Source organism: Rhodoferax sp. WC2427, from assembly GCF_040822085.1.
Lineage (GTDB): Bacteria > Pseudomonadota > Gammaproteobacteria > Burkholderiales > Burkholderiaceae_C > Rhodoferax_B.
Window position 1 is genome coordinate 2,083,013 of the sequence record NZ_CP162006.1, and the last position, 56,819, is coordinate 2,139,831.

At 64.9% G+C, this 56,819-nt stretch carries 47 protein-coding genes, 1 other RNA gene and 1 pseudogene (2 of these 49 running past the window's edge); 32 read left to right on the forward strand and 17 right to left on the reverse strand.

The features are described 5' to 3' along the window. Both AB3G31_RS09895 and AB3G31_RS09900 read right to left on the reverse strand, forming a co-directional pair. Positions 1 to 306: the 5' end (the start) of a PEP-CTERM/exosortase system-associated acyltransferase gene (locus AB3G31_RS09895; RefSeq protein ID WP_367850003.1), read on the reverse strand. The gene continues 444 nt to the left of window position 1, outside the view; only the first 306 of its 750 coding nucleotides appear in the window; it begins with the start codon at positions 304 to 306; the stop codon falls past the left edge of the window. Between the two features lie 112 nt (positions 307 to 418). After that, a complete protein-coding gene (locus AB3G31_RS09900) occupies positions 419 to 1,924 on the reverse strand; it encodes an exopolyphosphatase (protein WP_367850004.1) in 1,506 nt (501 codons plus the stop codon). 202 nt (positions 1,925 to 2,126) lie between these two features. Here AB3G31_RS09900 and pstS point away from each other — a divergent pair, with 202 nt between their 5' ends. From pstS to phoR, 7 genes are all read left to right on the forward strand, one after another. Then, complete coding sequence (gene pstS / locus AB3G31_RS09905) at positions 2,127 to 3,146, forward strand: phosphate ABC transporter substrate-binding protein PstS (RefSeq protein ID WP_367850321.1); 1,020 nt, start codon at positions 2,127 to 2,129, stop codon at positions 3,144 to 3,146. A 97-nt stretch (positions 3,147 to 3,243) separates the two neighbouring features. Further along, the gene (gene pstC / locus AB3G31_RS09910) at positions 3,244 to 4,209 is read left to right on the forward strand and encodes a phosphate ABC transporter permease subunit PstC (protein WP_367850005.1); all 966 of its coding nucleotides are present in this window, start codon (positions 3,244 to 3,246) and stop codon (positions 4,207 to 4,209) included. Further along, complete coding sequence (gene pstA, locus AB3G31_RS09915; RefSeq protein ID WP_367850006.1) at positions 4,206 to 5,093, forward strand: phosphate ABC transporter permease PstA; 888 nt, start codon at positions 4,206 to 4,208, stop codon at positions 5,091 to 5,093. Before pstC ends, pstA begins: the two co-directional genes overlap by 4 nt. A gap of 14 nt (positions 5,094 to 5,107) precedes the next feature. Continuing rightward, positions 5,108 to 5,881, forward strand: coding sequence for a phosphate ABC transporter ATP-binding protein PstB (gene pstB, locus AB3G31_RS09920; protein WP_367850007.1), 774 nt, complete (start codon positions 5,108 to 5,110; stop codon positions 5,879 to 5,881). A gap of 51 nt (positions 5,882 to 5,932) precedes the next feature. Beyond that, the gene (phoU, locus tag AB3G31_RS09925; RefSeq protein ID WP_367850008.1) at positions 5,933 to 6,634 is read left to right on the forward strand and encodes a phosphate signaling complex protein PhoU; all 702 of its coding nucleotides are present in this window, start codon (positions 5,933 to 5,935) and stop codon (positions 6,632 to 6,634) included. Beyond that, complete coding sequence (gene phoB, locus AB3G31_RS09930) at positions 6,631 to 7,359, forward strand: phosphate regulon transcriptional regulator PhoB (RefSeq protein ID WP_367850009.1); 729 nt, start codon at positions 6,631 to 6,633, stop codon at positions 7,357 to 7,359. Before phoU ends, phoB begins: the two co-directional genes overlap by 4 nt. Before the next feature lie 42 nt (positions 7,360 to 7,401). Beyond that, positions 7,402 to 8,760: a phosphate regulon sensor histidine kinase PhoR gene (phoR, locus tag AB3G31_RS09935; RefSeq protein WP_367850010.1), complete on the forward strand. Its 1,359-nt coding sequence runs from the start codon at positions 7,402 to 7,404 to the stop codon at positions 8,758 to 8,760. 55 nt (positions 8,761 to 8,815) lie between these two features. Here phoR and AB3G31_RS09940 read toward each other — a convergent pair whose 3' ends face one another. The 4 genes from AB3G31_RS09940 to trxA all read right to left on the reverse strand — a co-directional run bounded on the left by AB3G31_RS09940 (position 8,816) and on the right by trxA (position 12,857). Continuing rightward, positions 8,816 to 10,549 carry a hypothetical protein gene (locus AB3G31_RS09940; protein WP_367850011.1) on the reverse strand — a complete coding sequence of 578 codons (1,734 nt, stop codon included), beginning with the start codon at positions 10,547 to 10,549 and terminating at the stop codon, positions 8,816 to 8,818. Positions 10,550 to 10,659: 110 nt separating this feature from the next. Continuing rightward, complete coding sequence (locus AB3G31_RS09945; protein WP_367850012.1) at positions 10,660 to 10,950, reverse strand: type B 50S ribosomal protein L31; 291 nt, start codon at positions 10,948 to 10,950, stop codon at positions 10,660 to 10,662. 124 nt (positions 10,951 to 11,074) lie between these two features. Continuing rightward, positions 11,075 to 12,337 carry a transcription termination factor Rho gene (gene rho, locus AB3G31_RS09950; RefSeq protein WP_315183313.1) on the reverse strand — a complete coding sequence of 421 codons (1,263 nt, stop codon included), beginning with the start codon at positions 12,335 to 12,337 and terminating at the stop codon, positions 11,075 to 11,077. 187 nt (positions 12,338 to 12,524) lie between these two features. Beyond that, entirely contained in the window at positions 12,525 to 12,857 is a 333-nt protein-coding gene (gene trxA / locus AB3G31_RS09955; RefSeq protein WP_315204882.1) for a thioredoxin TrxA, read from the reverse strand. A 139-nt stretch (positions 12,858 to 12,996) separates the two neighbouring features. On the opposite strand from trxA, the gene AB3G31_RS09960 reads away from it, so the two are divergent. Continuing rightward, complete coding sequence (locus AB3G31_RS09960) at positions 12,997 to 15,531, forward strand: PD-(D/E)XK nuclease family protein (protein ID WP_367850013.1); 2,535 nt, start codon at positions 12,997 to 12,999, stop codon at positions 15,529 to 15,531. Between the two features lie 58 nt (positions 15,532 to 15,589). On the opposite strand, the gene AB3G31_RS09965 is transcribed toward AB3G31_RS09960, so the two are convergent. Further along, positions 15,590 to 16,540 (reverse strand): LysR family transcriptional regulator, encoded by a 951-nt coding sequence (locus AB3G31_RS09965; protein WP_367850014.1) that lies wholly within the window; start codon positions 16,538 to 16,540, stop codon positions 15,590 to 15,592. Between the two features lie 195 nt (positions 16,541 to 16,735). Between AB3G31_RS09965 and AB3G31_RS09970 the strand changes: the two genes are divergently transcribed. The 3 genes from AB3G31_RS09970 to AB3G31_RS09980 are packed head-to-tail and all read left to right on the forward strand — an operon-like array spanning position 16,736 to position 21,869. Continuing rightward, the gene (locus AB3G31_RS09970; RefSeq protein WP_367850015.1) at positions 16,736 to 17,377 is read left to right on the forward strand and encodes an HAD family hydrolase; all 642 of its coding nucleotides are present in this window, start codon (positions 16,736 to 16,738) and stop codon (positions 17,375 to 17,377) included. Continuing rightward, entirely contained in the window at positions 17,374 to 18,567 is a 1,194-nt protein-coding gene (locus AB3G31_RS09975) for an MFS transporter (RefSeq protein WP_367850016.1), read from the forward strand. Before AB3G31_RS09970 ends, AB3G31_RS09975 begins: the two co-directional genes overlap by 4 nt. After that, the gene (locus tag AB3G31_RS09980; protein ID WP_367850017.1) at positions 18,564 to 21,869 is read left to right on the forward strand and encodes a UvrD-helicase domain-containing protein; all 3,306 of its coding nucleotides are present in this window, start codon (positions 18,564 to 18,566) and stop codon (positions 21,867 to 21,869) included. The genes AB3G31_RS09975 and AB3G31_RS09980 overlap by 4 nt, the downstream gene beginning before the upstream one ends. A 39-nt stretch (positions 21,870 to 21,908) precedes the next feature. Here AB3G31_RS09980 and AB3G31_RS09985 read toward each other — a convergent pair whose 3' ends face one another. From AB3G31_RS09985 to AB3G31_RS10000, 4 genes and pseudogenes are all read right to left on the reverse strand, one after another. Further along, positions 21,909 to 22,556: a hypothetical protein gene (locus AB3G31_RS09985; protein WP_367850018.1), complete on the reverse strand. Its 648-nt coding sequence runs from the start codon at positions 22,554 to 22,556 to the stop codon at positions 21,909 to 21,911. A 932-nt stretch (positions 22,557 to 23,488) separates the two neighbouring features. Next, positions 23,489 to 24,637 (reverse strand): annotated as a pseudogene (locus AB3G31_RS09990) (IS481 family transposase). A 480-nt stretch (positions 24,638 to 25,117) separates the two neighbouring features. Continuing rightward, positions 25,118 to 25,675 (reverse strand): dihydrofolate reductase family protein, encoded by a 558-nt coding sequence (locus AB3G31_RS09995; RefSeq protein ID WP_367850019.1) that lies wholly within the window; start codon positions 25,673 to 25,675, stop codon positions 25,118 to 25,120. 25 nt (positions 25,676 to 25,700) lie between these two features. Then, positions 25,701 to 26,273 carry a dihydrofolate reductase family protein gene (locus tag AB3G31_RS10000; RefSeq protein WP_367850020.1) on the reverse strand — a complete coding sequence of 191 codons (573 nt, stop codon included), beginning with the start codon at positions 26,271 to 26,273 and terminating at the stop codon, positions 25,701 to 25,703. A gap of 327 nt (positions 26,274 to 26,600) precedes the next feature. On the opposite strand from AB3G31_RS10000, the gene AB3G31_RS10005 reads away from it, so the two are divergent. Then, complete coding sequence (locus tag AB3G31_RS10005; protein WP_367850021.1) at positions 26,601 to 27,845, forward strand: TIGR03862 family flavoprotein; 1,245 nt, start codon at positions 26,601 to 26,603, stop codon at positions 27,843 to 27,845. A gap of 43 nt (positions 27,846 to 27,888) precedes the next feature. Here the strand turns inward: AB3G31_RS10005 and AB3G31_RS10010 are convergent, their stop codons facing one another. Then, complete coding sequence (locus AB3G31_RS10010) at positions 27,889 to 28,779, reverse strand: DMT family transporter (RefSeq protein WP_367850022.1); 891 nt, start codon at positions 28,777 to 28,779, stop codon at positions 27,889 to 27,891. A gap of 171 nt (positions 28,780 to 28,950) precedes the next feature. Here AB3G31_RS10010 and AB3G31_RS10015 point away from each other — a divergent pair, with 171 nt between their 5' ends. Continuing rightward, the gene (locus tag AB3G31_RS10015; protein WP_367850023.1) at positions 28,951 to 32,655 is read left to right on the forward strand and encodes a hypothetical protein; all 3,705 of its coding nucleotides are present in this window, start codon (positions 28,951 to 28,953) and stop codon (positions 32,653 to 32,655) included. Positions 32,656 to 32,710: 55 nt separating this feature from the next. Here the strand turns inward: AB3G31_RS10015 and ffs are convergent. Then, positions 32,711 to 32,806: signal recognition particle sRNA small type (gene ffs / locus AB3G31_RS10020), an RNA gene on the reverse strand. A 191-nt stretch (positions 32,807 to 32,997) separates the two neighbouring features. On the opposite strand from ffs, the gene gudD reads away from it, so the two are divergent. The 8 genes from gudD (at position 32,998) to AB3G31_RS10060 (ending at position 41,643) form a co-directional block, all read left to right on the forward strand. Further along, positions 32,998 to 34,332: a glucarate dehydratase gene (gudD, locus tag AB3G31_RS10025; protein ID WP_367850024.1), complete on the forward strand. Its 1,335-nt coding sequence runs from the start codon at positions 32,998 to 33,000 to the stop codon at positions 34,330 to 34,332. A gap of 170 nt (positions 34,333 to 34,502) precedes the next feature. Then, positions 34,503 to 35,291: an HpcH/HpaI aldolase/citrate lyase family protein gene (locus AB3G31_RS10030; protein ID WP_367850025.1), complete on the forward strand. Its 789-nt coding sequence runs from the start codon at positions 34,503 to 34,505 to the stop codon at positions 35,289 to 35,291. A gap of 192 nt (positions 35,292 to 35,483) precedes the next feature. Beyond that, the gene (locus tag AB3G31_RS10035) at positions 35,484 to 36,389 is read left to right on the forward strand and encodes a 2-hydroxy-3-oxopropionate reductase (RefSeq protein WP_367850026.1); all 906 of its coding nucleotides are present in this window, start codon (positions 35,484 to 35,486) and stop codon (positions 36,387 to 36,389) included. A gap of 16 nt (positions 36,390 to 36,405) precedes the next feature. Next, entirely contained in the window at positions 36,406 to 37,686 is a 1,281-nt protein-coding gene (locus tag AB3G31_RS10040) for a glycerate kinase (RefSeq protein ID WP_367850027.1), read from the forward strand. A 42-nt stretch (positions 37,687 to 37,728) separates the two neighbouring features. Then, positions 37,729 to 39,459: a DNA polymerase III subunit gamma/tau gene (gene dnaX / locus AB3G31_RS10045; RefSeq protein WP_367850028.1), complete on the forward strand. Its 1,731-nt coding sequence runs from the start codon at positions 37,729 to 37,731 to the stop codon at positions 39,457 to 39,459. A gap of 26 nt (positions 39,460 to 39,485) precedes the next feature. Next, positions 39,486 to 39,818, forward strand: coding sequence for a YbaB/EbfC family nucleoid-associated protein (locus AB3G31_RS10050; protein WP_367850029.1), 333 nt, complete (start codon positions 39,486 to 39,488; stop codon positions 39,816 to 39,818). 78 nt (positions 39,819 to 39,896) lie between these two features. Next, positions 39,897 to 40,487, forward strand: a complete 591-nt coding sequence (gene recR, locus AB3G31_RS10055; protein WP_367850030.1) for a recombination mediator RecR — start codon at positions 39,897 to 39,899, stop codon at positions 40,485 to 40,487. Positions 40,488 to 40,599: 112 nt separating this feature from the next. After that, the gene (locus AB3G31_RS10060) at positions 40,600 to 41,643 is read left to right on the forward strand and encodes an ABC transporter substrate-binding protein (RefSeq protein ID WP_367850031.1); all 1,044 of its coding nucleotides are present in this window, start codon (positions 40,600 to 40,602) and stop codon (positions 41,641 to 41,643) included. A 75-nt stretch (positions 41,644 to 41,718) separates the two neighbouring features. Here AB3G31_RS10060 and AB3G31_RS10065 read toward each other — a convergent pair whose 3' ends face one another. After that, complete coding sequence (locus tag AB3G31_RS10065) at positions 41,719 to 43,317, reverse strand: transglycosylase SLT domain-containing protein (RefSeq protein ID WP_367850032.1); 1,599 nt, start codon at positions 43,315 to 43,317, stop codon at positions 41,719 to 41,721. After that, positions 43,314 to 44,084, reverse strand: coding sequence for a hydroxyacylglutathione hydrolase (gloB, locus tag AB3G31_RS10070; RefSeq protein WP_367850033.1), 771 nt, complete (start codon positions 44,082 to 44,084; stop codon positions 43,314 to 43,316). Before gloB ends, AB3G31_RS10065 begins: the two co-directional genes overlap by 4 nt. A 19-nt stretch (positions 44,085 to 44,103) precedes the next feature. On the opposite strand from gloB, the gene AB3G31_RS10075 reads away from it, so the two are divergent. The 4 genes from AB3G31_RS10075 to AB3G31_RS10090 are packed head-to-tail and all read left to right on the forward strand — an operon-like array spanning position 44,104 to position 48,028. After that, positions 44,104 to 44,865, forward strand: a complete 762-nt coding sequence (locus AB3G31_RS10075; RefSeq protein ID WP_367850034.1) for a methyltransferase domain-containing protein — start codon at positions 44,104 to 44,106, stop codon at positions 44,863 to 44,865. Between the two features lie 48 nt (positions 44,866 to 44,913). Next, a complete protein-coding gene (gene rnhA / locus AB3G31_RS10080) occupies positions 44,914 to 45,363 on the forward strand; it encodes a ribonuclease HI (RefSeq protein WP_367850035.1) in 450 nt (149 codons plus the stop codon). Between the two features lie 8 nt (positions 45,364 to 45,371). Beyond that, positions 45,372 to 46,817 (forward strand): exodeoxyribonuclease I, encoded by a 1,446-nt coding sequence (sbcB, locus tag AB3G31_RS10085; protein WP_367850036.1) that lies wholly within the window; start codon positions 45,372 to 45,374, stop codon positions 46,815 to 46,817. Positions 46,818 to 46,855: 38 nt separating this feature from the next. Beyond that, positions 46,856 to 48,028 (forward strand): PHB depolymerase family esterase, encoded by a 1,173-nt coding sequence (locus tag AB3G31_RS10090; protein WP_367850037.1) that lies wholly within the window; start codon positions 46,856 to 46,858, stop codon positions 48,026 to 48,028. 60 nt (positions 48,029 to 48,088) lie between these two features. On the opposite strand, the gene AB3G31_RS10095 is transcribed toward AB3G31_RS10090, so the two are convergent. Beyond that, the gene (locus AB3G31_RS10095; protein WP_367850038.1) at positions 48,089 to 48,790 is read right to left on the reverse strand and encodes a haloacid dehalogenase type II; all 702 of its coding nucleotides are present in this window, start codon (positions 48,788 to 48,790) and stop codon (positions 48,089 to 48,091) included. A gap of 107 nt (positions 48,791 to 48,897) precedes the next feature. Between AB3G31_RS10095 and AB3G31_RS10100 the strand changes: the two genes are divergently transcribed. The 7 genes from AB3G31_RS10100 (at position 48,898) to AB3G31_RS10130 (ending at position 56,353) form a co-directional block, all read left to right on the forward strand. Further along, entirely contained in the window at positions 48,898 to 49,758 is an 861-nt protein-coding gene (locus AB3G31_RS10100; RefSeq protein ID WP_367850039.1) for a LysR substrate-binding domain-containing protein, read from the forward strand. 219 nt (positions 49,759 to 49,977) lie between these two features. After that, positions 49,978 to 51,615 (forward strand): acyl-CoA synthetase, encoded by a 1,638-nt coding sequence (locus AB3G31_RS10105; RefSeq protein ID WP_367850040.1) that lies wholly within the window; start codon positions 49,978 to 49,980, stop codon positions 51,613 to 51,615. Between the two features lie 7 nt (positions 51,616 to 51,622). Then, positions 51,623 to 52,375: an ABC transporter ATP-binding protein gene (locus AB3G31_RS10110; protein WP_367850041.1), complete on the forward strand. Its 753-nt coding sequence runs from the start codon at positions 51,623 to 51,625 to the stop codon at positions 52,373 to 52,375. Beyond that, entirely contained in the window at positions 52,372 to 53,091 is a 720-nt protein-coding gene (locus AB3G31_RS10115; RefSeq protein WP_367850042.1) for an ABC transporter ATP-binding protein, read from the forward strand. The genes AB3G31_RS10110 and AB3G31_RS10115 overlap by 4 nt, the downstream gene beginning before the upstream one ends. Before the next feature lie 63 nt (positions 53,092 to 53,154). Further along, positions 53,155 to 54,369, forward strand: coding sequence for an ABC transporter substrate-binding protein (locus tag AB3G31_RS10120; protein ID WP_367850043.1), 1,215 nt, complete (start codon positions 53,155 to 53,157; stop codon positions 54,367 to 54,369). Positions 54,370 to 54,432: 63 nt separating this feature from the next. Beyond that, positions 54,433 to 55,317: a branched-chain amino acid ABC transporter permease gene (locus AB3G31_RS10125; RefSeq protein ID WP_367850044.1), complete on the forward strand. Its 885-nt coding sequence runs from the start codon at positions 54,433 to 54,435 to the stop codon at positions 55,315 to 55,317. A gap of 82 nt (positions 55,318 to 55,399) precedes the next feature. Next, the gene (locus AB3G31_RS10130; RefSeq protein WP_367850045.1) at positions 55,400 to 56,353 is read left to right on the forward strand and encodes a branched-chain amino acid ABC transporter permease; all 954 of its coding nucleotides are present in this window, start codon (positions 55,400 to 55,402) and stop codon (positions 56,351 to 56,353) included. 95 nt (positions 56,354 to 56,448) lie between these two features. Here the strand turns inward: AB3G31_RS10130 and AB3G31_RS10135 are convergent, their stop codons facing one another. Continuing rightward, positions 56,449 to 56,819 carry the 3' end of a class II aldolase/adducin family protein gene (locus AB3G31_RS10135; protein ID WP_367850046.1) on the reverse strand. It continues 445 nt past the right edge of the window, so only the last 371 of its 816 coding nucleotides appear in the window; its start codon lies beyond the right edge, outside the window; its stop codon occupies positions 56,449 to 56,451.

Here is a 56,819-nt window from a genome sequence, read left to right on the forward strand (position 1 = left end):
CGTGTTTTTGCAGGTCAGCTCGAACGGCAGTGGCGCCGCGGGGTGGGCTGGGTCCGCGAGTACCAGCCGTGCGCAGCCTGCCAGGCGGGTGCCATCGGCGCTACGCACCAGGCAGTGCTGGGAGCGGTAGTCGTATTTGTCGGTTTCATGCTGGTCCTCGCGCACCGGCTCAAAGCCGAGCTCGCGGGCGTAGACGTCATGCCGGATAAAAAACACGTCGTTGACGCGGCTGGGCTCCAATGCGGGCGCAATTTCAAAGTACTGTTTGTAGCCGTCGCCCAGGTTGAGGCGGGGAGTGTCTGACATACGGGCCTTGCGGGGTGTTAGCGGTGTTGCGGGATGTAACCGTACACACTTTGCACTGGCTTTACATAGGTTTCTTGAAATATTTATTGCAATTTGCAACTGTAAATCACATTTACGCCTCGGAAATTTGCAGAGACCAAGGCGTTTTTTGCCAGGCTTGTGCTTCTTCGCGCAGCAAATGCGCCGACTGGGGGAAGGCTTGCGCCCAGCCGGGACGGGTCGACAGTACAAATTGGCTGTCCAGTTCGGGGTCCATTCGGAGTTCCAAGCCGGCAGTGTCGGGGTCTCTGCGGGCGTGGCACAGCATGGTGGCCAGCCGCAAGCACAGCAATTGCTGCATGAAGGCCGCGTCGTCAAAGTCCAGTTCCAGCTTGCGCAGCTTGCCGCGGTGGCCTAGCACCATCTGGCTCAGGCGGTGCAGCTCCAACAGGGCAAAACCGGGTGCGTCCGCGTGTTCCAGAACATAGGCACCATGTTTGTGGTGGTCTTGGTGTGAGATTTGGCAGCCAATTTCATGCAATTGGCCAGCCCAGTTGAGTTTGCGCTGCTGGCGGGTCACTTCGCTGGCGGCGACATCGCTGCCGGTTTGCAACTGCCCGTACAGCGTGCAGGCCAGTTTGGCCACACGCTGGGCCTGCTGGGTGTCCACACCAAAGCGGCTGGCCATACGCTGCACCGAGACGGCCCGCAGGTCGGTTTCTTCCTGGCCGCGTGCTACCAGGTCGTACAGCACGCCGTGCCGCAGGGCGCCGTCGGCGGCATGCATTTCGTCGATGCCCAGCAGGTCAAACACGGCGCGCAGCACGCTGATGCCGCCGCCAATGACCAGTTTGCGGTCGTCCTTCATGCCCTCGATACGCAGTTTCTCGACGCTCTGGGCTTTGAGCAGACGGTCGCTGATCCAGTCCAGGCCCTCGCGGGTGATGAGGTTCAGCGGCCAGCCTGCGGCATGCAGAATGTCGCCCACCGCGCCGACGGTGCCAGAGGAGCCATAGGCCACGTCCCAGGTGTCGCGGCGGTAGGCGTTCAGGGCTTCGTCCAATACCGCCTTGGCGGCGATTTCGGCAATGCGGAAGGCATCGCGGGTGAACTGGCCGTTGGGGAAGTACTTCATCGACCAGGCTACGCTGCCCACCCGGAAGGATTCCATCACCGTGGCGTCATAGGCCTGGCCCAGGATCATTTCGGTGGAGCGCCCGCCGATATCCACCACCAGACGCCGCTCGTCCGACTGAGGCAGCAGCCGGGCCACGCCCTGGTAGATCAACCGGGCTTCTTCACGGCCCGGAATCACGTCGATAGGAAATCCCAGCACCTCGTGCGCCTTGGCCAGGAATTCGTCGCGGTTACGGGCCTCGCGCAGGGTCTGGGTGGCGACGGCGCGCACCTGGTGGCGCTCGAACCCGGCCAGGCGTTCGCCAAAGCGGGCCAGGCAATCCCAGCCGCGCTGCATGGCTTCCTGGCTGAGATTGCGGTTTTCGTCCAGGCCGTTGCCTTGGCGGACGGTTTCCTTCAGGTATTCGGTGCGGTGGATTTGCCCGTGGTCCAAGCGGCCTATTTCGAGGCGAAAGCTGTTGGAGCCCAGGTCCAGGGCGGCGATGAGAGTTCCGTTTTGCATGGTGTGGCCGCTTTTTTCGTGGGCGCAGCATAGCACCCACGGCGGCGGCACCATGGCGTTATTTTTGTCACATAGATGTCACATAACCTTCTTAAAGTACGGCCATCGCCAGGGTTTGCCCATCCGGTAAACCACGGCACCATTTCGACATGTTTCCACTTACCCAAAGGGTTTTCTGATGCAAGTACGTTTCAAAATCGCCATGGTCAGCTTGGCTGGTTCGGCTGCCTTGTCTTTTGCCGGTTTCGCCAGTGCCCAAGAAATTACCGGTGCCGGTGCCACATTCCCCGCACCCGTGTACTCCAAATGGGCGGCTGAGTACAACAAGGCCACCGGTGTCAAAATCAACTACCAGTCCGTAGGCTCCGGCGCCGGCATCAAGCAGATCGACTCCAAGACGGTGGACTTCGGTGCGTCCGACATGCCCCAAACCGACGATGTGCTCAAGGCCAAGGGCCAGATGCAGTTTCCCGCCGTCATCGGCGGCACGGTACCCGTGGTCAACATCAAGGGCATTGCGCCTGGCCAACTCAAGCTGACGGGCGCCGTGCTGGGCGACATCTTCCTGGGCAAGATCACCAAGTGGAACGACGCAGCGCTGGTGGCGTTGAACCCCGGCGTGGCCTTGCCCGACGCTGCCATCACCACGGTGCACCGCGCCGATGGTTCGGGCACCACTTTCAACTTCACCAACTACCTGAGCCGCGTCCACCCCGAGTGGAAAGAAAAAGTGGGCGAGGGCACAGCCGTGAACTGGCCGTCCGGTTCGGGCGGCAAGGGCAATGAAGGCGTGGCCACGTTCGTGAACCGCCTGCCCAATTCCATTGGCTACGTGGAATACGCGTACGTCAAGCAAAGCAAGATGACCTATGCCTTGCTGAAGAACCGCGATGGCGTGTTTGTGGCGCCCAGCGACACCGCTTTCGCCGCTGCCGCTGCCGGTGCAGACTGGAATAAATCGTTCTACCAGCTGATCACCGACCAGCCTGGCAAGGAAGCCTGGCCTATCTCTACCGCCACCTTCATCTTGATGCACACCAAGCAGGAAAAGCCAGCGAACGCCACCGAAGTGTTCAAGTTCTTCAACTGGGCCTACAAAAACGGCGCCAAGATTGCCGACGATCTGGACTATGTGCCTTTGCCCGCACCCGTGGTGGCGGTGATTGAAAAGGCCTGGAGCCAGGTGACCGATACCGCTGGCAAACCCGTCGCCATCAAGTAAGCCCCGATACCTTAGGACCAAGGAGCAAAACGTGTCATCTACACTTCCGGCGACCGAGCACCTGTTAAATCCATCTGGTAAGTCTTCCGGACACGCGATGACCACTCCTCCCCGCCCCAAAGCGGCCCGCTCCGGGCCGGTTTTCGACCGTATCTTTGCCTGGCTGGCCAAGGGTTCGGCCATCTTCACCCTGGTCATGCTGGTCGCCATCCTGGCGTCGCTCACCATCAGTGCCTGGCCCGCGATTGCCAAGTACGGGCTGGGATTTTTGACCAGCACCACCTGGGACCCGGTCAAGGAAGACTTTGGCGGCCTGGTGATGATCTACGGCACGGTGATGACCTCGTTCATCGCCTTGCTGATTGCGGTACCGGTGAGTTTCGGCATCGCGCTGTTCCTGACCGAGCTGTCGCCCGCCTGGCTGAAGCGCCCGCTGGGCACCGCCATTGAATTGCTGGCTGCGGTGCCCTCCATCGTCTATGGCATGTGGGGTTTGCTGGTGTTCAGCCCGGTGCTGTCCACCTATGTGCAGCAGCCTTTGCAAGCGGCGTTTGGCGATGTGCCTTTCCTGGGCACGCTGTTTTCCGGTGCACCGGTAGGCATCGGCATTTTGTCGGCCGGCATCATCCTGGCGATCATGATCATCCCGTTCATCGCCGCGGTGATGCGCGATGTGTTTGAAGTCACTCCCACGCTGCTGAAGGAATCGGCCTACGGCCTGGGTGCCACCACCTGGGAAGTGGTGTCCAAGGTCGTGCTGCCCTATACCAAGTCGGGTGTAGTGGGCGGCATCATGCTGGGCTTGGGTCGGGCCATTGGTGAAACCATGGCGGTGACCTTTGTGATTGGCAACTTCAACCAATTGGATTCGCTCAGCCTGTTCCAGGCGGCCAATAGCATTACCTCGGCGCTGGCCAACGAGTTTGCCGAGGCGGGCGAAGGCCTGCACCAAGGCGCTCTGATGTATCTGGGCCTGGTGCTGTTCTTTATCACTTTCGTCATTCTTTCCCTGTCCAAATTGCTGCTGTCGCAGCTGCGGAAAAATGAAGGAGCCAAATCATGACCACGGGCGAAATGTTGCTCAAAGCGGCCGCGCTGGAACACACGCGCAGCGTCAAATACGCCAAACGCAAACGCGTCAACCAGATTGCCCTGGTGCTGGCCCTGGGAGCCATGGCTTTCGGCTTGTTCTGGCTCTTCTGGATCTTGTTTGAAACCGTGCGCCTGGGCATTGAAGGCCTGACCATGGCCACCCTGACCCAGATGACCCCGCCGCCTAACGACGAAGGCGGCCTGGCCAACGCCATCTACGGCTCATTTCTGATGGTGACGCTGGCCACCTGCGTGGGCGCACCCATCGGCATCATGGCCGGTATCTACCTGGCCGAGTACGACACCAAGAGCTGGCTGGCCTCGACCACCCGGTTTGTGAACGACATTTTGCTGTCGGCTCCCTCCATCGTAATCGGCCTGTTCGTCTACGCCGTAGTGGTGTCGCGCTTCAAGTCGTTTTCCGGCTGGGCCGGGGTGGTGGCCTTGGCGCTGATCGTGATTCCGGTGGTCATCCGCACTACCGAGAACATGCTGCAACTGGTGCCGCCCGGCCTGCGGGAAGCGGCTTACGCCCTGGGTGCGCCCAAGTGGAAGGTGATTCTGAGCATCACCCTGAAGGCCGCCCGGGCCGGTGTGATTACCGGTGTGATGCTGGCCGTGGCCCGTATCGCCGGAGAAACCGCGCCGCTGCTGTTCACCGCTCTAAGCAACCAGTTCTGGACTTCCAGCCTGAGCCAGCCCATGGCCAGCCTGCCGGTCACGATCTTCAAATTTGCGATGAGTCCGTATGAAAACTGGCAAAAGCTGGCTTGGGCCGGGGTCTTTTTGATCACCATGGCCGTGCTGGGTCTGAATATTTTGGCCCGTCTGTGGGCTGGTTCCAACAAGAATTAATCTGAGTCCTCACCATGCAAACCACTGTTGCAAGCCCCTCGAAAATCTCGGTCAAAGACCTGAATTTCTTCTACGGAAAGTTCCATGCGCTCAAGGGCATCAACATGGAAATCCCGGAAAAGAAGGTCACCGCCTTCATCGGCCCTTCAGGCTGCGGTAAATCCACGCTGCTGCGCATCTTCAACCGCATGTTCGAGCTCTATCCCGAGCAGCGCGCCGAAGGCCAGATTCTGCTGGACGGCGAGAACCTGTTGACCAGCAAGAAAGACGTGGCCCTGCTGCGCGCCAAGGTCGGCATGGTGTTTCAGAAGCCCACGCCGTTCCCGATGTCGATCTACGACAACATCACCTTTGGTGTGAAGCTGTTTGAAGACCTCAACACCACCGACATGGAAGAGCGCGTCGAATGGGCGCTGCGCAAGGCTGCTCTCTGGAACGAAGTGAAGGACAAGCTCAACCAGAGCGGCTCCAGCCTGTCCGGCGGCCAGCAGCAGCGCCTGTGCATTGCCCGCGGCATTGCCATCAAGCCCGAAGTGCTGTTGCTCGACGAGCCCTGCTCGGCCCTGGATCCCATCTCTACCTCCAAGGTCGAAGAGCTGATCACCGAGCTGAAGAATGACTACACCGTGGTCATCGTGACCCACAACATGCAGCAGGCCGCGCGGTGCAGCGACTACACCGCCTACATGTACCTGGGCGACCTGATGGAGTTTGGTGCCACCGAAGACATCTTCTTCAAGCCCAAGCGCAAAGAGACTGAAGACTACATCACTGGACGCTTCGGCTAAAAGTTGACGAACACCCCCCAGCGTAGTCAACCCTTTTGAATTGGAGACCTCATGCCCGATAAACATCTTTCCAGCCAGTTCGACAGCGAACTCAATGGCGTTTCCAGCCGCGTGATGGAGCTGGGCGGCCTGGTGGAATCGCAGATCCGCCAGGCGGTCTACGCGCTGTCGCAATTCAGCGTCGAAGTGGCCGACCAGGTCGCCGAAACCGAAATCCGTGTGAATGGCATGGAAATCGAAATCGACCGCGAACTCTCCAGCATCATCGCCCGCCGCCAGCCCACGGCGCGGGATTTGCGCCTGCTGATCGCCATCTCCAAAACCACCGCCAACCTGGAGCGCGTGGGCGACGAGGCCAACAAGATCGCCCGCATGGCCAAATCCATCGCCCGGAGCAGCTCACCCCGCTCCTTGCCCACGCTGGACCTGCGCGTGTCGGCCGATATGGCCTCCGGCCTGCTGCGCAAGGCCCTGGACGCATTTGCCCGGTTGGACACCGCCGCGGCGCTGGACATTCTGAAAGAAGACGACCTCATCGACCAGGAGTTCGACGGCTTTGTGCGCAAGCTCATCACCTACATGATGGAAGACCCGCGCACCATTACCGCCAGCCTGGACCTGCTGTTCATCGCCAAAGCCATCGAGCGTATCGGTGACCACGCCAAGAACATTGCCGAGTTCATCATCTACATTGTGAAGGGCGAAGACGTGCGCCACGCCACCGTCGCTCAGGTGGAGTCGGCACTGCAATGAAAACCATGCCCCGGGTCTTGATCGTCGAAGACGAGCCCGCGATTGCCGAGCTGATTGCGGTGAATCTACGCCACAGTGGCTTCCAGCCGACCTGGGCGATGGACAGCGTCACGGCGCAGTGCGAGCTTGATGCCATGCTGCCCGATGTGATCTTGCTGGACTGGATGCTGCCCGGCGAAAGTGGCCTGTCACTGGCCAAAAAATGGCGTGCCAATCCGCGCACCAAGGCCGTGCCCATCATTTTGCTGACCGCCCGCAGCGACGAAAATGACCGCGTGGCCGGTCTGGATGCCGGGGCCGACGATTACATCTCCAAGCCGTTTTCCACCAAGGAAATGCTGGCCCGGATCCGCGCGGTGCTGCGCCGCCGTGCGCCCGAGCAAGAGAGTGGTACGTTGCGCATCGGCGCCCTGGCGCTGGATGCCGCTACCTACCGGGTCACCTTCCAGGACCAGGCCGTGAAGATCGGCCCGACCGAGTTCAAGCTGCTGCAGTACCTGATGAAGAATGCCGAGCGCGTGCACTCACGCTCGCAGTTGCTCGACCGGGTCTGGGGTGACCATGTGTTTATTGAAGAACGCACAGTGGATGTGCACGTCAAACGCCTGCGCGAATCCCTGGGTGCCGGCGGGACCATGGTGGAAACGGTACGTGGCGCAGGCTACCGCATCACGGCGCAGCCCATCGCCGCCGCAACCACTTCCCCGGCGGTTTCCGCTGCCTGATTTCCCGGGTGGTGCGTACACCATCCTTATCCAATTCTCCCTATGTGGTTTCGATTCTTGAGCTTTTTGGGCCTGCAACTGGGCGCGGGCCTGCTGGGCTGGGAGTGGGCTGCCTACCCCGGCGCGCTGGCCGGTGTGGTGCTGGCAGGCATTTTCTGGATGCTGCTGGATGCCGTGCGGGGCCTGCGCGTGATGCGCTGGCTACGCACTGGCGAGGCCGCCCAGGCCCCGCACATGCAGGGCTGGTGGGGTGAGATCACCGACCGCACCCGCCGCTGGCTGCGCCAGACGCAGCAAAAAATGTTGGATGCCGAGACCCGCCTGCAGGAGTTTCTGGCCGCTATCCAGGCTTCGCCCAACGGCGTGGTGCTGCTGGATGCCCAGGGCCGCATCGAGTGGTGCAACCACATCGCAGCCGAACATTTCGGCTTCGATGCCCAGCGCGATCTGCAGCAGCTCATTGGCAATCTGGTGCGTGACCCGGCCTTTGCCGCCTATTACGCCGAGCCCGATCCGTCGCGCGGCACCTTTATGCACGGCAGAGGGGGCACCGCCAGCCGGCCGGTGCGCCTGTCGGTGCATCTGCACCCTTATGGCGATGGCCGTCGGCTGCTGCTGTCGCGTGACGTGACGGCCGTGGAGCAGGCCGAGGCCATGCGCCGTGACTTTGTGGCCAATGTGTCGCACGAGATCCGCACGCCGTTGACTGTGATGTCGGGCTTCGTCGAAACCATGCAGAGCCTGCCGCTGGACGAAGGCCAGCGCGAGCGTTACCTGGGTTTCATGGCCCAGCAGGCCCAGCGCATGCAGACCCTGGTGAGCGACCTGCTGACCTTGTCCAGCATCGAAGGCAGCCCGGCCCCCAGCACCAGCGAATGGATCGTACTGCGCGACCTGCTGGCCCAATGCGCCCGCGAGGCCGAGGCTTTGTCGGGCATGGTGACCGCCGGGAATAACAAGGTGCATGCCCTGCGCTTTGGTCCCATGCCCGAAGGCTCCATCGCCGGGGCGTCGAGTGAATTGCTTAGTGCCTTGTCGAATCTGGTCAGCAACGCCGTGCGCTACACGCCTGCCGGGGGGCGTATCGACGTGCGCTGGCAGCCTTTGCCCGATGGCCGGGCCGAATTTTCGGTGAAAGACACCGGGCCGGGTATCGCCGCCGAACACTTGCCACGCCTGACCGAGCGCTTCTACCGCGTGGACCCGAGCCGGTCGCGTGAAACCGGCGGCACCGGCCTGGGCCTGGCCATCGTCAAGCACGTGGTGCAGCGCCACGGCGCCGAGTTGCGCATCGAGAGCATCCAGGGCCAGGGTTCGCGGTTTGCCATTGTTTTTCCGGCCAGCCGCTTGCGTGGCAGTGTGCTGCAGGTGGCCAGCATCTCGGAACGAAATACTATCTAATTGATAGCTGCTTGTGCCGATGGAATGGGCGTTGGCAGCCAAAAAAGCTTACAAATTATGGTGGGATGCGTTGGTAGAGCTGAATCGCTTCGCCATTGTCGGCACGCCGCCGCACACCCAGCTTGAGGGCCCAGGTGTTCTTGTCCACCGCTTGTTGCAAGGGGCGCGACGTGGTGGCGTCGACCAGTAGCCAGGGGCACTGGGTGGCACCCCGGGCGGGCTTGAGTACCAGGCGGCCGTGGAACTGGAATGCCGCAATCTGGCCGCGGTTCAGGTTGTCGAACTCGACGCAGTTGGGCAGGGCACGACCGGGAGTTTGGGCGCGGATGGTCCGGTCCACACTGTGCACCAAGGGAAGGTAACTGCGGCCAAAGTCCACTGCGGGCAGACCCAATGTCATCAGCAGCAACCAGCACAGGGCGGTGCCGCCCGCAGGCAGTACCAGGCTCTTCCAGATGGCCGAGCGGTGGCGGCCCACCCGCCATTTCACCAGCCAGACCCAGACCAGCGAGGCCCCCAGTGCCACGGCGAACGGCAACCATTCAAAACTGGGCATGAAGCCGGGCAGCAGGCGCGCCAGGTTGGCGGCCGGTTGTTTGGGTACGCCGGTTTGTGCCGCGACCCAAATCACCCAGATGATCAGCGCAAAGATGGTGAAAAACAGCAGCGTGAACCAGTCCACCAGCGCGCTGACGGTACGGCTCAGGGTGGGCAGAGCGAAGGCCGCCAGCGTGGCCATGGCGGGCAAGGCCAGCATCAGCGATCGGTCGGCGGCATCGGTGCTCAGCGTGGCCGCCAGGGCCACCGCCACAAACCACAACGGCAAGGCCAGGTGGCGGCCAAAATTGCCGCTGGTGAGCTGCCTGCGCCAGCGCCACAGCGTCCACACCGCCAGCGGCCATACGGGCCAGGTAAACCACAGCAGCAGCCGGGCCAGGCCGCGCAGACTGGCCCAGTTGGTCTCGGGCAGGTCGATGCGCCAGCGCCATTGGTCCAAAGCCCAGGCCAGCGCGGCCACTGCCAGCGTGACCAGCAGCACCGCCAGGCTCCAGCGCAGGCTGCGCGGCGCATTGCAGGGCTCACCGGGGTCTTGGGCGTTGCGGTCCAGAAAACACACCAGGGCGCCACCCAGACCGAGCAGCACCGCCATGGTCGGCGCGCCCGACAGCGCCAATCCGGCCAGGCCCAGCACGACCCCCAAAGCCGGTATCCAGGTGCGGTAGGGCATGGCCGCCAGTGCGAAATAGGCCAGGGCGGTAAACGCCAGCTGTGCCAGCGCCGGGGTGGTCTCGTGCGACAGCTGCGCCATGCCCAGGCAGGCAATCATGGCCAGCAGGCCGCCATCGGCCATGGCCCGGGCGTAGTCGGCTGGTTTGGCCTCGCCGCCAAAAGCAAACGCTACCGGCTGGGCGCGCGGACTGCGGGCCAGGTAGTACACCGCGTACCAGGTGCTGGCCAGCGCCATCGCCAGCAGCAGCATGAACGGTATGCGGGCCACGAAATCGGCGGCCCAGCTCTGGGGGGCGAGTTGCACCGCCCAGGCTCCCAGCCAGTAGGGCAGCAAGGCTTCAATGGCGGGCGGTTGGCCTTGCAGAGTGGGCTGCAGCCAGGCGGTCTGGCCCCGCGCCAGCTCGACGATATAGCCAAACGTGGTCATGTCGTTGTTGCGCCAGGGCGCACGGCCGACGAAGCCGGGCAGCACATAGGCCAGACACAGCAGCCACAGCGCCACGCGCGGAAGACGGCGAACGGCGCTTTGCGCGACGATGGCGGGGGTGGGTTGGTTCACAGAGGGGGAATGGTACGGCCAATAATGCACAGGACTTACGCTGCGTAAGTCCTAACGAAAAAAAGGCAGCGCGGATAAACCGGGCTGCCCCTTTGAAGGTGCGGAAAAACTTATTCTGCGGCGGCGGCGACTGGAGCAGCAGCGACTGCAGCGGTGGTTTTGCCGAAACGGTTGCGGAAGCGCTCCACGCGGCCACCCATGTTGTCCACGGATTTTTGCGTACCGGTGTAGAAAGGATGGGATTCGCTGGAGGTGTCCAGCTTGTACAGCGGCAGTTCGCGGCCGTCTTCCATCTTGATCATTTCCTTGGCGTTAACGCACGAACGGGTCACGAACTTGAAGTTGTTCGACAGGTCCATGAAGCACACGTCACGGTAGTTGGGGTGAATGCCAGCTTTCATTATTTCTTCCTTGTTCAATTGCGTTAGCCGCCCGGTGCCTTGGGAAATTTTTTGCCCAATTTAAAAGCCCGGTACTTTTCGCGATTAGCCTTCGATTATATCCCGAAAATCAAAGCCTCTGGCTTTAGCCACCGCGGCGCATCATGTCGAAGAACTCGACATTGTTCTTGGTGGACTTCATGTTTTTCAACATCAGTTCCATCGACTCGATCTCGTCCATGTTGTACATGAACTGGCGCAGAATGCGGCTCTTTTGCAGGATTTCGGGCGACAGCAGCAGCTCTTCGCGGCGGGTGCCGCTGCGGTTGAGCTGGATCGACGGGAACACGCGCTTCTCGTAGAGGCGGCGGTCCAGGTGGATTTCGCAGTTGCCGGTGCCCTTGAATTCTTCAAAGATCACTTCGTCCATGCGGCTGCCGGTGTCGATCAGCGCGGTGGCGATGATGGTCAGCGAGCCGCCTTCTTCCACGTTGCGGGCGGCACCCAGGAAGCGCTTGGGGCGCTGCAGGGCGTTGGAATCGACACCGCCGGTCAGCACCTTGCCGGAGGAGGGCACAACGTTGTTGTAGGCGCGGGCCAGGCGGGTGATCGAGTCCAGCAGGATCACCACGTCTTTTTTCAGCTCGACCAGGCGCTTGGCACGCTCGATCACCATTTCGGCCACGTGCACGTGGCGGGCGGCGGGCTCGTCGAAGGTGGAGGCAATCACCTCGCCCTTGACGGAGCGCTGCATTTCGGTCACTTCTTCGGGTCGCTCGTCGACCAGCAGCACCATCATGTGGCTGTTCGGGTAGTTGGCGGCAATGGCATGGGCCATGTGCTGCATCATCACCGTCTTGCCGCTCTTGGGCGGGGCGACCAGCAGGGCGCGCTGGCCCTTGCCGATGGGGGCCACGATGTCGATGATGCGGCCGGTGATGTTCTCGTCGCCCTTGATGTCGCGTTCCAGCTTCATCTGCTCTTTGGGGAACAGCGGCGTCAAGTTTTCAAACATGACCTTGTGCTTGTTTTCTTCGGGGCCGCCGCCATTGACCTTGTCGAGCTTGTTCAGCGCAAAGTAGCGTTCGCCGTCTTTGGGTGTGCGCACTTCGCCTTCGATCATGTCGCCGGTGTGCAGGTTGAAGCGGCGCACCTGGCTGGGGCTGATGTAGATGTCGTCGGTGCTGGCGGTGTAGCTGGTGTCGGGGCTGCGCAAAAAGCCGAAGCCGTCGGGCAAGATTTCCAGCACGCCATCGGCAATGATCTGCTCGCCGGTGCGGGCGCGCTTTTTGATGATGGCAAACATCAGCTCTTGCTTGCGCATACGGCCGGTGTTCTCAATTTCAAGTTCTTCGGCTTGTTTGAGGACTTCAGACACGTGCAGTGCCTTGAGTTCGTTTAAGTGCATGGATTGACTCCTGGGCGGAGTTCTGAGAGGAAAAAAGGGGGGAGGTTTTGAGGAGGCTAGAGGGGCCTCACAAACCAGGAACTCGAACCGACTTGCTCGGGGGCAAATGGGTGATTACGCAGATTATGACAGGAATAATGGCCAGAAAAAACGAAGCCACCGCGAGGGTGGCTGGGTGCGAAAAGGCTTAGGCCAGTTGCTGGTCGATAAATGCGGTCAATTGCGACTTGCTCATGGCGCCCACTTTGGTGGCTGCCAGCTCGCCGCCCTTGAAGATCATCAAGGTGGGAATGCCGCGAATGCCGAACTTGGCGGGGATGTCGCGGTTTTCGTCCACGTTCATCTTGGCGATTTGCAGCTTGCCTGCGTAGCCGGTGGCCACTTCGTCCAAAATGGGGGCAATCATTTTGCAAGGACCGCACCACTCGGCCCAGTAGTCGACCAGCACCGGGGTGGCGGCCTGTAAAACGTCCGCGTCGAAGCTTGCGTCCGAGACATGTTTGATGAGTTCGTTGGCCATGGGGGTTTCCTTAAAACAGAGTGCCGGTACGACTAAAGTTGCGGCATTGTGACAGAAACCAAGAGCTCCTGTCGGCTGCCAACCTGCTATCACAGGCATAGCGAAAACCCATTGTTCCATCTGCGCCACTGCTTCAAATATGTCCAACGCTTTCGACCCCCTCTGGTTTGCCCCTGGCACCGGCCTGTTGGCCCAGATACAGCAGGCCATGGCGCAGCGCCAGGCCCATCCCGCGCGCACCGTGGTTCTGCTGCCCTACGCGCAGCTGATGCCGCTGGCCCAGCGGTTTTGGGCGCAGGCCCGGCCCGATGGCTTTGCTCCGCGTTTCGAGTCCACGTTGAACTGGTCGCACGGCCTGGGCGGCACGGCCCAGGGGCCGCACGATCTGCGCTTTGATACCGCCATGGACATGCTGCAGGCCCCCGACCTGCTGGAGCGTGCCGGGCTGGGCGCGCAGCGCGAGGCCTTGTCGGCACGTCTGGTCGAGGCCGCCCAGCAGCTGGCCCCGCTGGTGGCCGCCGTGCCGCCGCCGCAGCGCGCCGAGTGGGCCGTCCAGGCCCGCGAGGCGGTGGGCCTGGGCATGGAAGCCCCGGTGCTGGCGCTGGAATGCGTGGTGGCCCGCATCGCGCTGGAATGGGCCGCCGCCTCCAGCTACGCCACCGACGTGCTGTGGAACGACAGCGTGCCCGCGGCGCTGGAGTGCATCGTCGTGCTCGATGGTTTTCAGACCGATCCGCTGGTCCACGCCCTGTGCGCCGCCTGGGGTGACAAGGTCACGCGCCTGGTGTGCCCCACGCCGCCGCCGCCACCCATGCCCGCGTTGCACCCGGCCAGCGATTCCGAAGACGAGGCCCAGCGCGCTGCGGCCTGCGTGCTGCGCCACATCGAGGCCGGGCGCACGCCGGTCGCCCTGGTGGCCACCGACCGCCTGCTGACCCGGCGCATCCGCGCCATGCTGGCCGCGCAGCAGGTGCGCATCCGCGACGAGACCGGCTGGAAGCTGTCCACCACGCGGGCTGCCGCGCAACTGGTGGTCACACTGCGGGCGGCCCGCTGGGACGCCAGCAGCGACGCGGTGCTGGACTGGCTGAAGAACGCCCCCGCGTTCCGCCCCCGCACCGTGCAGTCGCTGGAGAAGGCGCTGCGCAAGGCGTCGGTGCAAAGCTGGTCTGCCTGGAGTCCCGAGGCCACGCCGAAACAACCCGCCGTCTCCGATGCCGTGCGCCTGGCCAACAGCCTGCGCGCCAGCCTGCAAGCCGCCCGTCCGCTGGCCGCCTGGCTGGCCGCCGTGCGTGGCTTGTTGCAGGCCAGCGGACAGTGGGCTGCGCTGGAGGCCGATGCCGCCGGGGCCAAGCTGCTCTCGGCCCTGCGCCTGACCGAGGGGGCAGAGGCCGAATTTGCCGACTTGCCCCAGGCCGCCCGCCGCCTGCGCCTGGCCGAATTCAGCACCTGGGTGGGCGATGCGCTGGAGGCCGCCAGTTTTGTGCCCGACCACCCGCAGGACGAGCAAGTGGTGGTGCTGCCCCTGAGCCAGCTGCTGGCCCGCCCGTTTGCCGCCCTGGTGCTGCCCGGCTGCGACGAGGTGCGCCTGGCCGCCTCGCCCGAGCCGCCCGGGGCCTGGACCGCCGCGCAGCGCGAAGCCCTGGGCCTGCCGTCCCGCGCCGTGCTGGAAGCCGCCGCCCGCGCCGCCTGGGCCAACGCCCTGCAAACGCCGTGCACCGACGTGCTGTGGCGGCAAAGCGATGCCTCGGGCGAAACCCTGCTGGCCAGCCCGCTGGTGCAGGCGCTGCAGGTGGCGGGCAAAGTCCCGGATGCCGCCGACCCGCGCATCCCCCGCAGCCTGACACCGCTGCCCAGCGAACGGCCCTTGCCCGTGGGTGCCGCGCTGCCCGTCGCCCGCCTGTCGGCCAGCGCCTACGAGGATTTGCGCCGCTGCCCGTACCGTTTTTTCGGCCTGCGCCAACTGGGCCTGCAGGAGTCGCAAGAGCTCACCGGCGAGGTGGACAAGCGCGACTTCGGTACCTGGCTGCATGCCGTTCTCAGGCATTTTCATGAGGCATTAAAAGTGGCTCCCACGCCCATTCCATCAGCACGGGTAGCTATGATGAATGTAGCGGCCGAGCAGATCACGCAAGACATGCACCTGGAGCCGGGCGAGTTCCTGCCCTTTGCCTCGGCCTGGCCCCGGGTGCGCGACGGCTACCTGGCCTGGCTGGCCCCGCACGAAGCCGCGGGCGGCCAGTTCGAGCAGGCCGAAAGCGCGCTCGAACTCCCGCTGGGCACCATCACGCTGGTCGGCACCATCGACCGGGTCGACCAGGTGCACGCCGACGGCCACACCACCGCGCTGGTCATCGACTACAAGACCGAAAACGCCCAGGCCACCGGCAAACGCATCCAGCAGCCGCTGGAAGACACCCAGCTGGCCTTCTACGCCGCGCTGCTGCCGCATGACACCTTGCGCGCCGCCTACCTCAATGTGGGCGAAAAAGACGGCAGCCAGCTGTTCGAGCAGGCCGAGGTGGTCGAGGCCCGCGACGCATTGGTCCACGGCATCCTCGACGACATGCAGCGCATTGCCGCTGGCGCCACCCTCGCGGCGCTGGGCGAGGGCGCGGCCTGTACTTTTTGTGCCGCGAGAGGCCTGTGCCGCAAGGACTGGTGGACGGCGTAAAAGCTCTGTTGCTACACAAAAAATAGCTGCTTACGCCTATGGAATAAGCACAGAAGCCCTAAAAAGCTTGCAAACTCCCGTGGCGCTCCAGCCAGGCGCAAAACGCCACCGCGTGCGGGTTGTGCGTGGCCTGCGGGGCCATGATCCAGTAGTTGGTGCGGTCGCACAGGGTCAGGGCGGGGAAGGGCGTGTGCAGTAGGCCGCTGGCCAGTTCTTCGCGCAGTTGCAGCGGGTTGCCCAGGGCGATGCCCATGCCCTGCACGGCGGCCTGCACGGCCAGGTGGGCGTGGTCGAAGGTGACCAGGTGGCGCGGCTGTTGTGCGGCCAGCCCGGCCAGGGCCAGCCAGTCCTGCCAGACCATCGGGGTGGAGCGGCTGTGCAGCAGGGTGCGCGACAGCACATCGGCCGGGTCGGCCAGGGGCGGCTGGGCGGCCAGCACCTGCGGGCTGCACACGGGGGTCAGGGTGTTGGGCAAAAAGGCCCCCAGCACCACGTCGCGCCAGGGGGCGCGCTGGCGCAGGGCGGCCAGCTCGCTGTCGGTAAAGCAGCGGATCGACACGTCGTAGGCCGCCGGGTCGAAGCCGGTGGCGCTGAGGGTGGTGGCCAGTTGCACGTCCACGCCCGGCACTTCGGCGCAAAACCCGGCCAGCTGCGGAATCAGCCACTGCGCCGACAGCGAGGCCATGGAATTGACCGACAAGGTCTTGCCGCGCAGCGGGCGCTGCACCCGGGCGGTGGCGCTGGCCATCTGGTCGAAGGCGCTGCGCAGGCCGGGCAGGTAGGCCGCGCCCTCGGCCGTGAGCCCCAGGCCCCGGCCACTGCGCTGCACCAGTGGAACGCCCAGCCATGTTTCCAGTGCCTTGATCTGGTGGCTGACCGCACTTTGGGTCACATGCAGCTCCTGCGCGGCCAGGGTCACGCTCTCCAGCCGGGCGGCGGCCTCGAAAGCGCGCAGCATGTTCAGGGGCGGCAGGCGGCGGGCGGTGGTTTTGGCATGAGCTGAGTTCATGGTTGGGGTGGAATTTCTCGATGGTGGTGCGGCGCAATTGCCACTAGCATAGCGCCACTGTGTGCATCGCCCAGCCAGTAATTCAGCTCATCATCCGTTGGCTGCGGGTGGCGGCTTGCGGGGGCCTGAAACCTGCAAACCGTGAGAACTCACAAATGCTTTACCCTAGCTGTCTGCCCGATAAGGAATTTTCCCTTGCTCTCCAAATCCCCCTCCAAAACAGTTGTATTTGATCTGGGTGCCGTGCTGCTGCACTGGCAGCCCGCCGACATCGTCCGGCACGAGCTGCCCGGGCACGCGCCCACCGCCGCGGCGGCGCAAGCGCTGTGCGAGCGCATCTTCCAGGGCCTGCATCCGGGGGCCACCTGGGCGGATTTCGACCGGGGTTCGGTCGAGCCCGCGCCCCTGGCCGCCTTGCTGGCAGCGCAAAGCGGGGTGGCAGCGCACGACCTGCTGCGCTTCATCCACGCCATTCCCGACCACCTGCACACCAAGCAAGACACCGCCGCGCTGTTGCCCCGCCTGCAGGCGCAGGGGCACCGGCTGGTGTACCTGTCGAACATGCCCACGCCGTATGCCGACCGCCTGCTGGAGCGCGATTTCTTTGGCCACTTTGAAGACGGCATCTTCTCGGCCCGGGTGGGCCTGATCAAACCCGAGCACGCCATCTACGCGCTGGCCGAAACCCGGTTTGGCCTGACCCCTGCCGACACCGTGTTCATCGACGACAACGCCCACAACGTGGCCACGGCGCGCGCCCGGGGTTGGCAGGCGATCCAGTTCCTGGACGCGGCGCAGTGCGAGCGCGATCTGGCGCAAACCGGGTGGCTGGCATGAAAACCGGTGCAAGCCTGTTCCCCACAACGATCGACACCGCCCCCCGCTTCGGCCTGCACCTGTCGGCCGAATGGCGGGTGTTTGCGGCCTTCTTCCTGTACTCGTTTGGCCTGGGCGGCATCTTCCCCCGGCTGGGCGAAATCCAGCGCGGCATGGGCGTGGGCGAGGGCGCTTTGGGCCTGGCGCTGATCGGCACCGCAGCGGGCACCCTGGTGTCGCTGACCCTGGCCAGCCGCCTGCTGGAGCGCATTGGCTACCGCCGGGCGCTGCTGCTGCTCACGCCCATGATTGCGCTGTTTTTTGCCATTGCCAGCTGGGCCAGCGGGCCGCTGGTGCTGTTTTTGTGCCTGGTGCCTGCGGGCCTGTGCATCGGCGTGGTGGAGGTGGTGGTGAACGTGGAGGCCGACCGGGTCGAGCACCAGCTGGGCCGCCGCATCATGAACCGCGCCCATGCCTTCTGGAGCTTTGGCTTTTTTGCTGCCGGGCTGGCGGGCGCGGGCATTGCGCAACTGGGCATCAGCCCGCAGCTGCACCTGGCGCTGATGGTGCCGGTGTCGCTGGCCGCCACGCTGCTGCTGCTGGGCCGCTTCAGCCCCGCGCCGCTGCGCGAAGCCACCACCGAGGAAGCCCCGCACTTCGCCCGGCCCACCTGGGCCATCATGGCGCTGGTGTGCGTCACGCTGTCGGCCATGCTGCTCGAAGGCGCGGGCGCCGACTGGTCGGCCATCTACATGCGCGACGTGTTTGCCGCCTCGCCGCTGGTCTGCGGGCTGGCGGTGGCGGCGGGCGCGTTCACCCAGGCGGTGATGCGGTTTTTTGCCGACGGCCTGGTCGAGCGCTTCAGCCCGGTGGTGTTTGCCCGCTGCCTGCTGGTGGTGCTGGGCTGCGGCGCGCTGCTGGTGGTGCTGGCCCCCTTGCCCGCGTTGGCGCTGCTGGGCCTGGGGCTGATGGGCGTGGGCACCAGCGGCATTTTTCCGCTGGCCATGTCGGCGGCCGCGCAGCGGGTGGACCGGCCCGCCGCCGTCAACGTGGCGGCGCTGGCGCAAATCTCTTTCGTGGTGTTTCTGCTGGGCCCGCCCTTGCTGGGCCAGGTGGCCGAGCACTTCGGCATCCGCAACCTGTACGCTGCCTGCCTGCCGTTTGTGCTGCTGAGCCTGGTGGCCGTTGGGGCCCTGGGTAAGAAGCAATGACCCTCGCCGCCTACGAACACAACGGCCACCCGGTCGAGCGCGCCGCCTTCTACGCCATCGCCTGCGACCCCCGGCGCAGCATCGCGGTCGAGGCCTGCGCGGGCGCGGGCAAAACCTGGATGCTGGTGTCGCGTATCCTGCGGGCGCTGCTGGAGGGCAGTCTGGCCAAGGATGGCCATGGCACCGCCGCCCACGAGATCCTGGCCATCACCTTCACCAAAAAAGCCGCCGGTGAAATGCGCCAGCGCCTCAACGAATGGCTGGTCGAGTTCGCCCAGGCAACACCCGAGAAGCTTGCCGAGGAACTCCTGGCCCGCGGCGTGCCGCCCGCGCAGATCGCCCTGCAGGCCCCGGCCCTGAAAAACCTTTACCCCCAGCTGCTGGCCAGTGCCCGCCCGGTGCAGATCCGCACCTTCCATAGCTGGTTTGCCGCCCTGTTGCGCACTGCGCCGCTGGCCGTTTTGCAGGACCTGGGCCTGCCCGCCCACTACAGCCTGCTGGAAGACGACGTGGAGGCCGTCACCGCCGTGTGGCCGCGCTTTTACGCCACCGTGGTCGACAGCCCCGGCGCCCGCGCCGACTTTGAAGCCCTGGTGGCCGTGCAGGGCCGCTTCCAGGCACACAAAGCGTTGACCGCCGCGTTGAACAAGCGGGTCGAGTTTGTGCTGGCCGACGCGCAGGGCGTGGTGGATGCGTCGGTGCCGCCGTTCGACGTGCAGTTTCCCGCCTTCACCGGGCTGGCCGCACCCGAGGATTTGCTCTGGGCCCAGCGCCCGTTGCTGCAAGAGGCCGCTGGCCACCTGGGCCGGGCGAGCGCCGTGACCTTCTCCGCCGCAGGCAGCGCGCTGGAGCAGGCGCTAACGGCCCAGGATGCAGATGCGGTGCTGGCCGCCTTGCTCACCCAAAAAGGCACGGCCCGCAAGTTTGGCGAAAAGATTGTCGGCATCGCCACCGTGCGCGCCGCGCAAGACCTGGTGCTGCAGGTGGCCCAGGCCCAATTGCAGCACGCCGCCTGGGCGCACCAGCAGCGCATGGCGCGCCTCACCCGCGTGCTGATCGCCGAGCTGGCCGCCCTGAAATACGAGCGCGGCTGGGTCGATATGAACGACGTGGAACGCGCCGCGTCCGTCATGCTGTCTGACCCCGTGCTCAGCGGCTGGGTGCAGGAGCGGCTGGATGCCAAGGTCAAGCACCTGCTGATCGACGAATTCCAGGACACCAGCCCGCTGCAGTGGCAGGCCCTGCACGCCTGGCTCAGCGGCTATGCCGGTGCATCCGGCGCGCCCAGCGTCTTCATCGTGGGCGACCCCAAGCAAAGCATCTACCGCTTCCGCCGCGCCGAGCCGCAGGTGTTCCGCGCCGCCCAGGCCTTTGTGGTGGACGGGCTGGGCGGCGACCTGCTCAGCTGCGACCACACCCGCCGCAACGCCCCCCCGGTAATGGCCGCCGTCAACGCCGTCATGTCGGCCGCGCAGGCTGCCGGTGCCTACGACGGTTTCCGCGAGCACACCACCGAATCCACCGCCCTGGGGGCCTTGCGCTACCTGCCCGCCATTCCCCGCGATGCCAATGCCTCCGCCATCCAGGCCGCACAGGATGGCTGGCGCGACAGCCTGGGCACGCCCCGCGAAGAGCCCGAAGACACCTTGCGCACCCTGGAATGCCGCCAGGCCGCCCAGTGGCTGGCCGGGCAACTGGCCGACGGCTTGGCACCCAAGGACGTGATGGTGCTGTCGCGCCGCCGCGAGCGCCTGGGCCACATGCGCGATGCCCTGCGCGCCCTGCACATCCCCACCCAGCAGCCCGAAAAAGCCGACCTGGCCGACGCGCCCGAGGTGCAAGACATCGCAGCCCTGCTGGACGCGCTGGTGTCCACCCACCACGACCTGTCGCTGGCGCAGGCGCTGAAATCTCCGCTGTTTGGCGTGGCCGACGCGGACCTGGTGCACCTGGCCCAGCTGCAGCGCGCCGCCCGCGCCACTGTCCCTGAATTAGCTCCCTCGCCCCTCCGGGGAGAGGGCGGGGGTGAGGGGGTTTCCCCGGTTGCCCATGACAGCAGCTGGTGGAGCCTGCTACACAATTCAGAGCTGCTTACGCCCACGCTATCAGCGCTGGCCCCGGTTTTGGTGCAATGGAAACAGTGGCTGGACGCATTGCCCCCGCACGACGCGCTGGACGCCATCTACGCCCACGGCGACGTGCTGGCCCGCTTCGCCGCCGCCGCGCCCGCCGCCTTGCGCACGTCCGTGCTGGCCAATCTGCGTGCCGTGCTGGGCACGGCCCTGCAGCTCAACGAAGGCCGTTTCGCCACCCCCTACGCCCTGGTGCGCGCCCTCAAGGCCGGTGGTGTCAAAGCCCCGGTCACCAGCGCCCCCGATGCCGTGCGCCTGCTCACCGTGCACGGTGCCAAGGGCCTGGAGGCTGCGCTGGTGCTGCTGCTCGACACCGACTCCCCGCCCGGCAAGGCCGAAACCATGGGCGTGCTGGTGGACTGGCCGGGCGAGGCCGAGTACCCCGTGCGCCTGGTCTTTTTGGCCAGTGAATCGAATCCGCCCGCCTGCGTGGTCGACGTGCTGGCCATCGAGCAGGCCGCCCGCCAGCGCGAAGAACTCAACGGCCTGTACGTCGCCATGACCCGCGCCCGCAGCCAGCTGGTGCTGTCGTCCGTGGTGCCGCACAAGGCGGTGGATGGCTCGTGGTGGCAGCGCTTGCAGCCCCTGGGTGAAAGGATCGGAGCGCTGGCCGCCGCCGACCCACTGCAGGCCGCCGCAGCCGATGCCGATTTCACCCTGCTGGTGGTGCCCGATATTGGCCTGCAGGTCGCACCAAAGCGGCCCGAAGTGAACGCCGCCGAGTCGCTGGAGTCCCGCGTGGGCCAGGCCATGCACCGGCTGCTGGAGTGGGGCGTGACCGACCCCGCCCGGCAGCAGGCCGTGGCCCGCGAGTTCAGCCTGGACGCCGCGCAGTCGCAAAAAGCCGCCACCATGGCCGCCGCCATCCGTGCGGGCGAAGGGGCTTGGGCCTGGGATGCGGAGGTGGTGGATTGGGCGGGCAACGAGGTGGCCCTGAACTACCAGGGCCAGACTTTGCGGCTAGACCGCCTGGTACGCCGCAAGGACACGGGTGCCTGGTGGGTGCTGGACCACAAATCCAAAGCCCAGCCGCAGCGGGATGCGGGGTTGGTGCAGCAGTTGGAGACTTACCGGGCGGCGTTGCGGGTGTTGTATCCGGGGGCGGCGGTGGAGGCGGCGTTTTTGACGGCGGGCGGAGGGCTGGTGGTGGTTGAAACGGCATCAATTTGAGATGCAGTCTTCCCTTGAATACTCGCTTTCATTGAGACCTTAATCAGGGCCAATTTTTAAGGACTTTATTTGATCTACGATGGTTACCGCCCTCTCGGCGTATAGCTCATAAGTCTGTGTCAGATTCTCGGTTACAAGTTGAAAATTGTTTCCCTCAAGCTTGGTGAAGGTCATGTCAAAGTACTTGCGTGAGCGATCAACTACGTCGTCCAAAATAGCAACGTTTCTGCGAATCTCAAGCAACTGTCGCTGAAATGATGTCTCAAAAGACCAGAGCGCCGAGACGCGAGCATCAAGCAGAGGGACCGGATAGTGCTGAAGCACTGTGCCCTTCCCATCGGTTGCTGTCATCTGCTCCACTACAGCGCGAAGTTGATCGTCAGTCCAAGTAAGCTGGGTACGAATGCGGGGGATGAATTCTTGAAGTTTGGGCGTGGTTGCGTACTGCTCTAAGGTGATCTTTAGCCACTCAAGGAACTTTCTGTCGGTGGTTCCGAGGTGCATACGGGCTCCGTATGCTGCAGTAGAAAGTATTCCGGCCAATTCGGTCAACTCGTTCAGGATTGCGGCTCTGCCGAGGTTGTTCTCGCGCCTGCGCTTGATGCTATCTACGATGACTGGTCCTAGCAGGCCTAGTAGCCAGCCGAGGGCTAGAAACGCAAGCTTCTCGATAGTGGCATCGGACATAAGTTGTGTAAGGCCTCAATATGGAGAGATACTTTCGAGTCTCCTTGGCATCTCATCTGTCGCCCTAGCATGGGTGACAAGTTATTCTTGAAATCCGACCTGACTTGGATTTTTTCGGTTTGCGGTGCGCCCTAGAAGGCAATAACAATTTCAGAAAAATAGCAGAGGGACGCTGCACTATATCCCGGCAATCTCTTGCAGCTTGCATTGCGACTGCTCTCGTTTTTGAAGCTGTGCATGCCGCCAACGCCGCTGGCCGGGATGTGCCCCCGGCAGGGCAGTAACTTGTCTTTTGCGTGGCCAAAAGAAAGTCACCAAAGAAAAGGCCACCCCCACTACCTGCGCCCCGTCGCTATCGCGTCGGGGAGCCTGCGGTGCTCGCTTCAGGTGGGGTCTGGCTAAACTCGCTTCGCTCAAACAACGCCAGCCCTGGTCCACCTGAAGCTGCGCTCCTCGGCGCATCTAGAGGGGGCCCCTGGGATCGCAATCGGGGGCGCGCAGCGCCCCATCGTGCCTAGGGCACGAGTGCCCCCATCCCAACCTTCCCCCGGCGGGGGAAGGGGCAAGGCAGTGAACGCCCGTACGCACCGTGGTGTTTACCGGTATTTCTCCCTCCCCCACCGGGGGAGGGCCGGGGTGGGGGCACATCGCGACCGGCGCGATGCCCGGCGTAGCCGGGCCGATCCCGGCCCCGGGGTCCCCATCTGTATGCGCCGAGGAGCACAGCTTTGGGCGGATCAGGGTTGGCGTTGTTTGAGCGCCAGCGAGTTTAGCCAGACCCCGCCCAAAGCGCGCACCGCAGGTTCCCGTAGCGCCAGCGGAGGGCGCAGACAGTTGGGGCGCCTTTCTTTTGGTGTCTTTTCTTTTGCGTAATGTATGGACCGGGGACATGCGAAACAGGTGTGCAGGGACATAGTAAACACAATGGTCCTTCAGGCAGCGGCCTGCAAAGCCTTCAAGTCCACCTGCATGAAGCGCTGATGGCAGAAGAACACGTTGTAGTAACCCACCTGCTCGGGGTCTTCTCGGAAGGCAATCGGTAGCTAGAGCAGCGCGCTCGATACCCGCAGCTTGAACCCCTTGAAACGGACTTCTCCATTCCAGTTGACCACGGCCACCGTGTCCTCTTGGGGGTACTCGATCGGTGCCAGCGTGGCGGAGTAACTTCTCGGGCTGCTCTGGTAGCGCTGGGCCGGGGTCTGTAGCTCCAACGCATCGTGGGGCCGCTCGTGGTTGTAGATGCCGCGCCAGTGCTCGAAAGCCAATTGCGCTTGCGCCAAGCCTGCAAAGCTGCGCCTTGCCAGTACCTCGGCTTTGAGCGAGCGGTGGAAGCGCTCGATCTTGCCGTTGGTTTGCGGGTGGTACGGCGCACTGTGGCTGACCCGGATACCCAGGCGGATCAACCAGATACTGAGCTCGCTCAAGGTCTGCCCGGGCTGGCGAGGGCTGCCCCAAGGGGCTCCGTTGTCGGCATTCACACGCAGCGGCAGGCCATAGCGTTGGAATACCTGGGCCAGGTGGGGCTGCACACTGGTGGTGGCCACATTGGGGCAGGCCTGCAGCACCAGGTTGAAGCGCGAATGGTCGTCCAGCAAGGTCAGCGGATAGCAGCGCCCTTGCAAGGTATCGAAGTCGCCCTTGAAGTCGATTTGCCATAGCGCATTGGCTTGCTCGTGTTCGAAGCGCTGCCAGTGCTGGGCGGCCACGCTGGCCTGGGGCGTGATCAGGCCGTGGCGGTGCAGGATGGCCGTGACAGTGCTGGGCGGAGGCACATCGGCATGGCCCAGCTCGGCCAAGCGGCGGGCAATCTTGCGTCCACCCCATGCAGGGTGCTGTACGCGCAGTTGCGTGACGGCAAGCTCCAGAGTGGGCGAGGTGCGTGCAGGGCTGTGCAAGGGCTTGCGGGAGCGGGGGGCATAGGCAGCTACCCCTTCCTGGGCGTAACGGGCCAGCAGCGCATAGCCGGTCTTGGGGCTGATGCCAAAGCGGCGACACAGCTCGCGCCGGTTGGCTCCCTCTTTGCAGGCCAGTTCCACGAATTCTTGCTTCATGTCCATAAGGTCTTTCGGTGTCCAAGGCATGCTGGTCTCCCTGCGCTGAATGCGCACAGGAGGTGTTTACTATGTCTTCGCACACCTGTTTCCTATGTCTCCGGTCCATACAGCGTAAAAGAAAAGATACTGCGCCGCCGGGCGCACATCCCGGCCAACGATCGCAGTAGAAACCAACCCGCCGTCAACGCCAACCCGCCAATAGGGGTCGGAGCCCAAATGCGGGATGCAGCCCTCTCGCACCGCCAGCAAGCTGCGCGCAATTGGGCTCCGACCCCCATTGGCTGCCGCCCGCGCAGCCCACACAATCCGCTTCTATTTTGATAGTCAAAAATAGGAGCTGCTCGTGCTTTTCTGGTCAGCACAAGCAGGGTATTTAATGCTCTAAAAAATGGGCCAAAATCCACAAAGCGTTAGCGTACCCGCTCCCCCGCCAGCGCGGCGCTTTTTGACGGGTGGCGGGGCTCAATGCCCACGCCCACCAGCGGGCCAACATAAGCCATCTGCGGGTCAGCGCGCGCGCCGGTAGTGCATGGCGACCGCGCCGTTGCGCAACGGCTGCGCCGATACCAACGCCAGCCGTCGCGTGCGGGCCAGCCCGCCCTCAAACAGCGTCGGGCCGTGGCCCGCGATCCTGGGGTGGACGAGCAACTGGTATTCGTCGATCAGATCCAGCCGGTCCAGCACGGTCGCGAGCTTGCCGCTGCCGAGGAGTACGCCGTCCGGAGTCGCGTCCTTGAGCTTTTGCACGCCCGTGTGCAGCTCGCCGCCGATGTGGTGGCTGTGGGTCCAGGGAAAGTCCTTTCGCGTCGAGGACACTACGTACTTGGGCTTGGCCTCCAGCTTGACCGCCCACGCGCGCATCGCCGGTGGCGCCTGCGTGTCGCCGCGGGCGACCGCGGGCCAGTAGCTCTCCATCATCTCGTAGGTGACGCGGCCCCACAGCATCGCGCCGCTCTGGTCCATGAGGCGGGTGAAGAAGGCGTGTGTCTCGTCGTCGGCGATGCCTTCCTGGTGGTCGACGCAGCCGTCCAGCGTGATGTTGATGCTGAAGGTCAAGAGTCCCATGGTGTCCTTCTGGAGTTCTCTTGCTTCAGGCTGCACCGTTGCCCTGGCTGTTTGGCACCGCGTAGCGGAGTTCGGCGAAGCCGCTGCCGATCTGCTGGGCGGAGGTCAGGCTCAGGGGTGGGGAGGTCAGGCGGCGGGGGAATAGCGGCTTGCCTTGGCCCAGGGTCACGGAGCCGACTTGCACGATGAGTTCATCGAGCAGGCCAGCATCGAAGAACTGGCCTGCCAGGTCGCCACCGCCCACGATCCAGATATTTTTGCCGCTGGCAGCGCGTCGCATCGCTGCGTGGACAGGCCGGACATCGCCGCTGACAAAGCGCAGGTCGACCCCGGGCACGCGCGGCAGCGCCCGGCTGGAGAAGACCCAGGTGGGCTGCGTGTAGGGCCAGGCGCTGCCCATCTGGTCCTGCACGGTCACCGCGTGGCGCAGCATCCAGGCGTAGGTCGCCGAACCCATGGCCAGGGCACCCACGTCGGCGATGAACGACGGGTAGCTGGTGTCATTCACATCGCCCAGAGGGAAAAGCCACTCCAGGGAGTCGTCTTCGGTGGCAATGAAGCCATCCAGGCTGCTTGCGGTGTAGTACTGGGTTTTCATGGAAGGCGCGGTTGTGTGGTGCTGTGCAGCCAGGGCCCAGGCCATGGGCGTATTTTCGGATTTTGTGGCTTATTTTCAAGTTCCTACACCGCCGCCCACGCCAACCCGCAAAGTGTTGGAGCACGCATGCGGGTCCACGGGCGATGCAGAACCCAGTTTTCCTATTTTCAGGCCCATTTTGCCCCCTGAAAAATGCCGCTATCGCCCATTCCATCAGCGTGAGTAGCTCCTGTTTTCAACATCAAAAACAGGAGCACCCCTGCAGAGCCCACCGCAACCCCTGTATCCTCGCCCCCTCACACAACACCCGTCATCCTGAAAGAAGCCATGCAAAAAGAACAAAAGCCCACGGGCACCACCGCGCTGGTGATTGGCGGGGGGCCTGCGGGCTTGATGGCGGCGGAGGTGTTGGCCCAGGCGGGGGTGGCGGTGCAGTTGTGCGATGCCATGCCTTCGGTGGGGCGCAAATTTTTGTTGGCGGGCAAGGGGGGGCTGAACCTGACGCACTCCGAGCCGTCTGAGCTCTTCGCTACCCGCTATGGCACGCGCCAGGCGCAGGTGGCTCCCTGGCTGCAAGACCTGGGGGCGGCGCAATTGCGCGACTGGGCCAAGGCGCTGGGGGTGGATACCTTTGTGGGCAGCTCGGGCCGGGTGTTTCCGACCGACATGAAATCCGCACCGCTGCTGCGTGCCTGGCTGCACCGCCTGCGCGTGGCGGGGGTGCAGTTCCACATGCGGCACCGCTGGGTGGGGCTGGAGGGCAATACCTGGACGTTTGACACGCCGAAGGGGCCTGTGGCCCTGACCGCCGACGTGGTGGTGCTGGCGCTGGGCGGCGGCAGCTGGGCGCGCCTGGGGTCGGACGGTGCCTGGGTGCCTTTGCTGCAGGCGGCCAAGGTGCCGGTGGTGCCGCTGCAACCGGCCAACTGCGGCTTTGACGTGGCGGGCTGGACGGAGCATTTCAGCAGCCGCTTCGCCGGGCAACCGTTCAAAACCGTGGCGCTGTCGTTCACCAACAGCCAGGGCGAGACGTTCCGCCGCCAGGGCGAGTTTGTGGCCACCGCCAGCGGCATCGAAGGCAGCCTGGTGTATGCCGTATCCAGCCTGGTGCGCGACGAGATTGCGCTGAACGGCCACGCCACCGTGCTGCTGGATTTGCTGCCCGACAAAACCCCCGAGCGCGTGCTGGCCGACGTGGCCCATCCGCGCGGCACCCGTTCGCTCTCCAGCCACCTGAAAAGCCGCCTTGGGCTGGAGGGCATCAAGGCGGGCATCCTGCACGAGCTGCTGGACAAGGCCAGTTTCCAGAACCCCGCCGCGCTGGCTGCCGCCATCAAGGCCCTGCCGATCCGCCTGGTCGCCACCCGGCCCCTGGACGAGGCCATCAGCTCCGCCGGTGGCATTGCCTTCGAGGCGCTGAACGCGGACCTGATGCTGGAGCCGCTGCCGGGCGTGTTTGCCGCAGGCGAAATGCTGGACTGGGAGGCCCCCACCGGCGGCTACCTGCTCACCGCCAGCCTGGCCAGTGGTGCCCGCGCCGGGCAGGGCGCTTTACGCTTTTTAGGCCGCTAGCGCTTATGGCGTGGGCGTAAGCAGCTATACAAAAGCTAGCCGACTAGCTGGCACGCCCACTCGGTTCCACAATCACCAGCGCAATCCCGCACACCAGCAAGCCCGCGCCGGTCCAGAAGGCGGCGGCCGGGGTTTCGGCAAAGAACACGTAGCCCAGGCTGGGGCTGAACAGCAGCAGCGAAAAGCTGCCGGCTTCCACGGCCGACGCATCGCCCGCGCGGTAGGCAAAAAAGTACGACAGGTAAATGCCCGACGCCGCCAGGCCCACGATGGGCAGCAGCACCCACAGGGCGGGCGGCACGCTGGGCAGGGCGAAGCCGCTGAGCACGCCAAAGCTGAGCCAGCAGGCGGTCTGGCTCCAGGTGAGGACGGCGATGGGGTGCTCGTGGCCCGAATATTTTTTCAGCACCACGCCCAGCATGGCTTCCATCAACGCGCCGAACAGCGCCACCAGCGCGGCGGGCTGGAAGGCCCCGGCACCGGGCTGCAATATGGCCAGCACGCCGCCAAAGCCCACCGCCACGCCCAGCCAGCGCAGCCAGTGCGCACGCTCGCCCAGCAGCCACACGCCCAGCGGCAGCATGAACAGCGCGCCGGTCATCAGGTAGGCGCTGGCCTCGGCCAGGGGCAGGTGCGCCACCGCCCAGGCCGCGCACCCGGCCGAGGTGACGATGAAGCCCGCGCGCAGCAGGTGCATGCGCGGGTTGCGGGTGCGGACCACGCGGCCCCGCGTCCAGGCGACCAGCGGGGCCACCATCAGCAAGACCACGGTGGACTGCAAAAACAGCACCTGCCGCGGCGAAATGCCCTCGGCCATCAGGCGCTTGTTGCAGGCGTCCAGCACCGACCAGCACAGCATGGCCAGCACCACCAGCAGCACGCCCCGGGTATTGCCCGCCAGGGCGTACCAGCGGGTGGATAAAAATTTCAACATGGATGAGGGTGGGCTCGGAAAATTTATAAGGCTTTTAGGCCGCTTGTGCTGATGGGATGGGCGCAAGAAGCTATATTTTATGTAGCTCTTGGCTATACAGGCTTGTAGTGCATTGTAGGGATGCAGGCGGCGGTGTAGCGGTCCAGAATAGGTCCATAGCCGGAGAACCGCATGGCCCCAGAACCGCATCCCGACAGCATTGCAGCGCTTTGCGCGTCCGAGCAGGCGGCGGTGTTGGCGCGGCGGCAGCAGGTGCTGGGTGCCGAGGGCGCGGGCGACCACCACGAGCTGGACCAACCCCAGGTGGGCCTGGCCTTGTCGGGCGGGGGCGTGCGCAGCGCCACCTTTGCCCTGGGGCTGATGCGCGGCCTGGCGCAAAACCGGGGCCAGGGCGGTGCGGCCCGCGGCCTGGCCCGCGACGGGCTGCTGGGGCGGCTGGACTATTTGTCCACCGTGTCGGGCGGCGGCTACATCGGGGCCATGTGGGGGCGGCTGGTGGACACCTACGGCATCCAGGCGGCGCAACAGCTGATGGCCGACGGGGCCTCGCCGGTGCTGGCCTGGCTGCGCCGCAATGGCCGCTACCTGAACCCGTCTGGCTCGCGCGACACCGGCACGGCGGTGGCCACCTACCTGCGCGCCTGGCTCGCGATCCACACCGAACTGATGTTCTCCTGCCTGCTGCTGGGCCTGCTGGTGCTGTCGCCGCATCTGCTACAGCACCGCTTCCAGTGGTTCAACGGCTGGGCTGGCTGGTACACGCCGTGGTGGGTGCTGTCGCTGGCGGTGGCGCTGGCCACGGTGCCGGGCCTGATTGCGGGCTACTGGGCGGCGCGCGATGCGGGCGGCGACAAGGCGCTGGTGATCCACCACCTGGGGCTGCGCGATGCGGCGTTTGTGCTGGTGGCCGCGCTGTGCACGGCCTTGCTGTGGGGCAGCCTTTGGGCGGCGGGCCTGGGCAACTCGCTGGCGCAGGGGCCGGGCTGGCTGAATGCCTGCGCGCTGGGCATGGGCTCGCTCACGCTGGGGCAGGCCGGGGTGGTGCTGTGGCTGTGGCAGTCGCGCAATACGTCGCACTCGCTGCTGGTGGCCAAGATCCGCCACGGCCTGACCGGTGCCCTGCGCGGGGCTTTGCTGCTGGCCCTGGGTTTGCTGGCGCTGGGACTGCTGGACCTGGTGAGCTGGTGGCTGCTGGAGGCCTGGCTGGAGGCGCTGGACAGCAAACGCGATGGCACGCCGTCGTGGCTCTGGGGCGGCCTGGGCGTGGGGGGCTTTGTGTTGCTGGTACTGCGCAACCTGGTCCAGCCACTGCAGCAGATGGCCGCCGAGACCAGCAAGCAAAAGCAGGACTGGGCCCCCCGCCTGGTCAACGTGGCGAGTCTGCTGGCCTGCGTGGTGCTGGGGCTGGGCTGGCTGGTGCTGGTGCAGTGGTTCGTGTTTTCACTCAACCCGTTTGGCGTGTTTGTGGACATGCCCGCGGTGCTGCGGGCCGGGCTGTTGCTGGTGGCCTGGGCCACCTGGATGGTGCTGACGGCGGCCAACGCGCAAATGGCCAATTCGTCGTCGCTGCACAGCTTTTACCGCGCCCGCCTGGTGCGCGCCTACCTGGCCGCGGGCAACCCGCACCGCCACATGAACGACCCCAGCAAACCGCGCAGCGACGTGACCCAGGTGGTGGAGGGCGACGACATGCACATGCACGGCTACGCGCCCGAGCACAAGGGCGGGCCCATCCACCTGGTCAACACCTGCCTGAACCAGACGCGCGACTACCGCAGCGGCCTGTACAACGCCGACCGCAAGGGTGCCGCCATCACCGCCAGCTGGCGCGGCTTCGAGGTGGGGCCGGGGGCCTTCATCGCCCAAAGGAAGGGGCAGGACGTGGGCACCCTGGGCCGCTGGGTGGCGGTGTCGGGCGCGGCGGCATCGCCGGGGGCGGGGGCCTACACCTCGCGCGGCCTGGCGCTGCTGCTGTACCTGCTGGGCGTGCGCCTGGGCCACTGGATGCGGGCGCCCGCCAAGAGCCCGGAGCTGAAGCTGGGCAGCTGGTTTGGCTGGCGCTGGTGCCCCAAGCCGATGATGCTGGTCAACGAGGCGCTGGCCACCTTCTACGGGGTGGAGCGGCCCTGGTGGTATTTGTCCGACGGCGGACACTTCGAGAACACCGGGGTGTATGCCCTGATCAAGCGCGAGCTGGACTTCATCATCCTGTCCGATGCCAGCTGCGACCCCGACTATGAGTTTGGCGACCTGGAAAACTTGGTGCGCAAGGCCCGCATCGACTTCGGGGCCGAGATCGACTTCTACAGCCACACCGAAGCCGCACGGGTGCTGACCCGCCTGTTCACCCAGGAGCGCCGCGAGGTCACCGTGCTCTCGCCCGAAGACATGCAAGACAACCACTCCTGCCGGGGCGTGCTGCTGGCGCGCATCCGCTACCGCCCCCGCACGGGCCCGGGCGGGGCCGAATTCCGGCCCGAAGGCACGCTGCTGGTGGTCAAGCCGAACATGCACGACGCGCTGGACGTGGACCTGCTGGCCCACAAGCAAAAACACCCCGGTTTCCCGCACGAAGCCACCGCCGACCAGTCGTTCGACGAAGCCCAGTGGGAGAGCTACCACCGCCTGGGCGAAGACTTTGGCCGCGCCCTGACCGAGGAATGGCTGGCGCTGCTGCCCGGCTGGCGCAGCCCGGCCCACCACGGCATGCAGGTGGCGGCGCGCCTGGGCGGGGTGAAAACCGCCGACGCCAAGCTGTCCGAGCCGCTGTGGCGGCGCGGCGTACGGGCCACGGCCATCGGCACCACGCTGGGCCTGGGGGCTTCGGGCACGCTGGTGTTGTCGCTGTGGCAGGTGCAAGACCAGCTGCAGCGCAAGAGCAGCGACCTGCAGGCCGACACCAGCCAGCTGTACGCCAAGGTGGCCGAAAGAATCGACAGCCTGGACGAGGCCTGCCCCAAGCTGCCCCAGCACATGCTGACCCAGACCGAGGACCTGCTGGGCCGCCGCAACAGTCCGGCCATCCGCCGGGTGGACGCCTCCGGCGTCGAGCGGCTGGTGGAGCAGATCACCGGCCAGTGCGGTCGGCTGGAGAACTATTTTGTGTGCAGCAGTGCCATCCAGCAGCGGGTGCAAGACCTCTGCAGCCTGATCAAGAAGCCCGACATCCGCAGCAGCGCCATGGGCTACTGGGTCAATGGTGCCAGCCCCGAAGACCAGGCCCGGGCCAGCAAAAACCTGCGCGACAGCCTGGTCCGCAAATGGGATGCGCTGGGCGCGATGGCCTTGTTCGATTTGTCGGTGGCGCCGCCCAGCGTGGGCTCGGTCTATCCGCCGCCACCGGCCGTGCAGCTACCGCCCGCCGTGGCGCCGGTGGACCCCACAGTGCCAGACACCAGGGCCCAGGCCGTCGCCCAGGCCTGCACCGGCAAGACCACGCTGTACATCCAGGTGTACGACCCCGCCTCGTTTGCGGTGGCGAATGTGCTGCGCGACACCTTGAACCAGCAGGTCAGCGCGACGGTGCAGGTAGCCCCGGTGGAGAACGTGGTGCGCAGTGCCGATCTGCGCCAGCAGCGCCGACCCGAGCCCTGGCCCAAACCCACCTTTGTGCTGCATGACCGCACCAACCCCAATGCCCCGCCCACACCCACCGGCAGCCAGGCCTGCGCCAAAGCCTTGTCGCAGTACCTCGGCGCGCCGTGGGTGCTTCCGGGCGCGCCCGACCAGGTGTGGATCCGCAACCTGCCCAACGCCCTGAAAGCCACACCGGGCGTGATCGAGCTCTGGCTACCCTCCGTCGCCAGCAAAAACGCCGAGCGCGGGCTGGACAACGCCAACCTCTCGCCCATGGCGGTGGCCGTGGTGGGGGAATAATTTTTTTGGGGGGGAGGGGGACGGTGCCCAGAGCAGGGACCCGAAAGCAATAAGAGGTGACGAACCTTACCCCGGCACTGGCTCCACAGTTAGGGCTGCTTGGTTCCCCACCTGACCCGGTTGGCCGCTTCACCATGCGGGAAGGTCCGTCGAGGGCTATTGTAAGCGAGGATAAGAGCCCGTTGCAGCGGCTGGGTGATCCTTGGGTCTGTGGGTTTATTCGCCTGCGCCGTGGTGTTTTTGCCAGTTTGATGGGTGGATGGGCTTGTTTTGGGTAAATGTTATCGTTAACATTGCGTTGTTTTGGCCAAACCGCTATTCCCTTTATTTACGGAGACACCCATGCCCATCCATTCCACCCCCGTCATCACCGCCCTGCGCGCTATTCCCGTGGCAGGCCGCGACAGCATGCTGCTCAACCTCAGCGGTGCGCACAGCCCATTTTTTACCCGCAATCTGCTGGTACTGACCGACAGCGCAGGCCGCACCGGCGTGGGGGAGGTGCCCGGCGGCGAAAAAATCCGCCAGACGCTGGAAGACGCTGCCGCCTTGGTGGTGGGCCAGCCCATCGGCTCGCACCAGCGCGTGCTGCAGCAGGTGCAAAAGCAGTTTGCCGACCGCGATACCGGTGGGCGCGGCCTGCAAACTTTTGATCTGCGCACCACCATCCACGCCGTCACCGCCATCGAATCCGCCTTGCTGGACTTGCTGGGCCAGCACCTGGACGTGCCGGTGGCCGCCCTGTTGGGCGAGGGCCAGCAGCGCGACGCGGTGGAGATGCTGGGCTACCTGTTCTACGTAGGCGACCGCACGAAAACCGATTTGCCGTACGCCACCGACCCCGGTGCCGACAACGACTGGTTCCGCCTGCGCCATGAGGCCGCGATGACCCCCGAGGCGATTGTGCGGCTGGCCGAAGCCGCCCGCGAGCGCTATGGCTTCAACGACTTCAAGCTCAAGGGCGGCGTGCTGCGCGGCGAGGAGGAGGTGGAGGCGATGCACGCGCTGCATGCCCGCTTCCCCGAAGCCCGCGTCACCCTGGACCCGAATGGTGGCTGGCTGTTGAAGGACGCCGTGCGCCTGATGCGCGACATGCGCGGCGTGGTGGCCTATGCCGAAGACCCGTGCGGCGCCGAAGACGGCTTCTCGGGCCGCGAGGTGATGGCCGAGTTCCGCCGTGCCACCGGTTTGCCCACGGCCACCAACATGATCGCTACCGATTGGCGGCAGTTGAGCCATGCCTTGTCTTTGCAATCGGTGGATATTCCGCTGGCCGACCCGCATTTCTGGACCATGGCGGGCTCGGTGCGGGTGGCGCAGACCTGCCGCGACTGGGGCCTGACCTGGGGCTCGCATTCCAACAACCACTTCGACGTGTCGCTGGCCATGTTTACCCACGTGGGGGCGGCGGCGCCGGGCCGCGTCACCGCCATCGACACCCACTGGATCTGGCAAGACGGCCAGCGCCTGACCAAAGAGCCGCTGCAGATCCAGGGTGGCATGGTGCAGGTGCCTCAAAAGCCCGGCCTGGGCGTGGAACTGGACATGGCCGAGGTGGAAAAAGCCCACCAGCTCTACCTGCAACACGGCCTGGGCGCGCGCGACGACGCCATGGCCATGCAGAGCCTTGTGCCGGGTTGGAAGTTCGACCCCAAGCGCCCCGCGCTGGACCGGTAACACCCATCTGTCGTCGGACAACATGGACAAAAATACGGGTTAACTAGTGTTAACCCTAATATTTAAACCCGTCAAATCGGCGATAGTTGTCGTGTCGTCAGACAACGTATGACTGCCAATCATGCGTTGACACCCGTTTCAGTCGCACCACCTGCACAAAGGAGCATCCCATGCGCGAAAATCGCTTACGCACGCTGTGGAAATCGGGGGGCGCTGCTGTGAACGGCTGGCTGGCCATTCCCAACAGCTTTTCCGCCGAGACCATGGCCCACCAGGGCTGGGATTCGCTGACCATCGACCTGCAGCACGGTATGGTGGACTACCAGGCCATGGTGCCCATGTTGCAGGCCATCTCCACCACCGACACGGTGCCGGTGGTGCGCGTGCCCTGGCTGGAGCCCGGCATTCTGATGAAGACCCTGGATGCGGGCGCCTATGGCGTGATCTGCCCCATGGTCAACACCCGCGAAGATGCGCAAAGACTCATCGCCTACACCCACTACGCGCCACGCGGCACGCGCAGCTTTGGCCCGGTGCGGGCCACGCTGTACGGCGGGGCCGACTACGCCGAGCACGCCAACGACACCATCGTCACCTTCGCCATGATCGAAACCGCCAAGGCGCTGGACAACCTGGACGACATCCTGTCGGTGGAGGGGCTGGACGCGATCTACATCGGCCCGTCGGACCTGTCGCTGGCACTGGGCTGCCGCCCGGTGTTTGACGATGTCGACCCCAAGGCCGCCGAGGCGATCGACCACATCCTGGCCCGCGCCAAGGCGCACGGCGTGGTGGCCGGTATCCACAACGGCACCACCGACGGCGCGCTGGCCCGCATCGCCAAGGGCTTCCAGTTTGTCACCGTCAGCTCGGATGCGCGGCTGATGGCCGCCGGAGCCCAGCAGGTGGTGGCCAAGATGCGCGCCCGGCCCGCACCTACCGGTGCAGGCGGATATTGAGGATTATTTTTCCAACGACGGCCCCCCAGTTTTAGCCAGAACGAACGCTGCCAGAGATACCGTGGAACCGGCTTTGCCGGGCCACTGGTATCGCCCCCTGCAAGGGGGTTGGAAGAGCGTAGCGGAGCCTGGGGGTGAGCCAATATTTCACCAAAACGGGCGCTAGCGCCCATTCCATCAGCAGGAGCAGCTATGAAATTAGGATTTATCGGTTTGGGCATCATGGGCGTACCTATGGCCTTGCACCTCGTCAATGCCGGTCACCAGGTGTTTTATTACACGCTGCACAAGGCGCACCCGGACATTGCCGCATCCAGCGCCACCGCGTGCGACAGCGGCGCTGCCGTGGCGGCCCAGGCCGACATCGTGTTCACCATGGTGCCCGACACCCCCGACGTGGAAACCGTGCTGTTTGGCGAGAACGGCATTGCCGCCGGCCTGGCCACCAGCAGCGTGATGGAAGACGGCCACAGCCGCAAGATCATCGTTGACATGAGCTCCATCTCGCCCATGGCCACCAAGGCCTTCGCGCTGAAGATCAACGCCCTGGGCGCCGACTACATCGACGCACCCGTCTCCGGGGGCGAAGTGGGTGCCAAGGCGGCCTCGCTGACCATCATGTGCGGCGGCTCGGAAGCGGCCTTTGCCACCGTGCGCCCGCTGCTGGAGCTGATGGGCAAGAACATCACCCTGGTGGGCGGCAACGGCGACGGCCAGACCACCAAGGTGGCCAACCAGATCATCGTGGCGCTCAATATTGCCGCCGTGGGCGAGGCCCTGCTGTTTGCCAGCAAAGCCGGTGCCGACCCGGCCAAGGTGCGCCAGGCGCTGATGGGCGGCTTTGCGTCCAGCCGCATTCTGGAAGTGCACGGCGACCGCATGGTCAAGCGCACATTTGACCCGGGCTTCCGCATCCGCCTGCACCAGAAGGACCTGGGCCTGGCGCTGCAGGGCGCACGCGAGCTGGGTCTGGCCCTGCCGCAAACCGCCGGTGCCGCCCAGCTGATGCAGGTCTGCGCTGCCAACGGCATGGCCGACCTGGACCACTCGGCCCTGGTCAAAGGCCTGGAACTGATGGCGGGCCACACCGTCGCCTGAACTTAAGATAGCGCCCATGTCTTCCACCGCCCCCTCCACCGACCGCACCCCGCTGCTGCGCCGCATGTTCGACGCTGCCGTGGCCGCCGCCCAGCCCGCGCTGTGCCTGCCGCCGCACCTGCCGCCGCCGCCCAAGGGCCGCACCATCGTCATCGGGGCGGGCAAAGCCTCGGCCGCCATGGCGCGGGCGCTGGAAGACCACTGGAGCGGTCCGCTGGAAGGCCTGGTCGTCACCCGCTACGGCTACGACGTGCCGTGCGAGCGCATCGAGATCGTGCAGGCCGCCCACCCGGTGCCCGATGCGGCCGGGTTGGCGGCAGCCCAGCGCATCCGCCAGCTGGTGACGGGCCTGACGGCCGATGACCTGGTGATTGCGCTGATTTCCGGCGGCGGCTCGTCGCTGCTGGTGGCCCCCGGCGAGGGCCTGACGCTGGCCGACAAGCAGGCCGTCAACACCGCGCTGCTGCACAGCGGCGCCAGTATTTCCGAAATGAACTGCGTGCGCCGCCACCTCTCCAGCCTCAAGGGCGGGCGGCTGGCGGCCGTGTGCCACCCGGCGCAGGTGCTGACGTTGCTGATCTCCGACGTGCCGGGCGACGACCCCATCGACATTGCCTCCGGCCCCACCGTGGCCGACCCCACTACCTGCGCCGACGCGCTGGCCATCGTGGACCGCTACCGCATTGCGGTGCCACCCGCCGTGCGCAGCCTGCTGGAAAGCGGTGCCGGTGAGACGGTCAAGCCCGGCGATCCGCGCCTGGTAGGCATCCAGACCCGCATGATCACCGCGCCGCAAATCGCCCTGGAAGCCGCCGCCCAGGTGGCCCGCGATGCCGGCATCACCCCGTACATCCTGGGCGACAGCCTGGAGGGCGAAGCCCGCGACCTGGGCAAGGCCATGGCCGGTATCGCCCGCCAGGTGGCTGTGCACGGCCAGCCTTTTAAAGCACCTTGCGTGCTCTTGTCGGGCGGCGAAACCACAGTGACTTTGCGTGGCAAGGGCCGGGGAGGGCGCAACGTCGAATTCTTGCTGTCGCTGGCGGTGGCGCTGAACGGCCTGCCCGGCGTGTACGCACTGGCGGGTGACACCGACGGCGTGGACGGCGCCGAAGAAATCGCCGGGGCCGTCCTCACCCCCAGCACCCTGGCCCGTGCCTGGGCGCTGGGCACCAACCCGCGCAGCAGCCTGGACAACAACGACGGGCACGGCTTCTTCCAGGCGCTGGGCGACTCGGTGGTGACCGGCCCCACGCTGACCAATGTGAACGACTTTCGGGCGATCCTGGTCGAGGGCTAGCCACGCCCCGAAAGGGGGCATTCAGCCCTTTAGAATCCCCGCATGTCTTATCTCGTGCTCGCCCGCAAGTACCGTCCGCGTAATTTCTCTGAAATGGTGGGGCAGGAGCACGTGGTGCAGGCCCTCAGCAACGCCCTGACCACCCAGCGCCTGCACCATGCCTACCTGTTCACGGGTACGCGTGGCGTGGGCAAGACCACGGTGTCGCGCATCCTGGCCAAGTCGCTCAACTGCCAAGGGCCCGACGGCACCGGCGGCATCACCGCCACCCCCTGCGGCGTGTGCAGTGCCTGTACCGATATCGACAGCGGCCGGTTTGTGGATTACACCGAGCTCGATGCCGCCTCCAACCGGGGCGTGGACGAAGTGCAGGCCCTGCTGGAGCAGGCGGTGTACAAGCCGGTGCAGGGCCGCTTCAAGGTCTTCATGATCGACGAAGTGCACATGCTCACCAACACCGCGTTCAACGCGATGCTGAAGACCCTGGAAGAGCCGCCCGAATATCTGAAGTTTGTACTGGCCACCACCGACCCGCAAAAAGTGCCGGTCACCGTGCTGTCGCGCTGCCTGCAGTTCAACCTGCGGCCCATGGCCCCCGAAACCGTGCTCTCGCACCTGACCCAGGTGCTGGCTACCGAGGGTGTGCAGGCCGACACCGGTGCGCTGCGCCTGCTGTCGCGCGCGGCCCGCGGCTCCATGCGCGATGCCTTGTCACTCACCGACCAGGCGATTGCCTTTGGCAACGGCCAACTGCAAGAGGCCACGGTGCGCCAGATGCTGGGCAGCGTGGACCGCAGCTACGTATTCCGCCTGGTCGACGCGCTGGCCCAGGGGGACGGCAAGACCGTGGTCGAAACCGCCGAAGCCCTGCGCCTGAACGGCCTGAGCGCTGCCTCCACGCTGGAAGAAATGACCAACGTGCTGCAGCGCATGGCCGTGCTCCAGGCCGTGCCCGGCATGCCGGTGGATGAGGCCGACCCCGAAGCCGCCGACACCGCCCGTTTGGCCGCCGCCATGCCTGCCGATGAAACCCAGCTGCTCTACAGCCTGTGCCTGCATGGCCGCGCCGAGCTGGGCCTGGCCCCTGACGAATACGCCGCCCTGACCATGGTGCTACTGCGCCTGCTGGCTTTCAAGCCGGGCAGCGCTGTGCGCCAGTCTGCGGAAAAAAAAACTCTGAGTGAACCACTGCGGGCACCTTTATCGCTGCCCGCGCCTGTTGCGGTGGCGGTTAAACCCGTCGAACCGCCCGCGCTACCGCCGGTCGCCGCACCCGCGCCCCCAGCTCCCGTCGTGCCAGTCGTGCAGGAATTGCCGGTGCGCGTGCAGGCCGAACCCAGTCCGCGCCTGCAAGCCCGCCCGGCCCCGGTGGCCGCACCCGTGGTGCACACCGCCGATGGGGACTACTGGCATGGCACCGTGCAGCAACTGATCGCCGCCGATGCCGTCAGCGGCCTGGTGCGCGAGCTGGCCTTGCAGTCGCAACTGCTGGCGGTGGACGGCGGCAACTGGCGGCTGCGCATCGAACGTGAATCGCTGAGCCAGCCCATGAGCCGCGAGCGCCTGCGCGTGGCCCTGGACTCCATCACCCCCAACGCCACGCTGGACATCGAAATCGGCAGCGTGGCCGACAGCCCGGCCAAGCGCAACGCCGCCGCCGCCAATGAAAAACAGCGTATCGCCGAAGAGATCATCCTGGGCGACCCGCTGGTGCAATCCCTGATGCGGGACTACGGCGCGAAAATCGTGCCCGGCTCCCTGAAACCCCTTTAACTTCAACTACTGACTTAGGAAATACCATGTTCAACAAAGGACAACTCGCCGGCCTCATGAAGCAAGCCCAGGCCATGCAGGACAACATGAAAAAAGCCCAGGACGAACTGGCTTTTGTCGAAGTCACCGGTGAGTCCGGCGCGGGCCTGGTCAAGGTGCTGATGACCTGCAAGCACGACGTCAAGCGCATCACCATCGACCCCAGCCTGCTGGCCGACGACAAAGACATGCTGGAAGACCTGGTGGCCGCCGCCTTCAACGCCGCCGTGCGCAAGGCCGAAGAAACCACCCAGGAAAAAATGGGCAAGCTCACCGCAGGCATGCCCGGCCTGCCCGGTGGCATGAAATTCCCCTTCTGATGGAATTTAAGCTTTTCAGGCCTCTAGCGCTTATGCAATCAGCGAGAGCAGCTACTGAAAATGTAGCAAGGGGCTTGGATGGCTGATTCCAGCGCCCTCAACGCCCTGATCCAGGGCCTGCGCCGCCTGCCCGGTGTGGGGGTCAAGTCGGCCCAGCGCATGGCGTTTCACCTGCTGCAGCACGACCGCGAGGGCGCCCAGCTGCTTTCCCAGGCCCTGGCGCAGGCGGCGGGCAACGTCAAGCACTGCGAGCTGTGCCACACCTTCACCGAAAACGATATCTGCGACACCTGCCAGGACGAAACCCGTGACGCGTCCAAGCTGTGCGTGGTGGAGAACCCGGCCGACCAGTCGGCCGTGGAGCGCACCGCCGCCTTCAAGGGCCTGTACTTTGTGCTGATGGGCAAGATCAGCCCGCTGGACGGGGTAGGCCCCAAGGACATCGGCCTGCAAAAGCTCATCGACCGGGCCAGCAATGGCCTGGTGCAGGAGGTGATTTTGGCCACCAACTTCACCGCCGAGGGCGAGGCCACGGCGCATGTGATCAGCGTGGCCCTGAAGGCGCGGGGTCTGCAGGTCACGCGGCTGGCGCGCGGCGTGCCGGTAGGCAGCGAGCTGGAGTACGTCGACCTGGGCACCATCGCCCACGCCTTTGTAGACCGGCGCTAGTTCGTAAGCCATCGAACACGTTTCTAACAACGTGTTACGGGCAAACCCGGACGGGGATGCCCCCAATGTGTAACAAATGAATGAGCCTTATGCTGGTGCAAACGCCACCCGCATGTCTATCCATCCCCTTCCGCGTCGGACCTTTGTCGCCGCTGCCTTGCTGGCCGCTGGCTTGCAGGCGACCGTCTCCCGCGCCCAGATCAAGCCGGAAAGAACCCGCCTGAACCTGGCGGTGGACGGGGAAGCTGCGCTCTGCCACCTGCCGCTGACGATTGCCGACCAACTGGGCTTCTTCAAGGCCGAGGGTCTGGACGTGGAAATCAACGACCTGGTGGGGGGTGCCCGCTCGCCTGTGGCGCTGCCAGGCAGCGTGTCCGACGTGTTTGCCGGGGCGTTTGAGAACACCATCCACAGCCAGGCCAAAGGCCAAATGCTCCAGTCAATTGTGCTGCAGGGCCGGGCACCGCAGATTGCCTTGGGCATTTCCACCCACAACATGCCCTACTACCAGGCGCTGGCCGATCTACGCGGCAAAAAAATCGGTGTGGCGGCCCTGGGCGCGCCGTCGCACATGGTTGCCAACGTGGTGCTGGCGCGGGCGGGTGTGAGCCCGAACGAGGTCCATTTTGTGGGTATAGGCTCATCGGGTGGGGCGCTGTGGGCCTTGCGCTCGGGCCAGATCGATGCCATTTGCAACACCGATCCGATCATGGGCATGCTGGAGCAAAAAAGCGATATCCGGATTGTGTCGGACACCCGTACGCTGAAAGGCGCCTTGCATGTGTTTGGCGGTGCCATGCCGGCCGCCTGCATCTACGCTCCGCTGGAGTTCGTGCGCAAATACCCCAACACCGTGCAGGCGCTGACCAATGCCATAGTGCACGCGCTCAAATGGCTGCAAACGGCGGGGCCCAGCGACATCGTCAAAGTCGTGCCCGAAAGCTATTTTCTGGGTGACCGCGCTGCCTACCTGGCGGCTTTCAACATGGCCCGCGAGGCGATTTCGCCCGACGGGCTGCTGCCCGAGGCCGGTCCCCAAACCGCCTTGACGGCCCTGGGCAGCTTCGATCCGCAGGTCAAGGCTGCCCGGATCGATCTGGGCAAGACCTACACCAATGACTTTGCCCGCAGGGCCAAAGAGCGCTTCAGGGCCTGAATGCAGGCTTAAGAAAATTCAGGGTCTTACGCTTATGGGATGGGCGTGAGCAGCTATAAAAATAGTAGCTTGGCACTATTTTTTGCGGGGGATTTTGACCACCTTGTCTTTGTCGGAGCGGCTGGATTTGCGGGTTTCGGTGCTGCGGGCGCTGGCCGCGACCTTGCCTTTGGGGGCCGGGGCGGCTTTTTCGGTGCTGCGCGCCGTGCCCTGCACTTTGACCTGGCCTGCACCGCGCATGGCCGCCATGCGCACGGGCAGGAACAGCACGACCTGCTGGCCGGCTTTGAAGCCCGCGTTGAGCTTGAGGTCGTTCCAGTCGGCCACATTGCTGGCACTGACACCGTAGCGCTTGGCAATGCTGGCCACGGTGTCACGTTTGCCGGCCTTGATGGCGGCTTTGCGGTTGACGATCTCGGGCGACAGGCTGAGCTGGGCGGTGTCGGCCACGTGCTCGCTCACGTCCTGCATGCTGGCCGAGCGCGGCACGATCAGGGCCGATCCGGCCTTGATCAGCATGCGCGGCGGGATGTTGTTGACGCTGCGCAGGTCGTATTCGCTCATGCCCACTTGCTGGGCGGCGGTGCTCACGCTCATGGTGCTGGGCACGGTCCAGGCCGTCCAGCTGGCGTACTGGCCCTGGTTGTAGGCGTCGAAGTTTCGGGTGAAGACGGTGGCGTTGTCCCAGGGCAGCAGAATTTGCGGGGTACCGGCGGCCAGAATCACGTTGCGGTGGGCCGAGGGGTTGAGGGCCTTGAAGTCGTCTAGCTTCACATTGGCCAGCTTGGCCGCCAGCGCCACGTCGATGTCGCGGGAGATGTCCACGCTCTGGAAGTAGGGGTGGTTCTCGATCAGCGGCAGTTCGGTGCGGAACATGTCGGGGTTGGCGATGATGTTCTTTACCGCTTGCAGCTTGGGCACGTACAGCCGGGTTTCGGCAGGCATGTTCAGCTCGGAGTAGCTGATGCCCAGGCCCAGTTTCTGGTTGCGGGCAATCGCGCGGCTGACGCTGCCTTCGCCCCAGTTGTAGGCCGCCAGGGCCAGCTGCCAGTCGCCAAACATGCCGTACAGCTTTTGCAGGTAGTCCAGGGCGGCGCGGGTGGAAGCCAGCACATCGCGCCGGTCATCGCGGAAGATGTTTTGCTTGAGTTCGAAGTAGTTGCCGGTAGCGGGCATGAATTGCCACATGCCGGCGGCCTTGGCGCTGGACACGGCCTGCGGGTTGAAGGCGCTCTCGATGTAGGGCAGCAGGGCCAGCTCGGTGGGCATGCCGCGGCGTTCCAGCTCTTCCACCACATGGAACAGGTACTTGCTGGAGCGCTCGGTCATGCGCTGGATGTAGTCTGGGCGGGTGGCGTACCACTGCTCGCGGTCCACCACCAGGTCGCTTTCCAGATTGGGCATGCCAAAGCCACGGCGGATGCGCTCCCACAGGTCGGCCGGGGCCTTGAGTTGGGCGACACCGCGCGAGGCTGCATCGGCGGCGGTGATGGGCTGCAGCGTACCGCGGGGGTACACGGCGGTGTGGGGCGGTACCGGGCCTTGCATGCCTGCCGTCTGGGGCGAGGCAGGCGGCACCGTGGTGCTGGCGGCACCATCGGTCTTGTTGGCAACGGTGGCGCAGCCTGTCAGCCATAGCAGCAGAGACAGACCGGCGAGGGGGATGAATTTCATGAAAACTGGTTTTTCCAGGTGCGAAGTGCGCCCAATACGCTGGCTTCGTCGAAGGTGGAGGCATCGAACGCCTGCGCGGCCCGTTGGACCGTCGCACAGCGGGTGCGCAAAAAAGGGTTGATTTCAAGTTCCAGCGCGATGCTGGAGGGCAGTGTGGGCACATCTGCCGCACGCTTGGCAATGCACTCGCTTTGGTATTGAGCCAGTGCGGCGTTGTCTGGTTCCACAACACGCGCAAATTTCAGGTTACCCAATGTGTATTCGTGGGTGCAGCATACCCGGGAGTTGCCGGGCAGGGCGGCCAAGGTGGACAAAGAGGCCAGCATTTGCGCTGCCGTGCCCTCGAAAAGCCGCCCGCACCCGCCCGAGAACAGCGTGTCGCCGCAAAACAGCAGGGGCGCGCCGTCCCACTCGGGGGCAAAGTAGGCAATGTGCCCGGCCGTGTGGCCCGGCACGTCGATGACATCGAAGGCGATGCCCAGGGCCTGGATGCGGTCGCCCTGGCGCAGCTTGTGCAGCGGGGCGGGGATGTTTTCACGGGCTGGACCGTAGACGGTGGCGCCGGTGGCATCGCGCAGGGCATCCACGCCGCCCACATGGTCGGCATGGTGGTGCGTGACTAGAATGGTCTCCAACTGCAGGCCATGCTGCTGCAGCGCGTGAAATACGGGCTGTGCGTCGCCCGGGTCCACCACCAGCGCACGCTGTCCATCGTGCACCATCCAGATGTAGTTATCGGCAAAAGCAGGCAGGGCAAGCAAGTTCATGGGCAGTGAAATTATAAGTTTGCACGAGTGGTTGGCGACCCCGCCGGGCCGGTATCTGCTGGACTGGGAGCGGGGGCGTTTCGACGAGGCGGTCGCCGATGTGTTTGGCTACCATGCGCTCCAGCTCGGGCTGCCAGAGTTGCCAGGGCTGCAGAATAACCGCATACCGCACCGTTGGCTTGCCACCGATGCCCCCATAGCGCCTTTGGCGACAGATTCCAATCCGGTTGCACCCACCCTGGCGTGTGACTTTGCGGCCTTGCCGTTTTCGGAAAACAGCCTCGATCTGCTATTGCTGCCCCATACGCTGGAGCTCAGCCCCGACCCGCACGCCACCCTGCGCGAGGTGGAGCGGGTGCTGGTACCCGAGGGCCGGGTGGTGATTGCGGGCCTGAACCCCATGAGCCTGTGGGGCCTGCGCCAAAGCCGCACCCGGCTGCTGTACCGCTTGGGCCTGGGCGAAAACTACCTGCCCGAGGTGGGCGAATCGATTGGCTACTGGCGTTTGCGCGACTGGCTGCGCCTGCTGAGCTTCGAGGTGGAGTCGGTGCAGTTTGGCTGCTACCGGCCTGCAACCCGCAGCGCCGCCTGGCTGGAGCGCATGCGCTGGATGGACCCGGCGGGCGAGCGCTATTGGCCGATTTTCGGCTCGGTCTACTTTGTGGTGGCCGTCAAAAGGGTGCGCGGCATGCGCTTGCTGGGCCCGCGCTGGAAGGTGTCCAAGGCTTTGGCCAATGCGCCGGTGCCGATCGCCAATAAGGGTAACCACGGTAACGGTTAGAGCATCTGGTAAAAACGACCATTCGCAAGTTGACTTAGAAAGCTGTATTTGAACCACGTAGATATGTATACCGACGGTGCCTGCAAAGGCAATCCTGGCCCGGGCGGCTGGGGCGTTTTGCTCACCTGGGGCGGCACCGAGAAAGAACTGTTTGGCGGCGAACGCGAAACCACCAACAACCGCATGGAAATGATGGCCGTGATCGAGGGCCTGAGCGCCTTGAAGCAGCCCTGCAGCATCACCCTGTACATCGACAGCCAGTACGTGCTCAAGGGCATGACCGAATGGCTCAAGGGCTGGAAGGCCCGCGGCTGGCTGACAGCCTCCAAGGAGCCCGTCAAGAACGTTGACCTGTGGCAGCGCCTGGACGCGCTGGTCAACACCGCCGGGCACAAGATCGACTGGCGCTGGGTCAAGGGCCATGCCGGCCACCCCGGCAACGAGCGCGCCGATGCCCTGGCCAACCGCGGCGTGGATGTCGCCCTGGGCAAACGGTAATTCAAGGCATGGCGGCCCCCAGTTTCCTTTGGCACGACTATGAAACCTTCGGCGCCAACGCCCGCAGGGACCGCCCGGCCCAGTTTGCCGCCATCCGCACCGATGCCGATCTGAACGAGATCGGGGCGTCGATGATGCTGTACTGCCAGCCCGCGCCCGACTTTCTGCCCGACCCGCAGTCCTGCCTGATTACCGGCATCACCCCGCAGATCTGCCTGCAGCGCGGCGTGCCCGAGGCCGCGTTTGCCCACGCCATCGAGCAGGCCTTCAGCCAGCCCGGCACCATCGGCGTGGGCTACAACACCATCCGCTTTGACGACGAGATCACCCGCCACCTGTTCTGGCGCAACCTGATCGACCCGTACGCCCGCGAATGGCAAAACGACTGTGGCCGCTGGGATTTGCTGGACGTGGTGCGCACCGCCTACGCCCTGCGCCCCGACGGCATCGAATGGCCGACCAAGCCCGACGGCAATCCCAGCTTTCGCCTGGAAGACCTCAGCCGCGCCAACGGCCTGCTGCACGAGGCCGCGCACGATGCCCTGTCCGACGTGCGCGCCACCATCGCCCTGGCGCGCCTGGTCCGCACGGCCCAGCCGCGCCTGTTCGACTTTTGCCTGGGCTTGCACAAAAAAGACCGCGTCGCCGCTGAATTGGGCCTGCCTACCACGCTGCAGACGGCCAAGCCGTTTTTGCACATCTCTGGCATGTTTCCCGCCAAACAAGGCTGCCTGGCGCTGATGTGGCCGCTGGCCATGCATCCGCACCACAAGAACGAGCTGATCGCCTGGGACCTGGCCTACAGCCCGGCCGAGCTGGGCCAGATGGATGCCGATGCCATCCGCCAGCGCCTGTTCAGCAAGGCCGAGGATTTGCCCGAGGGCGTGGCCCGGCTGCCCATCAAGACCATCCACCTGAACAAGTCGCCCATGGTGGTGTCCAACCTGAAAACCCTCTCGCCCGCGCTGGCCGAGCGCTGGGGCCTGGTGGGCGACACGCTGCGCGCCCATGCGGCCCAGGTGCGCGCACTGCCCGACATGAGCGCCATCTGGCCCGAGGTGTTCAACCGCCCGGCAGAGGCCCCCCGGGACGTGGACGAAGACCTGTACGGCGGCTTCGTGGGAGACGATGACCGCCGCCGCCTGAACGAGCTGCGTGCCCTGTCGCCCGAAAAGCTGGCCGAGGCCCGCACCCACTTCGACGACGAGCGCCTGGCCGAGTTGCTGTTCCGCTACCGCGCCCGTAATTTCCCCGTGACCCTCAGCGCGGAGGACACGGCCCGCTGGGAAGCCCACCGCGCCGCGCGCCTGTTTGACGGCGAGGGTGGTGCCCGCACCATCGAAGGCCTGTTTGCCGAGATCGACGCTTTGTCCGAAACCGCCGACGAGCGCGGTGAAGAGATTCTGGGTGCCCTGTACGATTACGCCGAAGCCATTGCCCCCGACCGCGACTGACCACCCGGTCACACCCCCCACCACGAAAGACCGCACCCATGGCCCGAAGTCTCAGCAGTCTGTGGTTGAAAAGCCTGACCCGCATCGCCAAATCCCAGCAGAACAAGCTGGTGCACAGCTTGACGGCAGCCACCAAAAAAGCCACCAAGGCCGCAGTGAAAAAGGCGCTTGCGCCACCAAAACCCCCGGCCAAACCTGCGCCCAAGCCGGCCGCCCGGCCCGCGGCCAAGGCCGCTCCTCAGCCCAGAACCAAGCCCGCTGCCAAACCTGCCGCCAAATCCGCGCCACCCGCGGCCCTGCCCGGCAGCTGGACCCGCTCGTTCTTCGCTGCGCCCAACGGCCAGCGCATGACCTACTGGCTGTACCTGCCGCTGCGCGACAAGGCGCAGGCCCACAAGCCCTTGCCGTTGGTCGTCATGCTGCACGGTTGCACCCAGACCGCCCCCGAGTTTGCCCAAGGCAGCCGCATGAACGCCCTGGCCCAGCGCAAGGGTTTCGCCGTGCTGTACCCGCAGCAACTGCTGACCATCGATGCCCACCGCTGCTGGCAGTGGTACCAGCGCGCCACGCAAAACGGTGGCGGCGAGGCGGGCCTGGTGGCGGGCATGGTCACCCAGGTGGTGGCCAAGCTTGGGCTGGACGCGAGCCGGGTGTACCTGGCCGGAATCTCCGCCGGTGCGGCGTTGGCCCAGATCATTGCTTTGCGCTACCCGTTTCGCATTGCCGCGGTGGGCCTGCATTCCTGCCCGGTGTTTGGCACGGCCGATAGCCGCATGAGCGCCTTTGGTGCCATGCAAACCGGTGGCGGCACCCATGTGGCACAGGCGGTGCAGGCCACGGTAGAGGGGGGCGGCTTCCCGCGCATGCCCGCCATCATCTTGCATGGCGAGTCCGACAAAGTGGTGCGCATCGTCAACCAGCACCAAGTGGCGCAGCAGTTTCTAAGGGTCAATGGCATCGCCAACCTGGTGCCGGTGACCGTCCATACCCCCGCGCGGCCCAAGGGCCGCAGCCCGCGCCACGCCTTCCAGACGCAGGACTACCGGGTGGGCCGCAAGCCCATCGTGTCGGTCTACCGCATCGCCGGGCTGGAGCATGCCTGGAGCGGCGGCGATGGCGCCCTGCGCTTCAACAACAGTGTAGGGCCGGATGCTAGCGCCTTGCTGTGGGCGTTTTTTAGCAAGCACCGGCGGCTGCGCACGCTGAAGTAGTTTGCTATTTTTTCGATAGCTGCTTGTGCCGATTGGATAAGCACGGGCGGCCTCAATGGCTCACCACCCCAGCGTGTCGAACAGCGCCGGTACGCCCGCCAGCGTGGGCAGCGTGGCATCTGGCGTGTAGTCGGGCAGCGGGCTGCGCCGGCCCCGGTCTATCCATACACACCTGAAGCCCATGTCGCGCGCAGCGGCGTGGTCCAGGTGCGGGCTGGCGCAAATGTGCACCACGTCCTCCTTGGCCACCTGCAACTGGGTGTGCGCGTAGTCGAACAACTGGCGCGACGGCTTGTAGGCCCCGCCTTGCTGGGCGGTGATGACCCGGTCGATGGTGCCGCCCAACTGGGCCACGTTGCCCGCGATGATGCCGTCGTCGGTGTTGGAAATGATGCACAGCCTGAAGCCGCGCGCCTTGAGCTGCTGCAGTGCGGCCACCACCTCGGGAAACGGCGGCATCTGGCCGATGCGCTCGGTGAGGCGGTTGGCATCTTCTGCATCGCCGCGCAGGCCCAGCTCGGCCAGCGCCAGCTGCAGCGCAGTCCCCGATACCTCGCGGAAAGACCGGTGCGGCGGGGTTTGCTCCAGCGCGTGCTCGTGCCGGTCGTGCAGGGCGATCAGCCTGGCGGCATCGATCTGCGGGGCATTTTTGCGCTGCAGGATCTCGGCAAACACGGCTTGCAGGCCCTCGTCCCACTGGATCAAGGTGCCGTAGCAGTCAAAGGTCAGCCACTGGGGCCGGGGCGTGTGGAGCAGGGTCATGGTCGGTGGTGGTGGTGGCTATGGAAGCCCGCACTGTGCGGCAGCCCGCGGATATTTGCAAATTGATTTAATATAGATTTTTAAGTTGATTTACCACTGACAAACCCATGCTCGATCTGGATCTGCTCCAAACCCTGGTCTGCGTGGTGGACGAGCGCAGCTTTACCCGTGCCGCCGAGCGCGTGCACCGCACGCAGTCCACCGTCAGCCAGCAGATTCTGCGGCTGGAAGCCAGCGTGGGCCACCCCTTGCTGCTGCGCGACCGCACCGGCAAGAACGTCACCCCCACCGAGCGCGGCGAGCTGCTGGCTGCGTACGCCCGCCGCCTGCTGGCCATCGCCCAGGAGGCCGAAGACGCGCTGGCCAGCCCGGCGGCGCTGGCCCCGGTGCGCATCGGGCTGCCCGAAGACTTTGACGCCCGCCGCATCACGGCCATCCTGTCCAGTTTTCTGGCCATTGCGCCGGATGTGCGGCTGGAGACCCGCAGCGGCCTGAGCTGCGATTTGCAGCACAGCCTGGATAGCGGCGGCCTGGACCTGGCTTTGCTGCGGCGCGAGCCGGGCAGCGGGCCGTGCATTGCGTCCTGGCCCGAGCCGCTGGTGTGGGTGGGTGGGCCACAGGCCTTGCCAACGGATGCGGTGGTGCCGCTGGCGCTGTTTCCGCACGGCTGCATCTACCGGCTGCGGGCCCTGCGCGCGCTGGAGACGGCGGGCAGGCGCTGGCGCATCGTCTTCGGCAGCCACAGCCTGGCCGGCATCCAGGCGGCAGTGGCCTCCGGCCTGGCGGTCAGCGTCTTGCCCACCAACGCCATGGTTGCCGGGCACCGGGTGCTGGGCCCGTCCGAGGGCTACCCCGAGGTGCCCGGCAGCGAGCTGGCCCTGGTGGCCGCCGCGCTGCCCCTGGGCGCCGCCCAGCGCAGTCTGGCCGACCATCTCAGTGCCGCACTGCAAGCGGGTGGGGTTGGATAGGTTCTGGGTATGTTCTAAAATTTTTGCTATTTAAAAAATAGCTGCTTGCGCTGGAGGGATAAGCGCAAGGGCTGGATTTCTTGTAAATCGCCAACTACGGGAAACTCCTAACAAAGTTGACCGTAACCCGTCAGTAACTTGTAAAAAACCCCGCCCATAATCCAGCCAACAAAATAAACCTGCCACCGGATTTCGGCGCGCAGGCAACGGAGGCCGAGTATGCGCAGCACACACCCTTACCAGCAGGGCCTGGACAAGAATTCCGCCAATTTTGTGGCGCTGTCGCCGCTGAGCTACATCGAGCGTTCGGCCCATGTCTATCCCGAGCGGCTGGCGGTGGTCTACGGCGAGCGTCGCCAAACCTGGGCCACCACCTACACCCGCTGCCGCCAACTGGCCAGCGCATTGCAAGCCCGAGGCATCGGCCCAGGCGACACCGTGGCGGTGATGCTGCCCAATGTGCCCGCCATGCTGGAGGCGCATTTCGGCGTACCCATGGCCGGTGCAGTGCTCAACACCCTGAACACCCGGCTCGATGCCGAAGCCATCGCCTTCATGCTGCAGCACGGCGAGGCCACGGTGCTGCTGACCGACCGCGAATTTGCCACCGTTGTGGAGAAGGCGCTGGCGATTCTGGGCGACAAGCGGCCTTTCGTGGTCGAGGTCGAAGACGACCTGGCCCCGCCCGGCAAGGCGCTGGGCGACGTGGACTACGAAACCTTCATCGCCCAGGGCGACCCGCAGTTCGCCTGGCAACTGCCCGCCGACGAGTGGGACGCGATTGCGCTGAACTACACCTCCGGCACCACCGGCAACCCCAAGGGCGTGGTCACCCACCACCGCGGCGCGTATTTGAACGCGGCCAACAACGTGCTGTCGTGGCAGTTGCCGCACCACGCGGTGTACCTGTGGACGCTGCCCATGTTCCATTGCAACGGCTGGTGCTTTCCTTGGACCATGGCCCTGGTGGCGGGCACCAGCGTGTGCTTGCGCCGAGTGGACCCGGCGGTCATCTTCCCGCTGATCCGCGAGCACCACATCAGCCACCTGTGCGGCGCGCCCATCGTCTACAGCATGCTGGTGCATGCACCTGCCGCCCTGCGTGAGGGCATCGACCACATTGTGCAGGGCCTGATTGCCGGGGCCGCGCCGCCCGCCGCCGTGATCGAAGGCTGCGAAAGCATCGGGATCCGCATCACCCACGTCTACGGCCTCACCGAGGTCTACGGCCCGGCTGCCGTTTGTGCCCAGCAAGATGCCTGGACCGGCCTGCCCCCTGAGGAGCGCGCCCGGCTCAACGCCCGCCAGGGCGTGGCCTACCCGCTGCAGCAGTCCATGGCCGTGCTGGACCCGGAGACACTGCAGCCCGTGCCCGCCGACGGCGTGACCATGGGCGAGATTTTCTTCCGCGGCAACATCGTCATGAAGGGATACCTGAAGAACCCCGCGGCCACCGCCGAGGCGTTTGCCGGCGGCTGGTTCCACACCGGCGACCTCGCGGTGATGCACCCCGACGGCTACGCCCAGATCAAGGACCGCAGCAAGGACATCATCATCTCGGGCGGTGAAAACATCTCCAGCATCGAGGTGGAAGACGTGCTGCACCGCCACCCGGCCGTGATGCTGGCGGCAGTGGTGGCCCAGCAGGACGAAAAATGGGGTGAGGTGCCCTGCGCGTTTGTCGAGCTCAAACCCGATTCCCAGACCACCGAGGAAGACATCATCGTGTTTTGCCGCACGCTGCTGGCGCGCTTCAAGGTGCCCAAACGGGTGGTGTTCGGGCCTTTGCCCAAGACATCGACCGGCAAAATCCAGAAATTCGTACTCCGCGCGCAGACCCCCGGCGCAAAAAACTAGGAACCGAATGGCGAACGACACCATCTTGCAAACCCAAGGCCTGACCAAGGAGTTTCTCGGCTTTGCTGCCGTCTCCAAGGTCGATCTGAAGGTCCGGCGCGGCAGCATCCACGCGCTCATCGGCCCCAACGGCGCGGGCAAAACCACCGTCTTTAACCTGCTGACCAAGTTCATCCAGCCCACCCAGGGGCAAATCCAGTTCAACGGCGTTGATATCACCCGCGAAACACCCATCCAGGTGGCGCGCAGGGGCATGGTGCGTTCGTTCCAGATTTCGGCCACCTTTGGCCACCTCACGGCGCTGGAAAACGTGCGCGTGGCCCTGCAGCGCAAGCGCGGCGATTCGTTCAACTTCTGGTCGTCGGTGCGGCGGCTGGATGCCCTCAATGGCCGTGCCATGGCCCTGCTGGAGGAGGTGGATTTGCAAAGCTTCGCCAACACCGTGGCGGTGGAAATGCCCTATGGCCGCAAGCGCGCCCTGGAGATCGCCACCACGCTGGCGCTGGAGCCCGAGCTGATGCTGCTGGACGAACCCACCCAGGGCATGGGCCACGAGGACGTGGGCCGGGTGGTGGAGCTGATCCGCAAGGTGTCGAAGAACCGCACCATCTTGATGGTCGAACACAACCTGTCGGTGGTGGAGTCGCTGTGCGACACCATCACCGTGTTGCAGCGCGGCAGCGTTCTGGCCGAGGGCAATTACGCCACCGTGTCCAAAGACCCGCGCGTGCTGGAAGCCTATGTGGGGGTGGAAGCATGAGCGACGTGAATACCGGAAAAGAAGTTCTACGTCTCAAGGGCCTGCACGCCTACTACGGCGAGTCGCACATCCTGCACGGCCTGGACCTGCATGTGAATGCGGGCGAGCTGGTCACGCTGCTGGGCCGCAACGGCGCGGGCCGCTCCACCACACTCAAGGCCATTTTGGGCCTGGTGGGCAAGCGCACCGGCTCCATCCAGTTCAACGGCCAGGAGATCACCGGTCTGGCGCCGCACCGTATCGCCCGCCTGGGCGTGGGCTTTTGCCCGGAAGAGCGCGGCATCTTTGCCGGTCTGTCCACCGAGGAGAACCTGCTGCTGCCACCCATCGTGGCGCCCGGCGGCATGACGCTGGACGAGATCTACACCGTGTTTCCCAACCTGCTGGAGCGGCGCAACAGCCCCGGCACCCGTTTGTCGGGCGGCGAGCAGCAGATGCTGGCCATGGCGCGCATCTTGCGCACCGGTGCCAAAACCCTGCTGCTCGACGAAATCACCGAAGGCCTGGCCCCGGTGATTGTCAAAAAGCTGGGCGAGGTGATCCGCCTGCTCAAGTCCCGTGGCTACACCATCGTGCTGGTGGAGCAAAACTTCCGCTTTGCCGCCCCGTTGGCGGACCGGCATTACGTGCTGGAGCATGGCCAGGTGGCCATGGTGGTGCACAAGGATGAGCTGGCAGCCAAGACCAGCGAGATGCAAGCATTGCTCGGTGTTTAGACGGGCATTCACAGCCGTTGGGGTGTGATTCCATTTTTCAATGTAGACCAGAGGAGACTAACCATGCAATTCAAACTAAAACCCCTTGCCCAGGCTGTTGGCTTATCGATGTTTTTGGCCACCGCCGCCCAGGCGCAGGTGTCGGATGGCGTGGTCAAGATCGGCGTGCTGACCGACCTGTCGGGCACCTATTCCGACCTGGCCGGACCCGGCACCGTGATCGCCACCAAGATGGCCATCGACGACTTCGTGGCCGCCGAAAAGCCTACCTTCAAGGTGGAAATGGTCTCCGCCGACCACCAGAACAAGGGCGACATCTCCAGCAACAAGGCGCGTGAATGGATCGAGCGTGACAAGGTCGACGTGATCACCGAAATGGTCACCTCGTCCACCGCGCTGGCGGTGCAAAAGATCGCCAAGGAAAAGAACCGCATCGCCATCATCAACGGTGCAGGCTCCACCGCCATCACCAACGAAGCCTGCAACGACGTCACCGTGCACTGGACCTACGACACCTATGCCGTGGCCAATGGCACCGGCAAGGCCGTCACCAAGGCTGGCGGCAAGAAGTGGTTCTTTCTGACGGCCGACTACGCCTTCGGCCAGGCGCTGGAAAAAGACGCCGCCGATGTGGTCAAGGCCAACGGCGGCGAAGTGGTGGGCAGCGTGCGCCACCCGTTCCCCACCTCGGACTTTTCGTCCTTTCTGCTGAAGGCGCAGTCCTCGGGCGCGCAGATCATCGGCCTGGCCAATGCGGGCGGCGACACCGTCAACTCGATCAAGCAGGCGTCCGAGTTTGGCATCACCCCCAAGCAGCAATTGGCCGGTTTGCTGATGTTCATCACCGACATCCACGCCCTGGGCCTCAAAACCACCCAAGGCATGTACCTCACCGAAGGCTTCTACTGGGACCTGAACGAGGAAACCCGGGCCTGGTCCAAGCGCTTCTTCGCACTGCATAAACGCATGCCCACCATGGTGCAGGCCGGCCAGTACTCGTCCACCATGCACTACCTGAAGGCGGTCAAGGCCATCAACAGCGACGACACCGCCAAGGTGATGGCGCAGATGAAGAAGATGCCGGTCAACGACTTCTTTGCCAAGAACGGCACGATCCGCGACGATGGCCGCATGGTCCACGACATGTACCTGCTGCAGGTCAAGACCCCGGCCGAATCGAAGACACCATGGGATTACTACAAGGTGAAGGCCGTGATTCCTGCGGCCGAGGCCTTCCAGCCGCTGTCGGCGTCGCGTTGCCCGCTGATCAAGAAGTAAGTTGATTCCCCCGGGGCCCTTGCGGCCCCGGATCTTTTCGCGCTACATGGGGAAACACCCGTTATGGAAATCTTCGGCATACCGTCACCCGCGTTTTTCGGCCAGCTGCTGCTGGGGCTGATCAACGGCTCGTTTTATGCCATCCTGAGCTTGGGCCTGGCCATCATTTTTGGCCTGCTCAACATCATCAATTTTGCCCACGGTGCGCAGTACATGGTGGGCGCGTTCGTGGCCTGGATGGCGCTGACCTGGCTGGGCATTGGCTACTGGTGGTCGCTGATCCTGTCGCCGCTGGCGGTGGGGGCGGTGGCGGTGGTCATCGAGCGCACCATGCTGCGCCACCTCTACAAGCTGGACCACCTGTACGGCCTGCTGCTGACCTTTGGCCTGGCGCTGGTGGCCGAGGGCGTGTTCAAAAATTACTTCGGCGTGTCCGGCTCGTCCTACGAGGTACCCGAGCTGCTGCAAGGCGGCATCAACCTGGGCTTCATGTACCTGCCGATCTACCGGGCCTGGGTGGTGGTGGCCGCCATGGCCGTGTGCTTCAGCGCCTGGTACGCCATCGAGCGCACCAGCCTGGGTGCCACTCTGCGTGCCGCCACCCAGCGGCCCGACCTGGTGCAGGCCCTGGGCATCAATGTGCCAGTGCTGCTCACGGCCACCTACGCCGTGGGGGCCGCGCTGGCGGCCTTTGCCGGGGTGCTGGCCGCGCCCATCATGCAGGTGAACCCGGTGATGGGCTCCAACCTGATCATCGTGGTGTTTGCGGTCGTGGTGATTGGTGGCATGGGCTCCATCCTGGGCTCCATCCTCACCGGGCTGGGCCTGGGCGTGGTGGAGGGGCTGACCAAGGTGTTCTACCCCGAGGCTTCGGCGGTGGTGATTTTTGTGGTGATGGTGCTGGTGCTGCTGGTCAAGCCCGCAGGCCTGTTCGGCAAACAAGCTTAACGTGAAACAACTTTCATGGCTCGGAGTGCTCTGCATCCGAGTCCATGAAAGTTACAAGCAGGAATTGAACGTAATGAACGCTATGACTGAACGCCAACGCACCCTGTGGATGTTTGGAGGCCTGATCGTGGTGGGCTGCATCGCACCCTTCGTGCTGTACCCCACGTTTTTGATGAAGGTGCTGTGCTTCGCGCTGTTTGCCTGCGCCTTCAACCTGCTGCTGGGCTTTGCCGGGCTGCTGTCGTTTGGGCATGCCGCTTTCTTTGGCGGCTCGGCCTACATCACCGGCTACCTGTGCCGCGACCTGGGCCTGTCGCCCGAGCTGGGCCTGCTGGCCGGGGCGGCGTTTGGCGGCGTGCTGGGGGCCTTGTTTGGCATGCTGGCGATCCGCCGCGAGGGCATCTACTTCGCCATGATCACCCTGGGCCTGGCCCAGCTGGTGTACTTTGTGGCGGTGCAGATGCCATTTACCGGTGGTGAAGACGGCATGCAGGGCATTCCGCGCGGCAAGCTGTTTGGCCTGGTGGACATGTCGGACAACATCGCCATGTACTTCTTTGTGTTTGCGGTGTTCATGGGCGGCTTCTGGCTGATCCACCGCACCATCCATTCGCCGTTCGGCCAGATCCTCAAGGCCATCCGCGACAACGAGCCGCGCGCCACCTCGCTGGGCTACGACGTGGCCCGCTTCAAGCTGCTGGCGTTCGTGATCTCGGCCTCGCTGGCCGGTCTGGCGGGTTCGATGAAGTCGCTGGTGTTCCAGTTGGCCTCGCTGGCCGACGTGCACTGGCACACCTCGGGCCAGGTGGTGCTGATGACGCTGCTCGGCGGCCTGGGCACCATCCTCGGCCCGGTGGCCGGTGCCATCACCATCGTCAGCCTGGAAGACCTGCTGGCCGACAAGGTGGGCTCCTGGGTCACGGTGATCATGGGCGCCATCTTTGTGATCTGCGTGCTGCTGTTCCGCCGTGGCGTGGTGGGCGAGATTGGGGCCTTGTTTGGCAAGAAGCCGGCAGCGGGTCCGGCCGGGCATTGAAGGCGGTTGCTCCTGTTTTTGATGTCAAAAACAGGAGCTTGTCACGCTGATGGAATAAGCGGTAGAGCCTTATTCCATCGTTGAAAAATAGGCCCTTATTCCAATAATTCGGGCTCGGCTTCCACCAGCCCTGCGTACAGGCTCTCAAACGCATGCAGCGCCCCCTCGGGCTTGCCGATCTGGCTGTGGGTGTGGCGGGCGGTGGCTTCGTCGATGGGCTGCGGCGTGCCGGCGGCCTCGGCCAGCAGCTGGGTGTGGCAGGCGTTGTCTAGCGCGATGTACCACCAGGCGGCGGCCTCCACCGTAGGCCCGGCGCTCAGGATGCCGTGGTTCTTCAAAATCGCGCCTTTGCGGTCGCCCAGAGCGCGGGCAATGCGCAGCCCCTCGCTCTCATCCACCACCATGCCGGTGAAGTCGTCAAACAGCGCCACGTCGCCGTGGAACACGCAGGCGTCTTGCGTCAGCG

Excerpts from the sequence above, each read along its gene's own strand:
- AB3G31_RS09900 (WP_367850004.1), bottom strand. The coding sequence starts at position 1,924 with ATGCAAAACGGAACTCTCATCGCCGCCCTGGACCTGGGCTCCAACAGC.
- pstS (WP_367850321.1), top strand. The coding sequence starts at position 2,127 with ATGGTCAGCTTGGCTGGTTCGGCTGCCTTGTCTTTTGCCGGTTTCGCC.
- pstC (WP_367850005.1), top strand. The coding sequence starts at position 3,244 with ATGACCACTCCTCCCCGCCCCAAAGCGGCCCGCTCCGGGCCGGTTTTC.
- pstA (WP_367850006.1), top strand. The coding sequence starts at position 4,206 with ATGACCACGGGCGAAATGTTGCTCAAAGCGGCCGCGCTGGAACACACG.
- pstB (WP_367850007.1), top strand. The coding sequence starts at position 5,108 with ATGCAAACCACTGTTGCAAGCCCCTCGAAAATCTCGGTCAAAGACCTG.
- phoU (WP_367850008.1), top strand. The coding sequence starts at position 5,933 with ATGCCCGATAAACATCTTTCCAGCCAGTTCGACAGCGAACTCAATGGC.
- phoB (WP_367850009.1), top strand. The coding sequence starts at position 6,631 with ATGAAAACCATGCCCCGGGTCTTGATCGTCGAAGACGAGCCCGCGATT.
- phoR (WP_367850010.1), top strand. The coding sequence starts at position 7,402 with ATGTGGTTTCGATTCTTGAGCTTTTTGGGCCTGCAACTGGGCGCGGGC.
- AB3G31_RS09945 (WP_367850012.1), bottom strand. The coding sequence starts at position 10,950 with ATGAAAGCTGGCATTCACCCCAACTACCGTGACGTGTGCTTCATGGAC.
- rho (WP_315183313.1), bottom strand. The coding sequence starts at position 12,337 with ATGCACTTAAACGAACTCAAGGCACTGCACGTGTCTGAAGTCCTCAAA.
- trxA (WP_315204882.1), bottom strand. The coding sequence starts at position 12,857 with ATGGCCAACGAACTCATCAAACATGTCTCGGACGCAAGCTTCGACGCG.
- AB3G31_RS09960 (WP_367850013.1), top strand. The coding sequence starts at position 12,997 with ATGTCCAACGCTTTCGACCCCCTCTGGTTTGCCCCTGGCACCGGCCTG.
- AB3G31_RS09965 (WP_367850014.1), bottom strand. The coding sequence starts at position 16,540 with ATGAACTCAGCTCATGCCAAAACCACCGCCCGCCGCCTGCCGCCCCTG.
- AB3G31_RS09975 (WP_367850016.1), top strand. The coding sequence starts at position 17,374 with ATGAAAACCGGTGCAAGCCTGTTCCCCACAACGATCGACACCGCCCCC.
- AB3G31_RS09980 (WP_367850017.1), top strand. The coding sequence starts at position 18,564 with ATGACCCTCGCCGCCTACGAACACAACGGCCACCCGGTCGAGCGCGCC.
- AB3G31_RS09985 (WP_367850018.1), bottom strand. The coding sequence starts at position 22,556 with ATGTCCGATGCCACTATCGAGAAGCTTGCGTTTCTAGCCCTCGGCTGG.
- AB3G31_RS09995 (WP_367850019.1), bottom strand. The coding sequence starts at position 25,675 with ATGGGACTCTTGACCTTCAGCATCAACATCACGCTGGACGGCTGCGTC.
- AB3G31_RS10000 (WP_367850020.1), bottom strand. The coding sequence starts at position 26,273 with ATGAAAACCCAGTACTACACCGCAAGCAGCCTGGATGGCTTCATTGCC.
- AB3G31_RS10005 (WP_367850021.1), top strand. The coding sequence starts at position 26,601 with ATGCAAAAAGAACAAAAGCCCACGGGCACCACCGCGCTGGTGATTGGC.
- AB3G31_RS10010 (WP_367850022.1), bottom strand. The coding sequence starts at position 28,779 with ATGTTGAAATTTTTATCCACCCGCTGGTACGCCCTGGCGGGCAATACC.
- AB3G31_RS10015 (WP_367850023.1), top strand. The coding sequence starts at position 28,951 with ATGGCCCCAGAACCGCATCCCGACAGCATTGCAGCGCTTTGCGCGTCC.
- gudD (WP_367850024.1), top strand. The coding sequence starts at position 32,998 with ATGCCCATCCATTCCACCCCCGTCATCACCGCCCTGCGCGCTATTCCC.
- AB3G31_RS10030 (WP_367850025.1), top strand. The coding sequence starts at position 34,503 with ATGCGCGAAAATCGCTTACGCACGCTGTGGAAATCGGGGGGCGCTGCT.
- AB3G31_RS10035 (WP_367850026.1), top strand. The coding sequence starts at position 35,484 with ATGAAATTAGGATTTATCGGTTTGGGCATCATGGGCGTACCTATGGCC.
- AB3G31_RS10040 (WP_367850027.1), top strand. The coding sequence starts at position 36,406 with ATGTCTTCCACCGCCCCCTCCACCGACCGCACCCCGCTGCTGCGCCGC.
- dnaX (WP_367850028.1), top strand. The coding sequence starts at position 37,729 with ATGTCTTATCTCGTGCTCGCCCGCAAGTACCGTCCGCGTAATTTCTCT.
- AB3G31_RS10050 (WP_367850029.1), top strand. The coding sequence starts at position 39,486 with ATGTTCAACAAAGGACAACTCGCCGGCCTCATGAAGCAAGCCCAGGCC.
- recR (WP_367850030.1), top strand. The coding sequence starts at position 39,897 with ATGGCTGATTCCAGCGCCCTCAACGCCCTGATCCAGGGCCTGCGCCGC.
- AB3G31_RS10060 (WP_367850031.1), top strand. The coding sequence starts at position 40,600 with ATGTCTATCCATCCCCTTCCGCGTCGGACCTTTGTCGCCGCTGCCTTG.
- AB3G31_RS10065 (WP_367850032.1), bottom strand. The coding sequence starts at position 43,317 with ATGAAATTCATCCCCCTCGCCGGTCTGTCTCTGCTGCTATGGCTGACA.
- gloB (WP_367850033.1), bottom strand. The coding sequence starts at position 44,084 with ATGAACTTGCTTGCCCTGCCTGCTTTTGCCGATAACTACATCTGGATG.
- sbcB (WP_367850036.1), top strand. The coding sequence starts at position 45,372 with ATGGCGGCCCCCAGTTTCCTTTGGCACGACTATGAAACCTTCGGCGCC.
- AB3G31_RS10090 (WP_367850037.1), top strand. The coding sequence starts at position 46,856 with ATGGCCCGAAGTCTCAGCAGTCTGTGGTTGAAAAGCCTGACCCGCATC.
- AB3G31_RS10095 (WP_367850038.1), bottom strand. The coding sequence starts at position 48,790 with ATGACCCTGCTCCACACGCCCCGGCCCCAGTGGCTGACCTTTGACTGC.
- AB3G31_RS10100 (WP_367850039.1), top strand. The coding sequence starts at position 48,898 with ATGCTCGATCTGGATCTGCTCCAAACCCTGGTCTGCGTGGTGGACGAG.
- AB3G31_RS10105 (WP_367850040.1), top strand. The coding sequence starts at position 49,978 with ATGCGCAGCACACACCCTTACCAGCAGGGCCTGGACAAGAATTCCGCC.
- AB3G31_RS10110 (WP_367850041.1), top strand. The coding sequence starts at position 51,623 with ATGGCGAACGACACCATCTTGCAAACCCAAGGCCTGACCAAGGAGTTT.
- AB3G31_RS10115 (WP_367850042.1), top strand. The coding sequence starts at position 52,372 with ATGAGCGACGTGAATACCGGAAAAGAAGTTCTACGTCTCAAGGGCCTG.
- AB3G31_RS10120 (WP_367850043.1), top strand. The coding sequence starts at position 53,155 with ATGCAATTCAAACTAAAACCCCTTGCCCAGGCTGTTGGCTTATCGATG.
- AB3G31_RS10125 (WP_367850044.1), top strand. The coding sequence starts at position 54,433 with ATGGAAATCTTCGGCATACCGTCACCCGCGTTTTTCGGCCAGCTGCTG.
- AB3G31_RS10130 (WP_367850045.1), top strand. The coding sequence starts at position 55,400 with ATGACTGAACGCCAACGCACCCTGTGGATGTTTGGAGGCCTGATCGTG.